The organism is Streptomyces sp. NPDC046876 (assembly GCF_040645035.1).
In the GTDB taxonomy this organism is placed as follows: domain Bacteria; phylum Actinomycetota; class Actinomycetes; order Streptomycetales; family Streptomycetaceae; genus Streptomyces.
Map to the genome: position 1 here is coordinate 56,280 of NZ_JBEYXK010000012.1, position 55,746 is coordinate 112,025.

A 55,746-nucleotide genomic window follows, 5' to 3' on the forward strand; every position below is an offset into this window, starting at 1 on the left:
CTCGCTCCCACTGCTCTTGCCCCACCCTTGTCTGTCATGATCACGCGCCCCCTCAGCATCGCACGGCATGCTGACAGCCGGCCGGTTCAGGCGGCCTCGGGTGCAGAGCAGGCAGAGCAGTCGCCGGGGGTGGGGGAGCGGAAGGCCACGCGGTCGCAGGTCCGGCAGGTCTGGATCGGGTGAACCTCGCGGTCCCGGCCGTACGGGCCCGGGGGCGCCGGCTGGTCAGGGAGGCGGGGCGGGATCAACTCGCGCAGGCGGTGCGCCAGCAGGGCGTACGGGGAGTGGATCGGGGTGAGGGGCAAGCCGCCGGTCAGGGTGGCGGTCACCGCTGCCGGGCGCAGACCGCGCTCCAGCCAGGCCGTTACGGCCGGGGCCAGGCGGGCCACGTCCCGCTCGGAGAGCACCAGCCGGGGATCCCGCAGCCGCAGCCGGGCCAGCAGCGACCTCGCCTCCGCGTCCACTTCGGGAGTGGGTGCTGCGGTCGGCTCCGGTAGCGGGTCCGGTGTGGGTGCGGGCGCCGGTACGGGCTCCGGGTCGGGGCGCGGCTTCGGCCTCGGCGGCTCCGGTGGCGGCTCGTCGCCGTCGGCCTCCGCCTTCAGGGCGGGCGGGTTGTTGTACGACACCGTGCACGTGACGACGCGGCCCGAGGGCAGCCGCTCCTGGAAGCGGGCCAGGTAGCCGTGTTCCTCCAGCTCGCGCAGGGCGGCGGCGATGCGGACCTCGCCCTCCGGGAACCGTTCGGCCAGGGCCTTGATGGTCACCTTCGCTCCGGCTGGGAGCGACTGGATGTGCGTGGCCAGCCCGATCGCGGTGATGCTCAACTCGCGGTGCTGGGCGAGGTGATTGCCGATCTTGACGTACCGCGAACGGTGCTCGCGGTTGATGTGCCGGATGCCGGACGAGACGCGCGCGGGCGCGCTAAGCTGCTGGTCAGCCATGAGGAAGGGTCTTGCTTCCGTGTGGTGAGGCCCTCGCTCGGGATGCCAGTCCCGGCCGAGGGCCGATTGCGTTTTTGGGGTTGTTGAGCTGAGGGTGCCGTCTGAATCGGCATTCGCGCCAGTCCTGTTGGGCGCTTTCACCCGACCGAGTGAGAGGGGGAGGGGGGAGGTTGGGTAAGGTCATTTCCCCCAGTCATTTATTAGTAGGCGTCGTGCGCCACCGGTGACCGCTCCACCGGGTCGTGAAAACCTCGATCCGGTGAAAGGGGAATCGGTAGATCCATTTCAGCCCACACCGTTTTGAGGGGTACCGGGCCGTGATCCATGCCCCAGCGGGCGGCGAGGGCGGAAACCAGGAGCAGCCCCCGCCCCGACTCCGTGTCGTGGTCGGGCGCTTGGGTCATTGGCACCGCCTCCGCGCGCGTGTCCGACACCTCGATACGGAGCGTAGGGCCGGGTCGGATACCCAAACGCAGTCGGAAGCCGCGGCCCGGCACCCTCCCGTGCGTCACCGCGTTCGCGGCCAGCTCGGCGACTACCTGTGCCGCGTCCTCGAACGGAAGGCGCTGTTCCGCCAGTTGGGACACCGTGAGGGCGCGTGCGGCTCGAGCGCCGCGCGGGGTCGCCGGGAGGGTGGCGACGAGGGAGATTTCCTGATTCACGTGACTCAGCGTGGCCGTCCGTGCGTAACCTGAACAGATCTGAGGCCGCTGTGTACAGCGGCTGTCCAGGACTGTCCCGTCCTGTCCCACCGGTCCAGTGGAGGTGGAAGTGAACACAGACGGCGCCGACGAGTCGAGCTGGGAACTCGACCCGGAGGACGAATCCGCGGCGGTAATCGCCGCGGTGGGACGCCAGTTGAAAATGTGGCGCGAGGCGGCCGGCCTCGACCCCGCCCAGTTCGGGAAACGGATGGGATACGGGGCGAACCTGATCTACAAGATCGAACGCGGCGCCCGCATTCCCCGCCCAGAGTTTTTGGACAAGGCGGACCAGGTGTTGGGGGCGGGTGGGAAAATTGCCGCGATGAAGACGGACGTCGAAAAGGCCCGCTACCCCAAGAAGGTTCGGGATCTGGCCGAGTTGGAGTCGAAGGCGGTTGAGCTCGGCGCCTACGGGAACCACAACCTGCACGGACTGCTCCAGACCGAGGAGTACATGCGGGCGCTGTACGAGATGCGGCGTCCGGCCTTGTCCCCCGATGTGATGGAGCGGTACGTGGCCGCTCGCATGGCGCGGCAGCAGGTGTTCCACCGGCTGCCTTCGCCCGCACTGACCTTCGTCCTGGAGCAAGTCACGCTGGAGCGGAGGATCGGCGGGCGGGGCGTGCTGCGCAGGCAGCTGGAGCATCTGCTGGAGGTCGGCCGCCTGCGGAATGTCGAGATGCAGGTCATGCCGACCGACTCCGAGGACCACGCCGGGATGGGCGGTCAGATCCAGGTACTGAAGTTGAAGGATGGTTCGACGGTCGGCTATGTCGAAGCGCAGCTGATGAGTCGCCTGCTCACTGATCCCAAGGACATCCAGATCCTCGAACTCCGCTATGGGATCATCCGTTCACAGGCTCTCAATCCCCGAGAGTCGAGAGCCTTCATCGAGAAAGTGCTGGGAGAGACATGAGCATCAAGCCCTCGGGCGGCGACCTTTCCGCACTGACGTGGGTCAAGAGCAGCTACAGCGCCAGTGACAGCAACGACTGCGTTGAGGTTGCCTGGACCAAGAGCAGCTACAGCGCCAGCAACAGCAACGACTGCATCGAGGTCGCCCAGCTGCCCGGCACGGTGCTGGTCCGGGACTCCAAGGTCGCCGATGGGGACCGCCTCGCGCTGACCGCCGCCGCCTGGGCCGGCTTCGTTCGGTACGCCGCCGGCTGACGGCTCATTCCGACGGGAGTTCCTCCGGGCCGACCTGGGCGACGAGGCGGACCTTGATCTCGAACGCCGCCAGCTCGGGTTCGGCCCCCACCTCACGGAACAGCCGCGGCGCCGGCGCGCCGCCCGGGGCCGCGCGTACCGCGTCCAGGGCGGCCCGGTCCCGCCACAGCGTCTGGATCCGCCAGAGGCCGTCCGGCCCGCCCAGCAACTCCGTCCGCACCAGCCCATCAGGCAGCGGGCGGGCCAGGAGCTCGCGGTAACCGGCGACGAGGTCGGCCTCCCGCTCGGCCGCGACAACGCCGCTGACCTCGCTCAGCACCTGTCCGGTCATGCCAACCCCTCCTTCCGCTTCCACGCTACGCGCCAGTCCCCGGGACCGCCTGCGTGCGAGGCCACCTCGAGCTGATATCGGCTCGCCAGGGGGCGGCGGGCGCTGGTTGGATGCCGGGATGAGCGCTGTACTGCCCGAGGGCTACGAGATCTCCGCCGACCCCGCCCGGCTCGACGTCGTACGGATCCACCGGTGGCTGTCCGAGGACGCGTACTGGGCCCTCGGGCGCAGTCGGCAGAAGCAGGAGGAGGCCATTGCCGGGTCGCTGAACTTCGGGGTGTACGAGCAGGTGTCGGGGGCGCAGGTCGCCTACGCCCGGGTCGTCACCGACCGGGCCACCTTCGCGTGGCTCTGCGACGTCTACGTGGACCCCGGGGTCCGCGGCAAGGGGCTCGGCGGGGCGCTCGTCGCCGCGGTGAAGGAGCACCTGGAGCCGTACGGGCTGCGCCGGATCCTGCTCGCCACCGCCGACGCCCACGAGGTCTACGCCCGGGCCGGCTTCGAGCCGCTGGCCGTGCCGGGGAAGTGGATGGCCTTCGGACAGGAGTGAAAAGCGAACGCTAGGCGCGCGTGCGGAAGCGGTTCAGCATGGCCGCGGTCGCCGGGTGGGGGCCCGTGGCCAGCGGGTGGCGCGGGAGCCGGTGCGGCAGGGAGCCGTACCAGGCGCGGCTGACGCTGTAGCCGAAGGCCAGGCACAGCATGCCGCCGGCGGCGTCCAGCCAGAAGTGGTTGGCGGTGGAGACGATGACGACCAGCGTGGCCGTCGGGTAGAGCAGGCCCAGGATCCGCGCCCACGGGGCCCGGGCCACCGCATACATGGTCAGGCCGCACCAGAGCGACCACCCTATGTGCATCGAGGGCATGGCGGCGTACTGGTTCGACATGTGCTTGAGGTTGCCCGAGGCCATCGAGCCCCAGGTGTGGTGGACGAGCACGGTGTCGACGAAGCCCCCGCCGTTCATCAGCCGCGGCGGCGCGAGTGGGAAGAGGTAGTAGCCGACCAGCGCCACGCCCGTGGTGGCGAAGAGGACGAGTCGGGCGGCGGCGTACCGCCCCGGATGGAAGCGGTAGATCCAGGCCAGGACGCCGAGGGTGACCACGAAGTGGAGCGTGGCGTAGTAGTAGTTCATTCCGACGATCAGCCACGTCACCGAGTTCACGGCGTGGTTGACGGTCTTCTCGACGGCGATGCCGAGGCCGTGCTCCAGGCCCCACAGCCAGTCGGCGTTCGCGAGCGCCGCCGCCTTCTGCTCGGGCACGGCGTTGCGGATGAGCGAGTACGTCCAGTAGCTGACGCCGATGAGCAGGACCTCGAACCAGATCCGCGGACGGCGCGGGGCCCGCAGGCGGGTGAGCAGGGCGGCCCGGGCCTCCGGACGGGACTCGCCGTCGATCACAACGGGTGACGAGACGTCCGTCCGGGTTTCCAGTGTCTTCACGCTCGCTTCACCCATGGGAAAAGAGTCTGCCAGATGGCTTCCTGCCTTCGATCATCCCTCGGGACGGTCTTGGCTGCAGCCGCTCAGCCTTGCGGACGAGCCGGTCCCCGACGCTGCCCGGGGCCGGACGCGGTGGACCCGCGGACGACCAGCTCGGGCAGGAAGACGAACTCGCTGTGCGGGGCCGGGGTGCCGCCGATCTCCTCCAGCAGCGTACGGACCGCGGCCTGGCCCATGGCCTGCACGGGCTGGCGGATCGTGGTCAGCGGCGGGTCGGTGAACGCTATCAGCGGGGAGTCGTCGAAGCCCACGACCGAGACGTCCTGCGGCACCCGCAGCCCCCGCTGGCGGGCGGCCCGGATCGCGCCGAGCGCCATCATGTCGCTGGCGCACACGATCGCCGTGCAGCCGCGCTCGATCAGGGCTGCACCGGCCGCCTGCCCGCCCTCGAGCGTGTACAGGGAGTGCTGGACGAGTTCCTCGACCGCGGCCTCGTCGAGGCCGAGCCGCTCCTTCATCCCGAGCCGGAAGCCCTCGATCTTGCGCAGCACCGGCACGAACCGCTTCGGGCCGACGGCGAGCCCGATGCGGGTGTGGCCGAGGGCGGCGAGGTGGGTCACGGCGAGCTGCATGGCCGCACGGTCGTCGGGGGAGACGAACGGGGCCTGCACCTTGTCGGAGAAGCCGTTGATGAGGACGTACGGGACGCCCTGCGCCCGCAGTTGGTCATAGCGGCCCATATCGGCCGTCGTGTCGGCGTGCAGGCCGGAGACGAAGATGATCCCGGAGACCCCGCGGTCGACGAGCATCTCGGTCAGCTCGTCCTCGGTGGACCCGCCCGGGGTCTGCGTGGCCAGTACGGGCGTGTACCCCTGGCGCGTCAGCGCCTGGCCGATGACCTGGGCGAGCGCCGGGAAGATGGGATTGTCGAGCTCGGGGGTTATCAGCCCGACCAGGCCCGCGCTGCGCTGGCGAAGCTTCACGGGCCGCTCGTAGCCGAGGACGTCGAGCGCGGCCAGCACGGATTCGCGGGTGCCTGCGGCCACGCCGGGCTTGCCGTTGAGCACGCGGCTGACTGTGGCTTCGCTGACCCCCGCCTGGGCTGCGATGTCGGCAAGCCGTGCGGTCACGGGATTGGACTGTACCGGTCGCACGCTACAAAGCCCACCACGTGCACGAATCCGGTGGCAGACGGACCGTCCTGCCGTCCGTCTCGACCGGGGCGCTGGACAGCACCGGCCGCCCCGGCGAGGCCAGCTCCAGGGCCTCGGGCCGGCTGTTGAGGGTGCACGCGAAACCGGGCCGGGTGAACAGCAGCACCCCCTCGGGGGCCGGCAGCCAGGCCAGCGGGCCCGCCTCCGGCGAGCCCAGCCCCGGCAGCGCCCGGCGCAGCTCCAGGGCGGCCCGGTACAGCTCCAGCGTGGAGTGCGGGTCGCCGGTCTGCGCGGCCACGCTCAGCGGCGCCCAGTCCCGGGGCTGCGGCAGCCAGCTCCCGGCCGGGCCGAACCCGTACGGCGGCTCCTCACCGGACCACGGCAGCGGGATCCGGCAGCCGTCGCGCAGCCCGTCCTGCCCGGCGGTGCGGCGGAAGGCGGGATCCTGGCGGACCTCGTCCGGCAGGTCGCAGACCTCGGGCAGCCCGAGCTCCTCGCCCTGGTAGAGGTACGCCGACCCCGGCAGCGCCAGCATCAGCAGCGCGGCCGCCCGCCCCCGGGCCAGGCCCTGCGGCCCGCCCCCGTACCGGCTGACGTGCCGGACGACGTCGTGGTTGGACAGCACCCAGGTGGTGGGGGCGCCGACGGCGGTGGTCGCGGCGAGCGACTCGTCGATCACGGTGCGCATCGCGGCCGCGCCCCAGGGGCAGTTCAGGAACCGGAAGTTGAACGCCTGGTGCATCTCGTCGGGGCGGACGTACAGGGCGAGCCGCTCGGAGGTCGGCGCCCAGGCCTCCGCGACGCCGATGCGCGGGCCGGGGTACGAGTCCAGGAGCCGCCGCCAGGCGCGGTGGATGGCGTGGACCCCGTCCTGGTCGAAGAAGGGCAGGGGCTCGGTGCCGATCAGGGTGGCCTGGGCGCCGCGGCCGATGTCGGGCAGGCCGGGGGCCTTGACCATGCCGTGGGCGACGTCGATGCGGAAGCCGTCGACGCCGAGGTCGAGCCAGAAGCGCAGGACGGAGGAGAACTCCTCGGCGACCTCCGGGTGCTCCCAGTCCAGGTCGGGCTGCTGGGGGGCGAACAGGTGGAGGTACCAGTCGCCGTCCGGGACCTGCGTCCAGGCGGGCCCGCCGAAGACGGAATCCCAGTCGTTGGGCGGCAGCGCCCCGCCGGGGCCGCGGCCCGGCCGGAAGTGGTAGCGGGCCCGGGCGGCGCTCCCCGGGCCCGCGGCGAGGGCCTCGCGGAACCAGGGGTGCCGGTCGGAGGTGTGGTTGGGGACGACGTCGACGATGATCCGCAGGCCCAGCGCATGGGCGGCCCGGACCAGGTCGTCGGCGTCGGAGAGGTCCCCGAAGAGGGGGTCGACGGCCCGGTAGTCGGCGACGTCGTAGCCGCCGTCGGCCTGCGGGGAGACGTAGAAGGGGGTCAGCCACACGGCGTCGACCCCGAGCCGGGCCAGGTGCGGCAGGCGCGAGCGGACCCCGCGCAGGTCGCCGATGCCGTCCCCGTCGCTGTCGGCGAAGGAGCGGACGTAGACCTGGTAGATGACGGCATCGCGCCACCAGCCACCGCTTTCGGCGGTCTTGCTGGAAGCGCTTGCAAGCCGGGGTGCGGTCAGCTCATGGGTCATAACGGGGTCAACGCGGCCACACGCCCCGTGGTTGCGGGCCTGACACCCCGAAGGAAGTTCGAACGACCAGCAAGCTGCGGCAACCGTCAGGACACACGGATGTAACGATCCCCGGCGCTTGCAGAAAATTGCCGCAAGGTCTTTCGGTCAGCTTTCAGGCTTGTTACGTTCCCTGCAACTCGGGACCGCGAGGGCGCGGCCGGGATCATCGAAGGAGTTCATATGCGGCGTGGCATAGCGGCCACCGCGCTGGTCGCGACCCTGGCGCTCGCGGCGACGGCTTGCGGCGGTGACAAGAAGGACGACGGCGAGACCAAGGCCGGCGGGGAGCTCTCCGGCACGGTCACGTGGTGGGACACCTCCAACGATGCCGAGAAGGCCAGCTTCCAGAAGATCGCGGAGGCCTTCACCGCGAAGCACCCGAAGGTGACCGTCAAGTACGTCAACGTCCCGTACGGCGACGCCCAGAACAAGGTCAAGAACGCCTTCAGCAGCGGTGCCGAAGCCCCCGACGTGATCCGCGCCGACGTCGGCTGGGTCGCCGACTTCGCCTCGCTCGGCTACCTGGACGAGGTCCCGGCCGAGACCGCGAAGAAGGTCGACGCCGAGTTCCTGCCGCAGGCCGCGGCCAGCGGCAAGTACGAGGGCAAGACCTACGCCGTCCCGCAGGTCATCGACACCCTCGGCCTCTTCTACAACAAGAAGATGCTCGCCGACGCCGGCGTCCAGCCCCCCACCAGCCTGGAGGAGCTGAAGGCGGCCAGCGCCAAGATCAAGGAGAAGACCGGCAAGACCGGCCTGTACCTCCGCGGCGACGACTCCTACTGGTTCCTGCCGATGATCTACGGCGAGGGCGGCGACCTCGTCGACGCCAAGAACAAGACCGTCACGGTCGACGGCCCGGCCGGCGTGAAGGCCTTCAAGGCCGCCCGCGACCTGGTCACCTCCGGTGCAGCCATCACCAACTCCACCGACGGCTACCAGAACATGCAGACCGCCTTCAAGAGCGGCCAGGTCGCCATGATGATCAACGGCCCGTGGGCGATCAAGGACACCTACGCCGGCGAGCAGTTCACCGACAAGGCCAACCTGGGCATCGCCCCGGTCCCGGCCGGCTCGGTCAAGGCGGGCGGCCCGCAGGGCGGCCACGACCTCGCCGTCTACGCCGGGTCGAAGAACCGCGCCGCCGCGCACGCCTTCGTCGAGTACCTGACCTCGCAGGACGTCCAGGTCCAGTCCGCCAAGGAGCTCAGCCTGCTCCCGACCCGGACCGCCGCCTACGAGCAGCCCGACGTCAAGTCCAACGAGATGGTCGCGTTCTTCAAGCCGGCCGTGGACAAGGCCGTCCAGCGCGCCTGGATCCCGGAGAACGGCGCCCTCTTCGAGCCGCTGAAGCTCGAGTACGCCAAGGCGGTCACCGGGGCCTCGAGCCCCGAGGACGCGGCCAAGGCCGCCGGCACCGAGTTCCGCAAGATCCTCAAGGGCTGGAAGTAACGAAAACCATGGCTGCTCACACCAGCCAGTCGGTGGCGAAGGCCGCGGGCGACGACACGGACGTCGCCCGCGGCCGGAGCCGCAGGACTGACAGCGGGAAGCGCGCCGGCAACCGCGGCGGGCTCAAGCGGGCGTTCGCCACGCACTGGTACGCCTGGGCCATGGTCGCCCCGGTCGTCCTCGTCCTCGGCATCATCATCGGCTGGCCGCTCTTGCGCGGCATCTACCTGTCGCTGACCGACGCCAACGAGCGCAACGTGGCCCGTACGATCGGCGCCAACCACATCGACGCCACGTACGAGTTCGTCGGACTCGACAACTACACGGCCGTGCTCAGCGACCCGGTGTTCCTGCAGCGGCTGGTGTGGACAGTGGTGTGGACCATCGCGTGCGTATCCATCACCTTCACGCTCGGCCTGGTCCTGGCCAACATGCTCAACCGGGAGTTCAAGGGGCGCGCCGCCTACCGGATGGCGCTCATCCTGCCCTGGGCCGTCCCCGGCTTCGTCTCCGTCTTCGCCTGGCGGTTCCTGTTCAACCGCGACAACGGCATCCTGAACAAGGTCCTCGAAGGCGGCGGCATCTCGGCGATCCCGTGGCTCGACGACCCGACCTGGGCCAAGCTCTCCGTCATCACGGTCAACGTCTGGCTCGGCGTCCCCTTCATGATGGTCGCCCTCCTCGGCGGCCTGCAGTCCATCCCCGGCGAGCTCTACGAGGCCGCCGAGATGGACGGCGCCACCACCTGGCAGCGCTTCCGGCACATCACCCTGCCCGGGCTGCGCTCCGTCAGCATGTCGGTGATCCTGCTCTCCACCATCTGGACCTTCAACATGTTCCCGGTGATCTTCCTGCTGACGCGGGGCGGACCGGGCGACTCCACCGAGATCCTGGTGACCCAGGCCTTCCGCGAGGCCTTCGTGGCGAGCCCGCGCGACTTCGCCGGCTCCGCGACCTGGGGCGTGCTCATCCTCGCCCTGCTCATGATCTTCGCGCTGGTCTACCGGCGCTCGCTGCGCAAGCAGGGAGAGGTGTGGTGACCATGGCAACCTCCTCGAACACCGCGAACACCGCGAACACCCGCGGGCGCGGCAAGCGCTCGCCGCTCGCCTCCGTCGGTCTGCACGCGACGCTGCTCGTCGCCTCCGTCGTCGCCGTCTTCCCGGTGCTGTGGGTCCTGCTGACCTCGCTCAAGCCCGCCGACCACGCGATCAGCACCGACTTCATCAAGGACCCCACCCTCGAGAACTACCGCTACCTGGTGGACAAGACCTCCTTCTTCACCTGGTTCGGCAACTCCGTCCTGGTCGCCGGCATCACCACCGTCCTCGGCGTCTTCATCGCCGCGACCACCGGGTACGCCGTCAGCCGGTTCCGCTTCCCCGGCATGAAGCCCCTCATGTGGACCCTGCTCATCACGCAGATGTTCCCCATGGCCATCCTGATCGTCCCGCTCTACAACCTCATGGGACAGCTCGGGCTCCTCAACCAGCCCGTCGGCCTGATCATCACGTACCTCACCATCGCGGTGCCGTTCTGCGCCTGGATGATGAAGGGCTTCTTCGACACCATCCCGGCCGAGATCGACGAATCCGGCCGCGTCGACGGGCTCACCCCCTTCGGCACCTTCTGGCGGCTCATCCTGCCGCTGGCCAAGCCCGGGCTCGCGGTGACCGGCTTCTACTCCTTCATCACCGCCTGGGGCGAGGTCGCCTACGCCTCCGCGTTCATGGTCGGCGACGAGCACCTCACCCTCGCCGGCGGCCTGCAGACCTTCGTCACCCAGTACACCGCCAACTGGGGCCCGATGACGGCCGCCTCGGTCCTCATCGCCATCCCCGCTGCGATCTTCTTCGTCTTCGCCCAGCGTCACCTCGTCGCCGGGATGACGGCGGGCGCCACCAAGGGCTGACCACCCGCGCCCGCCCCCGCACACCCCCGGCCCGATCTCTCCAAGGACGTCATGACCCAGCACCTCGCCGAAACGCTCCCCACCACGACCGGCACCCTGCCCGGCTGGTGGAGAGAAGCGGTGATCTACCAGGTCTATCCGCGCAGCTTCGCCGACTCCAACGGGGACGGCATGGGGGACCTCGAAGGCATCCGCAGCAGACTGCCCTACCTGAAGGAGCTGGGCGTCGACGCCGTCTGGCTCAGCCCCTTCTACGCCTCCCCGCAGGCCGACGCCGGCTACGACGTCGCCGACTACCGGGCCATCGACCCCATGTTCGGCACCCTGCACGACGCCGACGCCGTGATCCGCGAGGCACATGAGCTGGGCCTGCGCATCATCGTGGACCTGGTTCCGAACCACTGCTCCGACCAGCACGAATGGTTCAAGCAGGCGCTGCGGGAAGGGCCCGGGACGCCGCTGCGCGAGCGTTTCCACTTCCGGCCCGGCCGCGGGGCCGACGGCTCCCAGCCGCCGAACGACTGGGAGTCCATCTTCGGCGGCCCGGCCTGGACCCGCGTCGCCGACGGGGAGTGGTACCTGCACCTCTTCGCGCCCGAGCAGCCCGACTTCAACTGGGAGCACCCCGCCGTCCAGGACGAGTTCCGCTCCGTCCTGCGGTTCTGGCTCGACCTCGGCGTCGACGGCTTCCGCATCGACGTCGCCCACGGGCTGGTCAAGGCCCCCGGCCTGCCCGACCTCGGCCGCGGCGAACAGCTCAAGCTGCTCGGCAACCAGGTCCTGCCCTTCTTCGACCAGGACGGCGTCCACGAGATCTACCGCTCCTGGCGCAAGGTCCTCGACGAGTACGCCGGCGACCGCATCGGCGTCGCCGAGGCCTGGACGCCCAGCGCGGACCGGACCGCCCTGTACCTGCGGCCCGACGAGCTGCACCAGGCGTTCAACTTCCACTACCTGACCACCGGCTGGGACGCGGCCGCGCTGCGCGCCACCATCGACGAGTCGCTCGACGCGATGCGGCCCGTCGGCGCCCCCACCACCTGGGTGCTGTCCAACCACGACGTCGTCCGGCACGCCACCCGCTTCGCCGACGGCGACCCCGCAGCCGGCCTGCGCCGGGCCCGCGCCGCCGCGCTGCTCATGCTGGCGCTGCCCGGATCCGCGTACGTCTACCAGGGCGAGGAGCTCGGCCTGCCCGAGGTCGTGGACCTGCCCGACGAGGTCCGCCAGGACCCCTCGTTCTTCAAGCAGAACGGCCAGGACGGACTGCGCGACGGCTGCCGCGTCCCGCTCCCGTGGTCCGGCACCGAGGCCCCGTACGGCTTCGGCGACGGCGGCAGCTGGCTCCCGCAGCCCGCCGAATGGGCCGGCCTGAGCGTCGCCGCCCAGACCGGCGACCCGGGCTCCACGCTGGAGCTGTACCGCAGCGCCCTGCGGATCCGCCGCGAGCGGGCCGACCTCGGCGCCGGCGACGCGGTGGAGTGGCTGCCGTCGCCGGAGGGCGTGCTGGCCTTCCGCCGCGGCTCGTTCGTCTGCACCGTCAACACCACCGCCGAGGCGGTCGCGATGGCCGCGCCCGGCACCGTACTGCTCGCCAGCGCGGAGCTGGAGCCCGGCGAGCCGGGCACGCTGCCCGCCGACACGGCGGTGTGGTGGCAGGGGTGACCTCCGGGGAGGCACCCCTCCGGCTGACGGACATCGCCGCGCAGGCCCAGGTCAGCGAGGCGACCGTCAGCCGGGTCCTCAACGGGAAGGCCGGCGTCGCGGCCGGCACCCGGCACAAGGTGCTGGCCGCGATGGACCTGCTCGGCTACGAGCGGCCCGTACGGCTGCGGCGGCGCAGCAACGGGCTGGTCGGGCTGCTCATACCCGAGCTGACCAACCCGATCTTCCCGGCGTTCGCCCAGGTCATCGAGCAGGCACTGGCGGGCCACGGGTACACGCCGGTGCTGTGCACGCAGACGCCGGGCGGGGCGACGGAGGACGAGCTCGTCGAGCAGCTGGAGGCGCGCGGCGTCACCGGGATCGTGTTCCTGTCCGGGCTGCACGCCGACGCGCACGCCGACCCCGCCCGCTACCAGCGGCTCGCCTCCCGCGGCGTGCCGTTCGTGATGATCAACGGGTTCAACGAGCAGGTGACCGCCCCGTTCATCTCCCCGGACGACCGGGCCGCCGCCGAGATGGCGGTACGGCACCTGGAGGCCCTCGGGCACCGGCGGATCGGCCTGGCGATCGGGCCCACGCGGTACGTGCCGTCGGCCCGCAAGGAACAGGGGTTCGTCGGGGTCGTGCCCGGGGCCGAGGCCGAGGGGCTGATCCAGCGGACGCTGTTCACCGTGGAGGGCGGGCACGCGGCCGGCGGTGCGCTGCTGGACCGGGGCTGCACCGGCATCGTCTGCGGCAGCGACCCGATGGCGCTCGGGGTGATACGGGCCGTGCGGGAGCGGGGGCTGCGGGTGCCGGAGGACGTGTCGGTGGTGGGGTTCGACGACTCGCCGCTGATCGCGTTCACCGATCCGCCGCTGACGACGGTGCGGCAGCCGGTGCGGGCCATGGCCAATGCGGCTGTCGGGGCCCTGCTGGAGGCGGTGGCCGGCACCCCTGTCCAGCGCACGGAGTACGTCTTCCAGCCGGAGCTGGTGGTCCGCGGCTCCACCGCCCAGGCGCCGCCGCCGCTCTCCTGAACTCGGGGCTCCTCCCCGAGACCCTGCCCGGCGCCGGGCCCTGTCACGAGGGCCCGGCGCCGTCTGCCGCTGCCGCTGCGCGGAGCAGTCCCCTCCCCGCCCCTTCCCGAAACCGGGGCTCCGCCCCGGACCCCGTTCCGTGCGCTCCGCGCCCGGTGCGCTCAAACGCCGCGCGGGCTGAAATTCGCCGCTGCGCGGCAATTCCAGCCCCGCCCGGCGGGAATCCAGCCTCGCCGGCGTTTGAGGCGCGGGGGCCGGGGCGGAGCCCCGATCTTTGAGCCCCGCCGGCGATTGAGGCGAGCGGGGGCCGGGGCGGAGTCCCGGGATACGGAGAAAGGGCGGGGCGGGGAGGGGCTCCGCGCAGCGGCGGCCCACCGGCCCGGGGCCCACGGCACCGCACCCGCGGCGAAACAATTCTGCAATCTCTTGCGCAAACTCTTGCAACAAGCCAGGGTGCCTTCTACGGTCGCGTGCAATCCCCACCTCTCCCGCCAGGAGGCACCCCCCATGTCTGCCAGAGCCGCCAGACCCCGCAGAGCGGCCGCCGCCGCAGCCCTCCTCGCCGCCGCCGCGGTCGCCACCGCACCGGCGCCGCAGGCCGCCGCCGCGACCCCGGGGGACAAGGACGTCACCGCCGTGCTCTTCGAGTGGCGGTTCGACTCCGTGGCCAAGGCCTGCACCGACACGCTGGGCCCCGCCGGGTACGGGTACGTCCAGGTGTCGCCGCCCCAGGAGCACATCCAGGGGCCCCAGTGGTGGACCTCGTACCAGCCCGTCAGCTACAAGATCGCCGGACGGCTGGGCGACCGGGCCGGTTTCAAGGCCATGGTCGACACCTGTCACGCCGCGGGGGTCAAGGTCGTCGCCGACTCCGTCATCAACCACATGGCCGCCGGGGACGGCATCGGGACGGGTGGGTCTTCGTACACGAAGTACAACTACCCCGGCATCTACTCCGGCGCCGACATGGACGACTGCCGGGCGGCCATCTCCAACTACCAGGACCGGGCCAACGTCCAGAACTGCGAGCTCGTCCAGCTCGCCGACCTGGACACCGGCGAGGACTACGTCCGCGGGCGGATCGCCGGCTACCTCAACGACCTGCTGTCGCTCGGCGTCGACGGGTTCCGGATCGACGCCGCCAAGCACATGCCGGCCGCCGACCTGGCCAACATCAAGTCGCGCCTGGCCAATCCGGGGGTCTACTGGAAGCAGGAGGCCATATACGGCGCCGGTGAGGCCGTCTCGCCCTCCGAGTACCTCGGCAACGGCGACGTCCAGGAGTTCCGCTACGCCCGCGACCTCAAGCGGGTCTTCGAGAGCGAGAACCTCGCCTACCTGAAGAACTTCGGGGAGGGCTGGGGCTACATGCCCTCGGGCCAGTCCGCCGTCTTCGTGGACAACCACGACACCGAGCGCGTCGGCGACACCCTCAACTACAAGAGCGGCTCCGCCTACACCCTCGCCAGCGTGTTCATGCTGGCCTGGCCGTACGGCTCCCCGGACGTGCACTCCGGGTACGAGTGGACCGACAAGGACGCCGGCCCGCCGAACGGCGGCGCGGTGAACGCCTGCTACAGCGACGGGTGGAAGTGCCAGCACGCCTGGCGCGAGATCTCCTCGATGGTCGCCTTCCGGAACGTGGCCCGCGGCCAGGGCGTCACGAACTGGTGGGACAACGGGGCGGACCAGATCGCCTTCGGGCGCGGCGACAAGGCGTACGTGGCCATCAACCACGAGGGCTCGGCGCTGACCCGGACCTTCCAGACCTCCCTGCCCTCCGGTGACTACTGCGACGTGCAGAGCGGCCGCACCGTCACCGTCGGCGCGGACGGCCGCTTCACGGCAACCCTCGGCGCCGGGACCGCCCTCGCCCTGCACACCGGGGCCCGCACGTGCAGCGGCGGCGGCAGCGGAACCCCGGCCGCCGGGGCCTCGTTCGCCGTGAACGCCACCACCGTCCCCGGCCAGAACGTCTACGTCGCCGGAGACCGCCCCGAGCTCGGCGGCTGGAACACCGCAGCCGCCCCCAAGCTCGACCCGGCCGCCTACCCGGTGTGGAAGCTCGACGTGACCCTCCCCGCCGGTACCGCGTTCTCGTACAAGTACATCCGCAAGGACGCCGCCGGGAACGTCACCTGGGAGAGCGGCGCCAACCGCACCGCCACCATCCCTGCGAGCGGAAAGGTCACGCTGAGCGACACCTGGCGCAGCTGACCCCGCCGCCCCACAGACCAGGGCCGCCCGGCACCCGTAAGAACCCCGCCACCGCCGGGCGGCCCTCTTCATGCCCCTGCGATCCGCAGCGCCCGTGCAGCGACCGTGACCAAGGAGACGACGCCTTGATACGCCCCGCCGCAGGAGTCCTCGCCGCCGCTCTGGCCGTGACGCTCCTGCCCGCCCTTCCCGCCGCGGCAGCCGGAGCCGCCAAGGCCCCTCCGGCCCCGCCCTCCGACGCGAAACTGGCCGCCGAGCCGGCCCGCCACGACCTGACCCGGGAGCAGTTCTACTTCGTCCTCCCGGACCGGTTCGCGAACGGCGACCCGCGCAACGACACCGGCGGGCTGACCGGCACCCGGCTGGAGACCGGCCTGGACCCGACGGACAAGGGCTTCTACCAGGGCGGCGACCTCAAGGGCCTCACGGACAGGCTGGACTACATCAAGGGGCTCGGCACCACCGCCATCTGGATGGCGCCGATCTTCAAGAACCAGCCGGTGCAGGGCAAGGGGGACGACGTCTCCGCGGGCTACCACGGCTACTGGATCACCGACTTCACCCAGGTCGACCCGCACTTCGGCACCAACGCCGACCTCACGAAGCTGATCGACACGGCGCACGCCAAGGGGATGAAGGTCTTCTTCGACGTCATCACCAACCACACCGCCGATGTGGTCGACTACCGCGAGCAGTCGTACGGGTACCTGTCCAAGGGGGCCTTCCCCTACCTGACCAAGGACGGGGTCCCCTTCGACGACGCCGACTATGCGGACGGGAAGCACAAGTTCCTCGCAACGGACGCCTCGTCCTTCCCGCGGACCCCCTTCGTCCCCGAGGCCAAGAAGAACCTCAAGGTCCCCGCCTGGCTCAACGACCCCACGATGTACCACAACCGGGGCGACTCGACCTTCGCCGGCGAATCCTCCGACCAGGGCGACTTCTTCGGCCTGGACGACCTGTGGACCGAGCGCCCCGAGGTCGTCAGCGGCATGGAGAAGATCTACGAGAAGTGGGTGAAGGACTTCGCGGTCGACGGCTTCCGCATCGACACCGTCAAGCACGTCGACACCCCGTTCTGGACCCAGTGGGCCACCGCCCTCGACGCGTACGCGGCCAAGCAGGGGCGCAAGAACTTCTTCATGTTCGGCGAGGTCTACTCCGCCGACACCGCCGTCACCTCCCCGTACGTGACCCGCGGCCGCCTCGACGCCACCCTCGACTTCCCGCTGCAGGACGCGATCCGCGCGTACGCCTCCCAGGGCGCCGGCGCCGGCCGGCTCGCCGGGGTCCTCGCCGACGACTACCGGTACACCACCGACAAGGCCAACGCCTACGAGCAGGTCACCTTCCTCGGCAACCACGACATGGGCCGCTTCGGCGGCTTCCTGCGGCAGGACCGGCCGGGCGCGCCCGAGCAGGAGCTCCTGGACCGCTACCGGCTCGCCAACGAGCTGATGTTCCTCACCCGCGGCAACCCGGTCGTCTACTCCGGCGACGAACAGGGCTTCACCGGGGCCGGCGGCGACAAGGACGCCCGCCAGCCGCTCTTCGCGTCGAAGACCGCCGACTACCTGGACGACGACCAGCTCGGCACCGACCGCACCCACGCGAGCGACGCCTACGACCCCGGCCACCCGCTCTACCGGCAGATCGCCGCCCTGTCCCGGCTGACCCGCGAACACCCGGCACTGCGCGACGGCATCCAGAGCGAGCGGCTGTCCGACGGCTCCGTCTACGCCTTCGCCCGCACCGACAGCCGTACGGACACCAAGGCCGACGCCAAGGGCGAAGCCAAGAGCAAGGCGCGCACCGAGTACCTCGTCGCCGCGAACAACGGCACCGCGGCGCGGACCGTGCAGCTCGACGCTCCGGCCGGAGTCCAGTACCGCACCCTGTACGGCGGCACCGCGCTGCTCCGGGCCTCCGCCGCCGGGAAGCTGACCGTCACCGTCCCGGCCCTCGGCACGGTGGTCCTCCAGGCCACCACCCCGCTCGCGGCCCCTGCGGCCAAGCCCGCGCTGACCCTGAAGGCCCCCGCCCCCGGCGCCGCCGGCACCGTGGAGCTCTCCGCCGAGGTCACCGGCGGCGGCCTGAACCGGGTCGTCTTCGCCGCCCAGGCCGGCACCGGCCCCTGGCAGGTCCTCGGCTCCGCCGACCACGCCCCCTACAAGGTCACCCAGTACCTCGACCCCTCGGCCGTACCGGCCGGGACCCCGCTGCGCTACAAGGCCGTCGTCGTCGACTCCGCGGGCCGCACCGCGAGCGCCCGCGCCGAATCCACCGCCGGCCGGGTGCCGCCCGTGGAGGTCCCCACCGCCACCCAGCGCGACTACGCGGTCGTCCACTACCACCGCCCCGACGGCAACTACGCCGACTGGCGGCTCTACGCCTGGGGCGACCTCGCCGACGGCGAGGCCACGCCCTGGCCCGCCGGACACGGCTTCACCGGCCGCGACGCCTACGGGGCCTTCGCCTACGTCCGCCTCAAGCCCGGCGCCTCCTCGATCGGCTACCTCGTCATCGACAAGGACGGCACCAAGGACGTCACCGCCGACCGCACCCTCGACGTGACCCGGACCGGGGAGATCTGGCTGGAGCAGGGCCAGGAGGCCGTCCGCACCGACCGGCCCGCCCAACCGCCGCAGGACCAGGCCAAGGCCGTCCTCCACCTGCAGCGCCCCGACGGCGCGTACGACGGCTGGGGCCTGCACGTGTGGACCGGCGCGGCGAACCCGACCGACTGGTCCAAGCCGCTGATGCCCGCCCGCTTCGACTCCTACGGCGCCGTGTACGAGGTCCCCCTCGCCGCCGGGGCCGGCTCGCTCTCGTACATCCTCCACAAGGGAGACGAGAAGGACCTGCCCGCCGACCAGTCCCTCGACCTGAAGGCCACCGGCCACGAGGTGTGGATGCTGGCTGGCCGGGCCCCCTACCTGCTCCCGCAGCCCGCCGGCTCGGCCGCCGCCCTCGACCTCGGCAAGGCCGAGGCCGTCTGGATCGACCGCGACACCCTCGCCTGGAACGCCCCGGCCGCAGCCGCGTCCGTCCAGCTCCTCGCCTCCGCCGAGGGCACGGTCAAGGCCGAGAACGGCCGCCTGACCGGCGCCGCCACGGCACGGTGGCTGCGCCTGGCCAAGACGCAGCTGACCGACGCCCAGAAGCAGAAGTTCCCGCACCTGGCCTCCTACGCCGCCTACACCGTCGACCCCCGCGACCGCGGCCGCGTCCCCGAGGCCCTCCGCGGCCAGCTCGTCGCGAGCGCCCGCGCCGCCAACGGGGCCGTCCTCGCCGCCACCGGCGTCCAGCTCGCCGGCGTGCTCGACGACCTGTACGCCGCGTCCGCCGCGGGCGCGCCGCTGGGCCCCGTCTTCAAGGACGGCCGCCCCACCCTGTCCGTCTGGGCGCCGACGGCCCGCCGCGTCGACCTCGAACTGGACGGCCGCACCGTGGCGATGCGCCGCGACGACGCCACCGGCGTCTGGTCCGTGCGCGGCGAGCGCTCCTGGAGCGGAAAGCCGTACCGCTACGCCGTGACCGTCTGGGCGCCCTCCACCCGGCAGCTGGTCCGCAACCTCGTCACCGACCCCTACTCCACCGCCCTGACCGCCGACTCCGCGGCCAGCCTCGTCGTCGACCTCGCCGACCCCAAGCTGGCCCCGACCGGCTGGCGGCAGCTGCGCAAGCCCGCGGCCGTCCCCTTCGCCTCGGCGCAGATCCAGGAGCTCCACATCCGCGACTTCTCCGTCGCGGACCCCACCAGCAAGCACCCGGGCCAGTACCTGGCCTTCACCGACACCGACTCCCAGGGCGTACGGCACCTGCGCGACCTGGCCGCCGCAGGCACCTCGTACGTGCACCTCCTGCCGGCCTTCGACTTCGGCACCGTCCCCGAGAAGCCCGCGGACCGCACCGAACCGGCCTGCGACCTGAAGGTCTACGCGCCCGACTCGGAGGCGCAGCAGGCCTGCGTGGCCGCGGCGGCCGCCAAGGACTCGTACAACTGGGGCTACGACCCGCTGCACTACACCGTCCCCGAGGGCAGCTACGCGAGCGATCCGAACGGCACCGCCCGGACGGTCGAGTTCCGCAGGATGGTCCAGGCCCTCAACGGGGCGGGGCTGCGCACGGTGATGGACGTCGTCTACAACCACACGGTCGCCGCGGGACAGGCCGACGGCTCGGTCCTCGACCGGATCGTGCCCGGCTACTACCAGCGCCTGCTGCCCGACGGCAGCACCGCCACCTCCACCTGCTGCGCCAACACCGCGCCCGAGAACGCCATGATGGGCCGCCTCGTCGTGGACTCCGTCGTCACCTGGGCCAAGGAGTACAAGGTCGACGGCTTCCGCTTCGACCTGATGGGCCACCACCCGAAGGCGAACATCCTCGCCGTCCGCAAGGCCCTGGACGCCCTCACCGTCGAGAAGGACGGCGTGGACGGCAAGAAGATCATCCTGTACGGGGAGGGCTGGAACTTCGGGGAGGTCGCGAACGACGCCCGCTTCGTCCAGGCCACGCAGCAGAACATGGCCGGCACCGGCATCGCCACCTTCTCCGACCGGGCCCGCGACGCGGTCCGCGGCGGCGGCCCCTTCGACGAGGACCCCCGCGTCCAGGGCTTCGCCTCCGGGCTGTTCACCGCCCCCAACGGCTCGCCCGCCAACGGCAGCGCCGAGCAGCAGCGGGCCCGCCTGCTGCACGACCAGGACCTGATCAAGGTCGGCCTGTCCGGCAACCTCGCCTCGTACGCCTTCACCGACAGCTCCGGCCGCCGGGTCAAGGGCTCCGAGGTCGACTACAACGGCGCCCCGGCCGGCTACGCGGCCGCCCCCGGCGACGCCCTGGCCTACGCCGACGCCCACGACAACGAAACCCTGGCCGACGCCCTGGCGTACAAGCTCCCGCAGGGCACCGCCGCCGCCGACCGGGCCCGCATGCAGGTCCTGGCCATGGCCGTGCCCGCGCTCTCCCAGGGCCCGGCCCTGTCCCAGGCGGGCACCGACCTGCTCCGCTCCAAGTCGCTCGACCGCAACTCGTACGACAGCGGCGACTGGTTCAACGCCATCCACTGGGACTGCCGGGACGGCAACGGCTTCGGCCGCGGCCTGCCCCCGGCCGGCGACAACCGCTCCAAGTGGGTCTACGCCAAGCCCCTGCTGACCGGGCCGGCCCCGGCCTGCGCCGACATCACGGGAGCCTCGGCCGCCTACCGCGACCTGCTGCGGATCCGGACCACGGAGCCGGCCTTCCGGCTCGCCACGCCCGAGGCGGTCCAGGCCGCGCTGTCCTTCCCGCTGTCGGGGAGGGACGAGACCCCGGGCGTGATCACCATGGCCCTCGGCGACCTGGTGGTCGTCTTCAACGCCACCCCCGAGGCCCGGACCCAGTCCCTGCCCGCCCTCGCCGGTACCGCCTACACCCTGCACCCGGTGCAGGCGGCCGGCTCCGACCCCGTGGCCCGGCAGGCCGCGTACGACGTGACGACAGGAGCCTTCACGACCCCGGCCCGCACGGTCGCGGTCTTCACACGACGCTGAGCCGGTCGAGCCGCTTCTCCAGCAGGATCACCCCGTAGACGCGGCCGTCCTTGCCCTCCTTGTGGGGGAACTCCCCGACCACCCGGTAGCCCGCACCCTGGTAGTACGCGAGCAGCCGGGGGTTGGTGGAGACGCAGTCCAGCCGCGCCCGCGGCAGTCCGGAACCGGCGATCCGCCGCTCGGCGTGTTCGAGCATCCGCCGGCCGGTCCCCGAGGGCGCGGTCTTGCGTTCCACCATCAGCCGGTGCACGTAGCCGGCGACCGGGGGCTGCACGCCCCAGGCCTCCTCGTCCGACCACCACAGCTCGTAGGCCCCGATGATCCGCCCCTCGGCGTCACCGGCCAGCCACACCTCGCCCTCGCGCATCTTCGCCGCGAAGTGCGCGACGTCCTTCTCCCCGGGCTTCCACTGCTCGATCCCGTGCTTCTGCATCCACCGGGCGGCCCGGTCGTACAGCGCCACCAGGGCCGCGGCGTCCTTCTCCACCGCCCGCCGGAACAGGATCCCCTCGTCATTGTTCACGCGCGTATTATCACGCGATGATCATCTCGGGCCGGGCAGTGCCGGCTCGGCGGGGCCCGTGTCCGCGTCCGCGGGCTCTGTCTTTGCGGGGCCTGCGTTCGCGGGGCCTGCATCCGCGGGTTCCGTGGCCGAGGCGTCCGTGTCCGCGGGCTGCGGGTCCGCCTCGCCCGGGACCAGGCCCACCAGCCGGCCCACCAGCTCGCCGAACGGCCCGTCGGCCGGCTCGTCCGCGAGGATCCGCACCAGGATCCCGGCCATCTCCGCGTCGTACGCCGCACTCACGGCGGCCAGCGCCGCGAAGTCGTGCACCAGCTGCAACTCCAGCTCGGACCGCGGGATCTCCCGCCCCTCCAGCCAGATCAGCGCCGTGGACTCGGCCAGCGACACCCACGAGCGCACCACCAGCCGCAGCCGCGCCGGCGGCTTCTCGATGCCGAGGTGGCGCAGGATCTCCTCGTACGCGGCCTGCCGGACCTCGTCGATCATCTGGTTGGTCCGCGTCGAGCCGACGGCCGGCCCGCCCCGCATCAGCGCCGAGAAACCGGGCCCGTGGTCGTCGACGAACGCGAAGAACCGGCCCATCACCCGCAGCAGCCGGGCCCCGAGCGGGCCCTGCTGCGGCTCCACGAACCGCTGCGCCAACTCGTCGGCCGCCCGCCGCAGCGCGGCCTCGTACAGGCTCAACTTGCCGGGAAAGTAGTGGTAGACGAGCGGCCTGGATATGCCCGCGGCCGCCGCGATCTCATCGATCGACACGTCCTCGGGCGACCTGTTGCTGAACAGCTCCAGGGCCACCCCGATCAGCTGCTGCCGCCGCTCCTCGACACCCATCCTGCGCCGCACCCCGGTTGTCATGCGGAACACCCTACTGGCCGGGCAGCGGCAGGCTGCGCCGGTCAGAGGTCCAGGACCAGCCGGTCGCCCTTGGCCCGCGAGACGCACAGGAGCATGGACTCCTCCCGCTCCCGGTCCGTGAGAAGCCCGTCCCGGTGGTCCACCTCGCCGGCCAGCACCCGGTGTTGGCAGGTGCCGCAGAAGCCCTGCTCACAGGAGTACGGGGTGTCCGGCAGCTCCCGGCGGACGGCGGCCAGGGCCGATTCGCCGGGCGCGACCTCGACGGCGCGGCCCGAGCGGTGGAGTTCGACCGTGAAGGACCGGTCCGCTGCGGTGACGGCGGAGGAGGACGCCGGAGCGAACCGCTCCAGGCGCACCGCCCCCGGGTCCGGGGCGGCGGCCAGCACCGCGGCCATCAGCGGCTCGGGGCCGCAGGCGTAGACGAGGGTGCCCGGGCCGGCGCCCGCCGACAGCGCGGCCAGGTCGGGCAGCCCCGCCTCGTCCTCGGGGACGAGGGTGACGCGGTCGCCGTAGCCGGCCAGCTCGGGCAGGAACGGCATCGAGGCCAGGGAGCGGCCCCCGTACAGGAGCGTCCACTGCGCGCGGGAGGCGGTGGCCGCGCGCAGCATCGGCAGGAGCGGGGTGATGCCGATGCCGCCCGCGACGAAGACGTACGAGGGGGCCGGCTCCAGCGCGAAGCGGTTGCGCGGCGGGCGCAGTTCCAGCTCCGCGCCCTCCACCAGCCGGTCGTGCACCTCGCGGGAGCCGCCGCGGCCGTCCTCGACGAGGCGGACCGCGATCGTGTACCGGCCCGCGTCCGCCGGGTCCCCGCACAGCGAGTACTGCCGTACCAGCCCGGACGGCAGCCGGACGTCCACGTGCGCGCCCGGCGTCCAGGCGGGCAGCTCCGGGGACTCCACGGTCAGCTGCACCACGCCCCGGGCCGGCTCCGTACGGGAGACGACCAGGGTGCGCAGCCAGCGGCGCGGCGAGTATCCCGAGACGGGGGTCTCCAGGGCCGGGAGCGGCCACAGGGGCGAGCGGGAGATCCGCCGCCGCAGGGCGCGGCGGGTCGCCCAAGCGGCGCCGGCCAGCACGGCTGCCGCGGCGGCCTTGGTCGTTGCGGCGCGGTTCACGGGCGGGCACCGCCGTTCGCGCCGGGGGAGGAGGCCAGGTAGGCGGCGGCCTGGGCGGTGGAGCCCTCCTGGGACGGGTGGTACGTACGGGAGAGGTAGGTCGGGATCGACTTGAGCATGGCACCCGTGGAGGGCAGGACGCCCTGCTGCCCGGCGCGGAAGAACTGGCCCAGCGAGGCCCTGCCGTCCACCAGCTGCGGGTCGTTCTCCATGAAGAAGCGGGCGCCGCGCTGCCACAGGAACACCAGCGCCGCGAAGGCGGTGGCCCAGGTGCGGGCGCGGCGGCGATAGCTGCCGTCCACGTGCATGAACAGGTCGAAGGCCACCGCGCGGTGCTCGACCTCCTCCGCGCCGTGCCAGCGCAGCAGATCGAGCATCACGGGGTCCGCGCCGCGCCGGTCCAGCTCCTCGGCGTTCAGGACCCAGTTGCCCAGGAAGGCGGTGTAGTGCTCGATCGCCGCGATCATGGCGACGCGCTCCATGAGCCACCAGTGGCGGGCCCTGCCGGGCGGAAGGGTCCGGTCGCCGAGCAGTTTCTCGAAGAGCCAGTCCACCTGGGCGGTGTAGGGGGTCGGGTCCAGGCCGAGGCGCTTGAGGTGCGGGAGGACGTCGTCGTGGGCGGCGGCGTGCATGGCCTCCTGGCCGATGAACCCGATGACGTCCGCGCGCAGCCGCTCGTCCTCGATGTACGGGAGCACCTGCTTGTAGACGTGGACGAACCAGCGCTCGCCCGCGGGCAGGAGCAGGTGCAGCACGTTGATCGTGTGGGTGGCGAAGGGGTCGCCGGGCAGCCAGTGGAGCGGGGTGTCCTCCCAGCCGAAGGACACGTTCCGTGCCTTGAGCTCTATGTGTTCCGACGCCACGGGGACGGGGGCGGGGGCGTGGGCGCGGGCGGCAGCGTGGGTGGCGGCTCGGGCGGCGGCAGGCGGCCTATTAGACATGGCGTCAATGTACTGAGAGGTGCCGGGGAGGAAAACCCCTCTGTCGGGACTTCCTGAGCCGGCCGGAGCGTTGATCGAACCGAGCGGCCCGGACTCATCGGGCCTTCAGCCAGGGGGAGTTCCGATGGCAGACGTGCAGGCGCGGGTCGAGGGCATCCTGCGGGCCGCCGTCGATGACGGGCGGGAATCCGCGGTGCAGGTGGCGGCGTACCTGCACGGCGAGCTGATCGTGGACGCGTACGCCGGTACGTACGAGGGTGAGGGGGGCGGCCGTCCGGTGGACGCGGACTCCCTCCGTCCGGTGGACGCGGACTCCCTCCGTCCGGTGGACTCGGACTCCCTCTTCCACAGCTATTCCACCGGCAAGGGTGTCGCCGCGACCCTGGTCCACGTCCTGGTCGAGCGCGGGCTTCTGGACCTGGACACCCCGATCGCCGAGCACTGGCCCGAGTTCGCCGCCCACGGCAAGGGCGGGGCCACCCTCCGCGATGCGCTGACCCACCGGATCGGCATCCCGCAGCTGCCGTCCGGCCTCACCCCGCAGGAGCTGTGCGACTGGGACGGCATGTGCGCGCTGGTCGCCGGCCAGGGGCCCCTGTGGGAGCCGGGCACCGCCACCGGGTACCACGGCTGGAGCTACGCCTGGATCGTCGGCGAGACCGTGCGCCGCGCCACCGGCCTCACCGTCTCCGAAGCCCTGCGCCGCCACGTCGCCGAGCCGCTCGGCGTCGCCGACTCGCTCCTGTTCGGCGTGCCCGCCGGCCAGGTGCACCGCGTGGTGCCGCTGCTGCCGGGCAGTTGGGACGCGATGCTGGCCGGGCTGCCCGCGGACGCGCCGCTGCTGACGGCGGTGCCGAACCGCTCGGTGTGGCCCGCCGCCGAGCTCGCCAACCGGCCCGCGTACCTGGCCGCGGACGTCCCGGCCGGCGGGACCATGACCGCGCGGGCTGCCGCCCGGATGTACGCGGCGCTGCTCGGGGAGGTCGACGGGGTCCGGCTCCTGCCGGCCGAGCGCCTGCCGCTGCTGTACGGCCTCCAGACGGCGGAGTTGGACCGGGTCCTGGGTGTCCCGGCCCCGAAGGGCCTGGGCTACTTCCTCGGCCTGGCCGAGTCGGGCCGCGAGCCCACCGCCTTCGGCCACCAGGGCAGCGGCGGCAGCCTCGCCTTCGCCGATCCGCGCCGCGGCCTGGCCTTCGCCTTCACCCACAGCCGGCTCACCCTCGGCGGCGCCGACAGCGCCTCGATGCGCGCGGCGGCCGCCATCCGGGAGGCCGTGGAGGGCTGAGCGGGTGCCCTCCTTGATGGTGTGATGCAGGTCACATTTCGAAATACCTGCGCGGCGCAGGGGAATCCCGTAGTCTTCTGCGTGGCGAAGCAATTGCGTCGCGCAGAAGACCGACCGCGGATCTCCAGGGGGAACCATGCTCACCATCGCCGTCACCGGAGCCACCGGCGCCCAGGGCGGGGCCACCGCTCGCGCCCTGATCGCCGCCGGACACCGCGTCCGGGTTCTGACCCGGCAGCCGGACGCGCCTGCGGCCGATGCCCTGCGGCGCCTCGGGGCCGAGGTGCTCCGCGCCGACTTCGACGACCGGGGCTCGCTCGACGGCGCGCTCGCCGGGGCGGACTCGCTCTTCGCGGTCACCACCCCGTTCGGCACCGATGTCGACACCGAGGTCCGGCAGGGTGTGTCCCTCGTCGATGCCGCGGCCGGCGCGCGCGTCGGGCACGTCGTGTTCACCTCCGCCGCGCATGCGGACCGCGCGACCGGCGTCCCGCACTACGACAGCAAGTACGCCATCGAGCAGCACCTGCAGGCGTCGGGCGTGCCCTGGACCGTGATCGCCCCGGCGGCGTTCATGGACAACTACACCGGCGGCTGGACGCTCGACGGACTGCGCGAGGGTGCGTTCGCCTGGCCCATGCCCGCGGACGTCCCGCTCACCCTCATACCCGCCGTCGACATCGGCGCGTTCGCCGCCCTGGCCCTCCAGCGCCGCGACGAGTTCGTCGGCCGCCGCATCGACATCGCCTCCGACGAGCTCACCGCCGCCGGCATGGCGGAGGTCCTCGCGGGCGCCGCCGGGCGTCCGATCGTCCACCGCGAAGTGCCCCTGGCCCACGTCCGGAACTTCTCCGACGATCTCGCCGCCATGTTCGAGTACTTCACCACCCGCGGCCTCACCGTGGACACCGCCGCGCTGCGCCGCGACTTCCCCGAGGTCGGCTGGCACACCTTCGCCGACTGGGCCGCCGCCCAGGACTGGCCCGCCCTGCTGGCCGCCGTACCCGCCCCCGCCCACCGCTGAGGAGCACTTCCGTGAAACCCATCGGCTACTGGCTCAACCGCACCGACCAGGCCCTCACCCACTCCATGGGCGAGATGCTCGGACGGTTCGGCCTCACGCGCACCGCCTGGCAGGTCCTCAACGTCGTCCGGGACGCACCCGATACCGCCGCAGACAGCGATGTGCGAGCCGCACTGGCCGCCAATGCCGATGTTGCCGTGCTGGATGCCGCCATCCGCAGCGTCCTGGCCGACGGCTGGGCGGAGCGGCCTGCGCCGGGGCGGCTCGCCCTCACCTCCGGCGGGATCCGGCGGCTGGGCGAAGTCGCCGAGTGCGTCGATGCGTTCCGCGAGCAGTGCACGGCCGGGATCTCCCCCGAGGAGTACCGGACGGCCGTGCTCGTGCTGGAGCGGATGACGCGGAACCTGGAGGCTAGCCCCGGCCCAATACCCCGGCCTTCGTCCCGTCCGTGAGCTTGCCCGACAGCTCGACCTGGGCTCCCGCCGGCGCCTTCACCGCCAGCCGGTTGCCCGTCGCAGCCCCGCTCACGCCGCCGCCCGTCGCCGACAGCGACGCGAACTGCGCACTGCCCGCCGCCAGGACGTACCACTGGCCCGCCTTCGACTTCCACAGGACACCCGCCAGGACCCGCGGCTCCCGCGGCCCGCAGGCCGGCGAGCCCTCCGCCTGGGCGGCCTGCGCCGCCCACGGGGAGCCGGGCGTCAGGAACTGGGCCTGCACCCGGTCCTGCACGCCCGCCCAGGTCTCGGCCCGGCTGCACAGCCAGGTCGCCGTGCCGTCGCCCTCGGGCAGGGTCTGCTTGGCGTAGGTCCAGGCGTTGACGCTGCGGACGCCGTGGGAGCGGACCGAGGCCAGCAGGCACGCGGTGCGCGACCAGTCGCCCAGCTCGGCGCCCTCCGTCACGTCGCGCTCCGAGCCCGGGGCGCCCGAGGTCAGCCGGGCCGCGGTCAGCTCGCCGAGGTCCGTGACCAGGCGGGTGGTGCCGTCGCCGGTCAGCGCCAGGGCGTTCCAGCCGGTGCAGTTGCCGCCGGGCGCGGGGCTGAGCACCGGCGGGGTGACCCCGTCCGGGCCCAGCTTCAGCGTGGTCGGGGTCTCCCCGGGCTTGAGCAGGTCCCGGGACGCGGCGCCGGTCACCCACGGGGCGGTCAGGTAGCGGACGTTGCCGTCGACGCGGCTCAGCACCAGTGCGGTGGCGGACTCGGCCGAGGCGCCGTCGGTGCGGGCGAAGTCGAGGGCGGCGACCGAGGTGCCGTCGCGGGGTTCGGCGTACCGCACGATGCGCAGGCCGTCGTACAGCAGGACCACGACCGCCTGGTCGACGGTGCCGGCGAACAGCAGCTGCGGCGGGCCCATCGGCGGCCCCGGCGGGGTGCCGGGGGTGGCGGAGGCGACGACGGACTTGCCGGGCCGGGCCCACACGGCAAGCGCCCGGCGCAGCAGGGCGGTGTCCTCGGCGCGGTCGCCGCGGGCGGGCCAGGTGGAGAAGCCCGTACGGGAGGAGGTGCGCCACAGCGTGGGCTGGACCCGGATCAGCTTGCCGGGGTCCAGGGCCTGCTCCGATGCCAAGTTCCGCGCGTACGGCGGGGCCGCGGCACCGTCCCCGCCCCAGCCGTCGCCCGGCAGGGCGAGCAGCGCCCCGCACACGGCCAGCGCCGCGCCGGCGGCCAGTGCGGCCCGCGCGAAACGGCGCCGGCGCAGCAGGTCGGTGGGGCGGGCCTGGAGGACGCACGGGTCGAACTCGGGGGAGGTGAACAGGGAGTCGTGCACGGGATCGCCGGATTCCGCGACGGCTGCGGCCGGGTTGGCGACCCCGGCCTCGGTGAGCACCCGGAGGACCTCCGGCTCCGGCAGGCGCTCCAGGGCCCGCAGTACGCAGGCCGCCCGGCCGGGTCCGTCGAGCGTGGCCAGCCACTGGTCCAGGGCCAGTTCCTCGGCCCCGCCCGAGCGCGGGAACAGCCGCAGCCCCCACACCTGCGGCAGCAGTGCGGGCAGCTGGGACCGCTTCGGCCGGGCCCGGAAGCTCAGCGGGACCCCGGCTTCCAGGGCCGAGCGCAGCACGCGCAGCCGGACGTAGGCGTACCCCGCGTCGCCGGTCGCCCCGCGCTGGCCGGGCAGGCCCCCCTGCGCGGCCCCGCCACCGGAGCGCCGGCCGCGCGGCAGGGCCCGCTGGGCCATCGCGTGGGCGGTGAGCACCCGCCGGTGGCGGCCCAGGGAGGGCGGCAGCACCAGGTAGGCGAGCCGCACCAGCCGCGGGTAGTGCTCGACGATGGCGGCCTCGGCCTGCTCGACGTCGGGCGGCACGGGAGACGGGAGGCGGGTGGCGGTGTCCGGCGCAGTCACGTTCAGCAGAACGAGCGAATCGCCGGACGGTCACCGCCCGCGGCTCACACCTTCGGGTCGTCTCCCGCCGCGGGGCGCGGGGCGCGACGGGGTGCGGGGCCCTGCCCGGGGCCCCGCCGGAGGTGCTGCGGCCCAGGTCAGGGCGTCATGCCCGCATGCCGTCGGGCGGTCACGCCGTGAGGCGGGCGCGCAGGGCGTCGACCGTCTCGTCGGAGACGCCGAGCCCCTCGCGGACGTACTTCTCCATCGAGCCGTAGCGGGTGCGGACCTCCTCGAGCGCGGCCTCCAGGTACACGGGGAAGACCCCGATCAGCCCGAGCGCGATGTCCGGGTTCCCGCCGGCCATCGTGAAGCCCTCGATCATCCGCGCGAAGGCCTGCTTCACCGCCGGGTTCACCGACAGGTATTCGGCCATCAGGGTGTCCTCGTCCGCGCCGAGCAGCGCCAGGACGACGGTGGCGCCCCATCCCGTGCGGTCCTTGCCGGCCGTGCAGTGGAAGAGCAGCGGGCCCGCCTCGGGGTCGGCGAGCTCGGTGAGCAGCAGGCGGTACCCGGCCTGCGCGGAGGCGGTGTTCACGAACGACCGGTAGGTGTCGGCGAACAGGGCCTGGACCTTGCCGCCGCCGAGGTGCTCCTCCGCCACGGCCGGGTCGGACAGCAGGTCCTTGAGCTGGGTGGCGGCCGGGATCTGCCCGGCGTTCAGCTTGTCGGCCAGCACGTCGCTGATCAGCAGGCGCACATCGGCGGGTATCCGGTCCGGGTGGGCGGCGCGCTCGGCGGCGGTGCGGAAGTCGATGACCGTGCGCAGGCCGAGCGCGGCCACCGCCGGGTCGGTGTCGACGTCGAGGCGGTCGAGCTGGCCGGAGCGCAGGACCAGGCCGTGGCGGACGGTCCGGCCGCCGGCGAGCGGGGTGCCGCCGAGGTCGCGGAGATTGGCGACGGTGGTGGAGGGGGTGGCGGTGGCGGTCATCGTGGCGGCTCCAGCAGTCCAGAGTGCAGGTTCATCCGATTTTCGGACGATTTGGGCGGGATAGGTAATCGAAGACCAGCGAGAGCCCCACCCCCACGCCGAGGGCCGCAAGGTGCCCGGCGTCCGTGAACGTGCGCCCCCGCCGCAGCAGCGGCTGCGCGGCGACGGCCAGCAGCCCCGCCCGCGCGGCCGTGCGGACCGGGCCGCGGGGCAGCGCCGAGGTCAGCGCCCCGAGCACCGCGTTGAACCCGTAGCTGGTCCCCACGTCCAGGGCCCGCCGGGTCTCGCGGCCGGCCCTCCCGTACAGCGCCCCCTATACGAGCAGCGTCGCCGTGACGTGCCCGAACAGGAACACCGCGGCCGTCCACCAGGCGCCGTGGGCGTACTCCGCGTACCCGAGCACCGCGACCAGCAGCAGCGCGTACGGCAGCGGCATGGGCTCCTCGACGACGAAGGCGCTGCTCAGCAGCGTCTCCCAGCGCCCGGCGGCCAGGTTGTCGACGTTCGTCGAGCAGCCGCGCAGCACCCGGTCCCGCCGGTCCGCGCCCAGTCCCTCCAGGGCGTACGCCCCGAGCTGGACCCCTCCCGCGTACACCGCGCCGGCTATCGGCGGCGGCCATGGCAATGGCTTCACCCGACCATGATCGGATACGGCCCTGCGGCGGACGGAGCCGGGTCGCCCGTGTGGGAGCATGTTCCGGCCATGTCAGGAGATCCCGCGCCGCTGCGCGCCACACGGGCCGCGATGTTCGCGGCGGTGTGTACGGCGTTGGGCGCTGCGGGGCATTCGTACATGTCCGGTACGGATATCCCTGCGATGGGCCTTTTGGGTGCCTTTGTCGTGACCGGCGGGCTCGCCTGGCTCGGCGCCGGCCGCCGCAGGGGCCCCGTGGGGATCAGCGCGGCCCTCCTTGCCGTGCAGGGCGTCCTGCACCTCCTCTTCTCCGGCAGCCGGGCCGGCCGCCCCGCCGGACGGGAGGCCGTCGGCCATGCCGTACGGCACCTGGCCGGGCCGATGCCCGGCCACCACCATGTCCAGGGCATGTCCATGCCCGCCGCCCTGCCGGAGACGGCGTCCGCGCCGATGCCGGGCATGGGCGGTATGGGCGGCATGGATGGCATGGACGGCATGAGCACCCTGGGCGACACGGCCGCGATGGCCGGACACGGCGGGCTCGGCATGATCGCCGCCCACGTGCTCGCCGCGCTCTTCTGCGCCGCCTGGCTCGCCCGGGGCGAGGCCGCCGTCTTCCGGCTCGCCGCGACCGCCGGCGCCACCGCCCTGCCGGCGGCCCGGCCGCTCGCCCGCGCGCTCGCCCTGCTGCGGGCCCGCGCGGGCGACGTTCCGCAGCCTCCCGCGCACCGGCCCGCGTACCCGCGGCCGCGCAGGCTGCGCGGGGCCGTGCACGCCCACGCCCTGGTGCGCCGCGGCCCGCCGCTCCGGCTGAACACCCGCGCCACGGCCCCCGGCCGTCCTGCCTGCGCCTGACCGACCGGCGCACCTCCCGTCGCGGTGAGGAGGCGAGGCCCGGGGCCGGTTCACCCCTGTCTTCGCCAACCCCTAGGACCACCATGTCTCTTGACGAGGCCCAGGGCGCCCCCAGCCGGGACGCCGACACACCCGTGGCAGTCGAAGCCACCCCTGCATCCGCATCCGTCTCCGCGTCCTCGCCCACGTCCGCGCCTGCCCGACCCGGCGCCTGGGCGGCGCTGCGGCCGCTGCTGCTGCGCATGCACTTCTACGCAGGGATCCTGATAGCCCCCCTGCTCTTCCTGGCCGCGGCCACCGGCCTGCTCTACGCCGGCTCCTGGCAGGCCGAGAAGATCATCTACTCCGACGAGCTGACCGTCTCCCACGTCGGGGACCACGAGCTCACGCTCGCCGACCAGGTCGCGGCGGCCCGGCGCGCCGAGCCCTCCGGCAAGGTCGTCGGTGTGTGGCCCGCCCCTGACGCGGAGGCGACCACCCGCGTCATCATGGAGGTTCCGGGCCTCGAAGAGGGCAAGAACCGCACCGTGTTCGTGGACCCGTACACGGCCGAGGTCAACGGCACGCTGACCACCTCCGGCGACGCGCTGCCGCTGCGCGCCTGGCTCAGCGAGTTCCACTCCAACCTCCAGCTGGGCGAGTTCGGCCGGAACTACAGCGAACTCGCCGCGAGCTGGCTGTGGGTGGTCGCCCTCGGCGGCCTCGCCCTGTGGATCGGCCGGCGCCGCTCCCGCAAGGCGCAGCTGGTCCTGCCCGACCGCAAGGCCACGGGCCGCCGCAGGACGCTCTCCTGGCACGGCGCGGTGGGCCTGTGGGCCGTCACCGGTCTCGTCGCGCTCTCCGCCACCGGCCTGACCTGGTCGAAGTACGCCGGTGAGAACATCGGGCAGCTCCAGGACCGCCTGGGCGGCGCCACCCCGTCCGTCTCCGCCAAGCTCGCCGCCGGCTCGGACGCGGCGGGTGGCGGTGACGAGCATGCGGGCCACGTGATGACCGAGGGCATGGAGATGCCCCCGCCGGCGCCGACCGCCGACATCGGCATCGACGCGGCCGTGGCCGCCGCGCACCGCGTTGGTATCAGCGAGACCCTGCAGGTCACGCTGCCGGCCAAGGGCAAGGGCTACGTCATCAAGGAGAAGGACCGGCAGTTCCCCGTCCACCTCGACTCCGTCGCCGTCGACCCCGCCGACGGCCGGGTCATCGACGTGCTGCGGTTCTCCGACTACCCCGTCCTCGCCAAGCTGACCCGCTTCGGCATCGACCTGCACATGGGGTTGACCTTCGGTCTCGTCAACCAGATCGCCCTGGCGGCCTTGGCCGTGGCGCTGATGTTCCTGGTGTTCTGGGGCTACCGGATGTGGTGGCTGCGGCGGCCCACCAAGGAGCGGAGGGTCTCGGTCGGGCGGGTCCAGCCGCGGGGGGCTTGGCGGAAGGTGCCGGTGGGGGTGCTGGTTCCGCTTGCCGGCGTGACCGTTGTGGTGGGGTGGTTCGTGCCGCTGCTCGGCCTCAGCCTTCTGGTTTTCCTCGTGGTTGATGTGGCGCTCGGCGTGGTTGCGGGGCGGCGGGCCAAGGCCGCTGCCGCCGCCGCGTAGCCGTCCCGTCTCCGGAACGGCCGGTGGGCCCGTACTCCTGTGTGGAGTACGGGCCCACCGTTGCGCGTGGGGGTTCGGTTGCCCTGCGGGGCTTTCCCCCACCCCGCCCTTTCACCGTTTCCTGGGCTCCGCCCAGACCCGTTGCGCTCAAACGCCGCGCGGGCTGGAGTGAGCCGCGCGGGCTGGAGGGGGGCCGTGGGGGCTGGCGGTGGGCGGGGCGGGGTGGTTCAGGGGGCGTACTTGTAGCCCACTCGGCGGACCGTTTGGATTGCGCCTCGGTGGGCCGTGCCCAGCTTTCGGCGGAGGCGGGCCACGTGGACGTCGACGGTCCGGCCGTCGCCGACGTGGCCGTAGCCCCACACCGTGGTGACCAGCTGGTCCCGGCTGTGCACCCGGTGCGGGTGGGCCACCAGGTGGGCCAGCAGCTCGAACTCCAGGTACGTGAGGTCCAGTACCCGGCCGTCGACCTCGGCGGTGCGCTGCGCGGCGTCGATGCGGACCAGGGTGTCACCGGTGGTGGTGGACGCCGCGGGGGGCGGGGTGGGAACGGACTGCGGGGCGAAGGCGATCGGCTGCTGGTCGGCGGGGACGAGGACCAGGTAGCCGACCATCGGCGGCTGGCCCGGAAGCGCCGGCAGGGAGTGCTGCGGCGCCGGCAGCCAGGTGGCGCCGGGCGGCAGCAGGTCGGCGACCCGGGCGACCTCGTCCGGGGCGACGGCGCGCAGCCGGTGGCGCGGACTGGAGGGGAAGGGCAGGGGTGCGGTCGCAGCGGTGGCGGCGGACGTCAGGGAACGGGTCTGAGACATGAGTGGTCAGCTCTTTCACGCGGAGTGGTCGGCAGGAGACGTGCGTACGTCGTCGATGCACCGCGCAGACCGAAGGCCTCGGGGAAGGTCGGGTCGAGTCCCGGGAGGCTTTAGAGGGCCGGCGCGTTCGTCGCGCGGCAACACTCCCGGTCGAAGTCGTGATCCTGACGGGACGGCCAGAACGGCTCGAGGTCGCTGCGACCGGTCGAGGTGTGCGAATGGCTGGCCATGGGCCCATTGAAGCAGACGAGTGCCGCCCCCGGCAGACCCTGTCTCACCTGGTGGATCGGAATCTCATATTCAGGGGAAAGGATACGCCAACGCCCGCCGGACCCGGGGGGCTCGGCGGGCGTTGGCGGGTGTCGTCAGGCCGGGTCAGACCAGACCGTCCTTCTCCAGGCCGGTGCAGCAGGTGTCCGTGATCAGACGGGTCACCACGTACGGGTCCACGTTGGCGTTCGGACGGCGGTCCTCGATGTAGCCCTTGCCGTCCTTCTCCACCTGCCACGGGATGCGGACCGAGGCGCCGCGGTCGGAGACGCCGTAGCTGAACTCGTTCCAGGGGGCGGTCTCGTGCAGACCCGTCAGGCGCTCGTCGATGCCCGCGCCGTAGTGCTTGACGTGGTCCAGCGGCTTGCTGCCCTCGCCCAGCGCCTCGCACGCGGAGATGATCGCGCGGTAGTCCTCGCGCATCGCCTTCGTGGAGAAGTTGGTGTGCGCGCCCGCGCCGTTCCAGTCGCCCTTGACCGGCTTCGGGTTCAGCGTCGCGGAGACGTTGAAGTCCTCGGCGGTGCGGTACAGCAGCCAGCGCGCGACCCACAGCTGGTCCGCGACCTCCAGCGGGCCGAGCGGGCCCACCTGGAACTCCCACTGGCCGGGCATGACCTCGGCGTTGATGCCGGAGATGTCCAGGCCCGCGGCCAGGCAGTGGTCGAGGTGCTTCTCGACGATCTCGCGGCCGAAGATCTCGTCCGAGCCGACACCGCAGTAGTAGCCGCCCTGCGCCGCCGGGAAGCCGCCGACCGGGAAGCCCAGCGGGCGCTGGCCGTCGAAGAAGGTGTACTCCTGCTCGATGCCGAAGATCGGCTCCTGCCCGGCGAACTTCTCGGCGACCGGCCGCAGCAGCGCGCGGGTGTTCGACTCGTGCGGGGTCATGTCGATGTTCAGGACCTCGCACAGCACGAGCAGGTTGTTCCCGCCGCGGATCGGGTCCGGGCAGGAGAACACCGGCTGCAGGACGCGGTCGGAGGCGTGCCCCTCGGCCTGGTTGGTGCTCGAACCGTCGAAGCCCCAGATCGGCAGGTCGGCGCCGTCGGCGAGGATCTTCGTCTTGGAGCGCAGCTTGGCCGTCGGCTCGGTGCCGTCGATCCAGATGTACTCAGCCTTGTAGCTCACGGGCCCCATCCTTCGATGCGTCGCGCCGCGCCGCGCAGGCTCTGCGGATGCTGCGGTGGGCGGTGCTGCGGTGTAGTCCGCAGCGTGCCCCGTGGCGATTTCTCATCCGTTGCCCGTGTGTGAACCCCGTGTTACCGGGGTTTACTCCGCAGCTCGGGTGGCTTGTGCGGGTCGGTGTCAGCACGCCCGTCCGAGTCGGGCAGACTGACATGGTGAGCATTTCGTACGATTTGAGTTCCGTCGGGGATGCTGCGGAATTCTCCCCTCCGCCCGCCCGTCCCCGCGTCGGCCTGCTGGGCACCGGCCCCTGGGCCCGCCGTACGCACGCGCCCGCCCTGGCCGCCCACGCCGGAACCGAGTTCGCCGGGGTCTGGGGCCGCCGGCCCGAGGCCGCGGCCGAGCTGGCCGCGGAGTACGGCGTGAAGGTGTACGACGATCCGGACGCGCTGTTCGCCGACTGCGACGTGGCCGCCTTCGCCCTCCCGCCCGACGTGCAGGCCCTGCTCGCCGTCCGCGCCGCCGCCGCCGGCTGCGGGCTCCTGCTCGACAAGCCCGTCGCCACCACCGTCGGGGACGCCCGCGCCGTCGCCGACGCCGCCGAACGCCACGGCGTCGCCTCCGTCGTCTTCCTCACCCTCCGCTTCGCCGAGCCGGCCGCGGCCTGGGTCGAGGAGCAGGCCGGCCGCTCCGGCTGGTTCAGCGCGAGTGCCCACTGGCTCGGTGCCGTCTTCCCGCCCGACGGCGCGCCCAGCGCGTACGCCGACTCGCCCTGGCGCAAGGCCAAGGGCGGCCTCTGGGACGTCGGTCCCCACGCCCTGTCCGTCCTGATCCCGGTCCTCGGCGAGGTCACCTCCGTCACCGCCGCCCGGGGGCCGTCCGACATGGTCCAGCTGGCCCTGCGCCACACCTCGGGCGCGGCCAGCACCGCCGTGCTCAGTCTGGGCGCGCCCGTCGCGGCGGCCGGGGTGGGCCTCGAGGTGCGCGGGGCCGAGGGCGTCTTCTCGCTGCCCAACTGGACCGACGTACCGCGTGCGTACGGACGTGCGCTGGACGCGCTGCTCACCGCCGTCCGCACCGGGGTGCCGGACGCGCGCGACGCGCGGTTCGCGGCGCGGCTGACGGAGATCCTGGCGCAGGCTGAGGCGCAGCTGCCGGTCTGAGCGGGCCCGCGGCGTGGCGGGGCGTCAGGTCAGGACGACGACCTGGTGCATGCCCTTGATCGCGTGCGGGAGTCCGGTGACGTCGTCCGGGACGAAGCAGAGCAGGACGTACGTGCCCGGCGGCAGGTTCCGCGTCTCCAGCAGCACGGAGCGGCCGGGGGAGACGATGCCGGCGCCGACGGGCCGCCCGGTGTAGGGCAGCGGGCCGGGCGCGGCGCGGTCGAAGACGGCCTGGATCTGCGCGTCCGTGGTCCCGGGTGCGACGGGCTGCAGTGCCATCTCGTGCAGCTCGTCCGAGGCGTTGTGCACCAGGATGCTGTCCCCGGCCCGGTCCAGGCCGTGGACCTCGAAGCGGGGGCCGTCCGCGGTGTCCCGTTCGAGCACGAGGCTGCCGGCGACACCCGCCGGGCCGTCCGCGCTGATCGGGCTGCCCGTGCCGATCGTGCCGTCGGGGGCTTCGTACGTCCGGCCGCCGTACAGCCGGAGCGTGCGGGTGACCGGATGCGCCGGGTCCGCGAGGAAGGCACTGAAGTCCAGCAGGACGACCTCGCCCGCGCCGACCGGGGTCGTGAAGGTCTCCGCCACCGACGGGGTGACCTGGGCCCCGCCGAACAGCTCCGCCCGGTCGCGTACCGCGGCGATGCCCTCGGCCGTGGGAACGGGCTGGTGGCTGACGGCCTTGGCGAGGTCGGCCAGTACCTGGTCCGCGCTCACGCCCGGGTGCGGCCGGAAGGCTTGCAGGAGGTGCCCGTTCGGGTCGTCGGTCGTGACGCGGAAGGACACCAGGCCCGCCCGTGCGGACAGCGGCGCCTTGATGCCGGACGCGGTGACCTTCACGTCGACGGGGACCGGCGCCCACCGGCCGAGGTCCGCGCCACCGGTGGCGGCGGCGCTGTCGGCTGCCGTGCCGGCTGCGGTCCCGGCGGCAGCCGGACCGCCGAGGGAGGCGGCGAGAACGAGCGCGGTCAAGGCAGCCGCGGCGCGCGGCCCGTGCTTGAGCAGTGCGGTACGCATGGGTCTCCTGTTCGTGGAACGGGCCCCCCGGACCAGGCCAGCGCCTTCGAAAGCCCGGGCGGCGACAGCCACGCACACTACGGTCCCGATCGAAACGGCCTGCCGGAAAAGTGACTTATTTCAGAACGGCGTTGGCGACGATGATGACCAGGCCGATGGTGGCGTCCGCGAGCCCGATGAGCAGGGCCGGGCCGATCCGGTAGCGGACGCGGAGCGCCACGTAGGAGCCCAAGGCGAACAGCATCGCGGTGTTCAGGCCGAGCCCGACGGCCGTCACCCCGGTGGAGTTCCAGTTCGCGAGCCCGGCCAGGACCAGCAGCAGGACGGTGGGCACGGTGGCGGCGACGATCGGCCACTCGGTCCACAGGGCCCGCACCAGCAGCCGCCACCGGTGGGCGGCGGAGTCGGTCCGGTGTTCGGCCATGTGGTGCGCGTACCCGTGCGCGAGCCCCCCTGCCACGGCGGTGACGAGGATCCAGAGGGCGTCCTGGAAGGGGAGGTACGGCCCGCCCTCCCGGTCGAGCGCGGCGAGCAGCGCGGACGCGAGCACGGTCCCGTACACCCCGCCGAACATCCAGTCGGACCCGCGGTGGGCCGGGGGGACGCGCGGACGGGGGCCGGTCGGAGGCTGCGGGTTCAGCGGTGTGCACACGATGCTCCTTTGATCCGGTATCTGCCCTTTGGTCGGTTTCACACCCTATGGGGTGGGAGGGTGAGGACGAGATGAGGACGGGACCCGGGGCGCCGGCGCGAGCGCCTGTGAGGGCGCCTACGAGGAAGCCGGCTGGGCGGTGTCGGCGCCGCCGAGGGCGGCGACCGCCGTCGCCAGGGCCTCCGCCGCCCGGGCGAAAGCCGCTTCCGGGGCTGCTGCGTACCCGACGACCAGGCCCTCGCGGGCCGTGGTCGTGGCCGGCGCCTGCGCCTGTGCCCGGGCTGCCGGGTGGCGGTACGCGGACAGGCCGTCCAGGGAGATGCCCGCCGCGTGCGCCGCGGCCAGTGCGGCCCGCTCCGTACCGGGCGGGAGTTCCAGCACCGCGTGCAGGCCCGCCGAGATGCCCGTCACCCGCAGGTGCGGGGCGCGGGCTGCCAGGGCGGCGGCCAGGAGGTCGCGGCGGCTGCGGTAGCGGGCGCGCATGCGGCGGACGTGGCGGTCGTACGCCCCGCACTCGACGAAGTCGGCCAGTGCCAGCTGGTCCAGGGCGCTCGCCCAGGACTCCCGCAGCCCCTTCGCCGCGAGGACCGGCTCGACCAGGTCGTCCGGCAGCACCAGCCAGCCGAGGCGGACCGCGGGGGACAGGGACTTGCTGAGGGAGCCCGCGTAGACGACCCGGGCGGGGTCCAGGCCCTGGACGGCGCCGATCGGCTTGCGGTCGTACCGGAACTCCCCGTCGTAGTCGTCCTCCACGATCAGCCCGCCCGTCGTACGGGCCCACTCCACGGCGGCGGCCCGCCGCCCCGGCAGCAGGCTGACCCCGGTCGGGAACTGGTGCGCCGGGGTGAGCAGCAGCGTGCGCGCCCGCGCCGGGACGAGGTCGGTACGGGCCCCGCCCCCGTCGACCGGGACCGGGTGGGGCCGCACCCCGGCGGCTTCCAGGACGCCGTGGTGGAAGGGGAGTCCGTACTCCTCCACCGCCCAGTCGCGGGGCCGGACGGAGGCGAGCAGGCGCAGCCCGTTCGCGAAGCCGGAGCAGACCACGATGTTCTCCGGGCCGGTCCGCACGCCCCGTGCCCGGGCCAGGTACGCGGCCAGCGCCCGCCGCAGCTCGGGCCGGCCCCGTGGATCCCCGGGGCCGAAGGCCTCGGTCGGGGCCTGCGCGAGGGCCCGCCGGGCACTGGTGGACCACGGGCCCCGCGGGAAGGACGCCGGGTCCGGCTTGCCCTGGAGCATGTCGTGCCGGGCGCCCGCGGGGGCGGGCGGGACCGGGGCGGCCGGCGCTGCCGCGGTGGCCGCGGGGGCGGCCCCCTCCGCGACCCGGGTGCCGGAGCCCTGCCGGGCGGTGAACCAGCCCTCGGCCACCAGCTCGGCGTACGCGTCGGCGACGGCGTTGCGGGCCAGCCCGAGGTCGGCGGCCAGGGCCCGGTAGGGCGGCAGCCGGGTCCCGCCGGCGAGCCGCCCGCTGCGCACGGCTTCGCGCAGCGCCCGGGCGAGGGCGGTGCGGCGGGCGCCGTGCGCGGGGAGGTCGAGGTGCAGGTCGGCGCCGCCGCCCGGGCCGGCGGCCCCGTCGGTGGCGCCGGGGTCGGCGGTGTCGTCGGACGTCATGGCGGGGAGCGTACGGCGCGGCCCGGCACCCCGGGCGCGGGTGTCGCCGCAGGCCGGCCGGGGGTCGGCCGGCGGATCAGCCGCGGCGGGAGAGGGCCTCGCGGACGGCCTCCTCCGAGCGCGCGACCACGGCCGTGCCGTCCTCCGCGGTGATGATGGGCCGCTGGATGAGCTTCGGGTGCGCCGCCAGGTGGGCGATCCAGCGGGCCCGGGCCTCCTCGGTCTCCTCGCGCGGCAGCTCCCGTACGCCGGTCTCCTTCGCGAGGGGGTCGGAGGTGCGCGTGATGTCCCAGGGCTCCAGTCCGAGCCGGCCCAGCACCTCGCGGATCTCGTCCTCGGAAGGCACGTCCTCCAGGTAGCGGCGCACCGTGTAGTCGGCGCCCTCGGCGTCGAGAAGGGTCAGTGCGCTGCGGCACTTCGAGCAGGCGGGGTTGATCCAGATCTCCATGGCTCCCAGCCTAGTCAGAGCCGTTCCGGCCAGGGCCTTTGTCAGTGGCCCACCGTAAAATCGAGGGAGTACGACAGGAAGCCAACTACCGTTTGGGAGGCTGTAGATGGCCACTGCCACGACGCTTCGGCCCGTCAAGAAGAAGCCGCTGCCCGCGGGGCTGCCCCGGGAGTGGTACGAGAGCCACAACCGCCGGCTGAAGGCGATGCGGTTGGCGATATCCCTGCTCGACTCGGGGACGTACGACGCCCGGCGGGCCACCAACCGGAAGATCCGCACCATGGCCGTCCGGACCGGCATCCACCGGCCGTCGAACACCACGTGCAAGCTGGTGCGCGCGTACATCATCAGCAACGCGAGCTGAGCCGGCCGGAGGGCGGGGTGTTCCGACGGTCGGCCGGGGCGCCCTGCCCGTCTCCCTGCCGGCGCCGACTGCCGGCCGGCGGCTTCCGCTCTCCCGTCGTCACGGCACCTCCGTCCCGTCGTCCGCGCAGAGCACGAGCAGGGCCACGTCGTCGCGGGGGCCGCCCGAGGTGAAGGTGACGAGGTCCTGCCACAGGGCGCCGACCAGGCCGGCCGGATCAACCGCGGCGGGGCCGGTCACGACCGGGATGCGGGTGGCCAGGGGGTAGAAGTGGCCGGCGGCGTCGCGGGCCTCGGTGACCCCGTCCGTGACGGCGAGCAGCCGGTCGCCCCGCCGCAGCTGCAGGCCCGTGACGGCGGCGCCGGTGTCGACGGTGAGCCCCAGCCCGAGTGGCGGACCGGGTTCCACGGCCACCTCGGACACCGACCGGCCGCGCAGCAGGAGCGCCGGCGGATGCCCGCACGAGACGATCCGGACGAGTTCCAGCCCGGGCGGGAACTCCATCAGCAGGGCCGTGGCGAACAGCTCCGGCTGCGCGCAGGACGCGCCCGCCGCCCCGGCGGTGTCCGCGAGCAGCCTGCGGTCGAGCCGGGCGGCGACCCCCGTCAGCTCCGGATCGTCCAGCACCCCTTCGCGGAACGCGCCGAGCAGCGCCGCCACCGTGCCGACCGCGGCCAGGCCGTGCCCCTGCACGTCCCCGACCAGGGCCCGCACCCCGTACGGGCCGGCCCGTACGTCGTACAGGTCCCCGCCGACCAGCGTGCCGCGCTGCGCCGCCCGGTACAGGCCGGCGCAGCGCACCCGGCCGACCCGGTCCGGCACCGGCGGCAGCACCGCCAGCTGCGCCGCCTCCGCCACGGTCCGTACGCTCACAAGCTGGGCGTCGCGGCGCCGCCGGACCCAGGCGAGCACCACGCTGAGCACTGCGATCGCCGCCACCGTGGCCAGGTCCGCGCCGTGCGGGTGCGCCACCCCCGACCACGCCACCCCGAGCAGGACCAGCACCAGCCCCGCGAAGACGGCGGTGCCGGCGGCCCCGTACGCGAAGGCCGCCACCGGCGGCACCCCGGCGAGGAAATAGCCCAGCTCGACGCCCGGGGTCATCCGCTGCGCCAGCACCAGCACCACCAGGGCCGCCGCGGGCGCGATGCGGGCCCAGCGCGGCGGCGGCTCCCCGCGCAGCCAGCCCGGCTCCTGGCGTCGGCGTCTCACCCCTCCACCCTGGTACGGGGTCCCGGGCCGCGCACCCCGGACCGGATCCGCCGGGTGGCCCGCCGGCGCCCGTACGCCGACAGTGGTCCCGTGACGGATGCGAGGGCCCCGCGGAGCGGGCACGGCGACCCGAGCGGGGCGATGAGCACCCGGCTGAACTGGTTGCGGGCGGGAGTGCTCGGAGCGAACGACGGGATCATCTCCACCGCCGGCCTGGTGGTCGGCGTGGCCGGCGCGACCACCTCGCGCCCGGCGATCCTGGAGGCCGGCGTCGCCGGACTGCTGGCCGGGGCCCTGTCGATGGCGGCGGGGGAATACGTGTCGGTCAGCTCCCAGCGGGACTCCGAGCGGGCCGCCCTCGACGTGGAGCGGCGCGAGCTGGCCGAGGAGCCGGAGGCGGAGCTCGAGGAGCTCACCGAGCTGCTCGCGGCCCGGGGGCTGAGCCGGCAGCTGGCGCGGGAGGCGGCCGTGCAGCTGACGGCGCGGGACGCGCTGCGTGCGCATGCCAGGGTCGAGCTCGGCATCAACCCCGACGAGCTGGCCAACCCATGGCACGCGGCGTTCGCCAGCCTGGTCGCCTTCACGGTGGGCGCCGTGCTGCCGCTGCTGGCGATCGTCCTGCCGGGGCCCTCCCGGCGGGTTCCGGTCACCGTGGCGGCCGTGGTGGCCGCGCTCGTCCTGTGCGGGGTGGTCGGCGCACGGCTCGGCGGTGCCCCTGCCCGGCGGGCCGTCCTGCGCAACGTGGCCGGCGGCGCGCTGGCCATGGCCGTCACCTATGCGGTGGGCACCTGGCTCGGCACCGGCTGAGCCACCCCTGCTCCCGCTGCGCGGAGCCCTTCCCCACCCCGCCCCTTCTCCCCCAGCTACCGCTGGGAGGTGCCCCCAGAAACCGGGTCCTGCGGCCCCGGGCCCCGCTCGCCTCAGTCGCCGGCGGGGCTCAAAGATCGGGGCTCCGCCCCGGACCCCGCGCCTCAAACGCCGGCGAGGCTGGATGGTGCCGGCGGCGCTGGATAGGGCCGCCGGGCTGGATTTGCCGCGCAGCGGCACATTTCAGCCCGCGCGGCGTTTGAGCGCACCGGGCGCGGAGCGCCCGGAACGGGGGCCGGGGCGGAGCCCCGGTTTCTGGGGGCACCTCCCAGCGGTAGCTGGGGGAGAAGGGGCGGGGAGGGGATCGCTCCGCGCAGCGGGAGACGGGGCGGTGCGCGGCGGGAGCCGCAGGCGGCGGCATCATGGGTGCCATGCGCATCGCGGTCACCGGTTCGACCGGGCTCATCGGCAAGGCACTCGTGCGGTCGCTGCGTGCGGACGGCCACGACGTGATCCGGTTCGTGCGGCGGGAGCCGGCCGCGGCCGACGAGGCGCGGTGGGATCCGCGCCGGGGTGAGGTCGACACCGCGGCCCTGGCCGGGTGCGCGGCGGTCGTCCACCTGGCCGGCGCCGGGATCGGCGAGCACCGCTGGACCGCCGCGTACAAGGAGGAGATCCGGGCCAGCCGGGTCGAGGGGACCGCGGCGATGGCCCGGGCGGTAGCCGCGCTGGCGGAGCCGCCCGCGGTCTTCGTCAGCGGCTCGGCCGTCGGCTACTACGGGGACACCGGCGACCGCCCCGTCGACGAGACGGCCCCGCCCGGCCGCGGCTTCCTGCCGGAGGTGTGCGTGGAGTGGGAGGCGGCCGCCGACCCGGCCCGCCGGGCGGGGGTGCGGACGGTGTTCGCCCGCACCGGCCTGGTGGTCGCCGGCGAGGGCGGCGCGTGGGGCCGGATGTTCCCGGTCTTCCGGGCCGGGATCGGCGGTCGGCTGGGCAGCGGCCGCCAGTACTGGTCGTACATCTCCCTGCACGACGAGGTCGCGGCCTTGCGGCACCTGATCGACACCCCGCAGCTGTCGGGCCCGGTCAATCTGACCGCCCCGGAGCCGCTGACCAACCGCGAGGTGACCGCGGCGATGGGGCGGGTGCTGCGCCGCCCGACGCTGCTCACGGTGCCGGCGCCCGTCCTGCGCGTCGTTCTGGGCGAGCTCTCCCAGGACGTGCTGGGCAGTCAGCGGGCCCGGCCGGCCCGGCTGTTGGAGTCGGGGTTCGTCTTCCGCCACCCCGGCATCGACGACGCGATCCGGGCGGCGCTCGCCAGGCCGGCGGCCTGAGGGGCGGCTTCCGCTTCCGGGCGGCGCGCACGCGCCGTCCGCGTGCGACCGTTCGTGACCCGTGTGCGACCGCCGTGCGACCGGATCCGACCGTAATACCGCACCGAACTCGGGTTCCCCTCGAGCCCGTTGGGGGAAGGAGGATCCCCACACAGCCGCGCCGACCTCGGGGAGGGGCACGTGCTCAGCAGCTCGCACCGCGCCGCACAGCATGCGGACGTCGTCATCGTAGGAGCCGGGGTCTCAGGACTCGCGGCGGCACAGCACCTGATCGCGGCAGGGGTCACCGTCACCGTCCTGGAGGCGGCGGACGACCCCGGCGGCCGGATGGCCACCGAGCACGCCGACGGCTTCCGGCTCGACCGGGTCGGCCAGCTGCTCAACACCTCGTACACGGAGCTCGACCGGACCCCCGGCCTCGGCTCCCTGGTCCTGCGGCCCTTCGCGCCCGGGGTCCTCGTCCACACCGACGGCAAACCGCTGCGCGCCGGGGCCACCACCCCCGCCCGCGCGCTGGCCAGCGGCTCCTTCGACCAGGCCCGGCTCAGCGCCTACCTCGGCCGGCTCGCCGTGACCCCCGTCGAACGCGTCCTCGCCCGGCCCGAGCGCACCGCCGCGGCCGCCCTGCGCTCCCGCGCCCTCGGCACGACGCTGCGCCCGCTGCTCGCCGCCCTGCTGCGCGACCCGGAGCTCACCACCTCCAGCCGCGTCGCCGACCTGGCCCTGCGCGCCTTCGCCCGGGGCCGGCTCGCCGTCCCCGAGGGCGGCGCCGCGGCCCTGCCCCGGCTGCTCGCCGCCGCCCTGCCGCCCGGCACCGTCCGCACCGGGGTCCGCGTCCGCTCGGTGGCGACCCAGCGCGTCACCACCGAGGAGCACGGCGAGTTCAGCTGCCGCTCCCTCGTCCTGGCCACGGGGGCGCGGGCCGCCGCCGAGCTGCTGCCCGGGCTGCGGGTGCCCGGCTTCCACGAGGTCACCGTCATCCACCACGCCACCGCCGCCCCGCTGCCCCGGGACGGCTCGCTCCTGCTCGACGGCGACCCCCGGTGGCCCGTCGCGCACACCGCCGTGATGAGCGCCGTCGACCCGACCCGGGCTCCGGCCGGCCGCAGCCTGGTCACCACCACCGTGCTCGGGCCGCCGCCGCCCGTGCGCACCGTCGCCTCGCGCCTGGCCCGGCTGTACGACACCGCCACCCGGGAGTGGGAGCTGCTCGCCGTCCACCACGCCCCGGAAGCCGTGCCGGCGATGCCGCCCCCGTACGACCTGCGGCGCCCGGTGCGGGTCCTGGCCGGGCTGTACGTGTGCGGCGACCACCGCGACGCCAACACCGTCCAGGGCGCGCTGCACTCCGCCCGGCGCGCCTCCACCGCCGTCCTGCGCGACTTCGGCATCCGGCTTCCGGCCACCGCCGAGAGCAGCCTCCCGGCGGTGGCCTGAGAACCACCGGCGAAGGGCCCGGTTCCCGTCGGGGATCCGGGCCCGTCCCACGGGCGGCGCCGGGCGCGCCGGCGCCGCCTACGACAGCGCCGCGACCCGGTCCCGGTAGGTCCGTACGGCCGCCGCGTCCCGATAGGGCTCGAGCCGCCGCTCGAAGTCCCGTACGTACTCCACCGCGCGCACCGAGCGCATCTCCATCGCCTGCTGCGCCGCCTCCGCGCCCAGGGCGCACGCCTGGTCCAGCTCGCCCAGCCCCAGCCGGGCCGTGGCCAGCACCACCCGGCAGAACAGCCGCGAGCGGGCGAACGCCGGCGCCCGCAGCTGCAGCGAACGCTCCGCGTGCTGCGCCGAGGCCCGGTACTGCTGGAGGTCGCGGTGGCAGTGCCCGAACTCGTCGGCGAGCTGGGCCTCGTCGAAGAACTTCGCCCAGTACGGCACGTCGTCCCCGGGCCGGGCCGCCCCCAGGGAGCGCTCGGCGCGCACCAGCGCGGCCGTCGCCGCCCGGACCTCGCCCAGCACCGCGTGCCCGCGCGCCTCGGCCGAGTGCAGCAGCGCCTGGACCACCGGCGGGGGGCCGGAGCCGACGCCCTGCTGGGCGACGCGGGCCAGCTGCACCGCCTCCCGGCCGTGGCCGAGGTAGACCGCCTGCCGGCTCATGGTCACCAGCACGTAGCTGCCGTACGGCCGGTCCGCGGCGGCCTGGGCGAGGCGCAGGGCCTGGACGAAGTAGCGCTGGGCGAGCCCGTGCGCGGCGATGTCGTACGAGGTCCAGCCGGCCAGCCGGGTCAGGTCGGCGGCGGCCGCGAAGAGCCGGCGGCCGGTGGTCTCGCCGTAGGTGCCGCGGAGCATCGGCTCGGCCTCGTGCTCCAGATAGCGCACGAGGGCCTGGCGGGCGTGCCCGCCGCCGTAGGTCTGATCGAGGGTCTTGAACAGCTCGCTGACCGAGCGCAGCGCGGCGATGTCGCCGCCGGTGACCCGCTGGCCCGGCCCGCGGTCGATCTGCCGCTGGCGGGGCACCGAAGTGCGCCCCTGCATCGGGACCCGGGCCGCGGCGGCCGGGTCCGCGCCGCGGCCCACCCGCTCGTCGGGCCGCCCGATCAGCCAGTCCCGGCTGGGCACGACCAGCCCGGCCGGGGTGAATGCGATCTTCCGCAGCTCGGCGTGGGAGCCGGAGTCCTTGCGCCACAGTCCGCTGGCGATGTCCACCGCCTCTTCCGGGGTGGCCGCGAACTCCAGGCCGGCGTAGACCGGCGCGCAGGCGTCCAGGCCCAGGTCCTGCGCGGAGAGCCGGCGGCCCAGGCGCCGGGTGAAGACCTCGGCGATCAGCGCCGGGGTGGTGCCGCGGGGCTGCTGCCCGCGCAGCCACCGGGTCACGGAGGTCTTGTCGTACCGCAGATCGAGGCCGTGCTCCAGGCCGAGCTGGTCGACGCGGCGGGCCAGACCGGCGTTGGAGAACCCGGCTTCCGCGATCAGCGCCGCGAGCTGGCGGTTGGGGACGTGCTGCGCGGGTCGTTCCGTCATCGGCTCCACGGTTTCCTGACGTGACGGACCGGAGGCCCGGCCCTGTGAACGGCGTGAATGTAGCGGCGAACTTCCCCTACGCCGCCCCCTCTGCCCCAGATTCATCCGATCGTGTGCAGAATCGGTAGGGCTCTTTACGGACGGGGCCACGCCGCCCGCGTACGCTGCGTGACATGGCCTCCCGATCATCCGCCGCCGCGCAGCCTCCCGCCCCCGGCGACGGCGCCGACGACACCACCGCGCCGCTGCCCGCGCCCGAGCTGACCGAGGCCGAGTGCCGCCGGTGCGGCACGTACATCGCCGGGCTCGACGGCCGGTACGCGTGCGGCGTGTGCGGCTGGGTCAACGACCACTCGGAGGGCCACCGGCGGCTGCCGCGCGCCGACGAGGACCCCGACCGGCCGCCCAAGGGCCGCAGGCCGCCCCGGCTGCTTCCGGCCCCCGAACCGACCCCGGAACAGACTCCGGAACCCGTCGCCGAGCCTCCGGCGGCGGGCGCCTGAGGGGCCCGGGAGGGGCTCGGAAAGGGCCGCCGTACCCTGGACCGGTGCGATACGTGCACACAGCAGGTTCAACGAGGAGGCGCTGCGGTGGCTGAGCTTGGGTTTGTCCATCTGGGCTTCGGGCCGGACTACGTCGAGTACACCGAGGCGTGGGAGGAGCAGCGCCGGGTCCACGCGGCACGCTTCGCGGACGAGATCGGCGACACCTGCCTGCTGCTGGAGCACGAGCCCGTGTACACGGCCGGCCGCCGCACCGCCGACAGCGAGCGCCCGCTCGACGGCACGCCCGTCGTCGACGTGGACCGCGGCGGCAAGATCACCTGGCACGGCCCGGGCCAGCTCGTCGGCTACCCGATCATGAAGCTGCCCCGGCCGGTGGACGTCGTCGCGCACGTGCGCCGCCTGGAGGAGGCGCTGATCCGCACCGCCGCCGACTTCGGCCTGGAGACCACCCGGGTCGAGGGCCGCTCCGGCGTGTGGGTCCTCGGGGACCCCCTCGAGGAGCGCCCCAGGATCGGCGGCCTCTCCCTCGACCTCGACCCGCGGCTGCACGACGAGGAGTTCGACGCCCGGCTCAACGGCCCCGAGTACGCCCCGTCCAACGCCGGCCAGCGCCGCGAGGACCGCAAGCTCGCAGCGATCGGGATCCGCGTGGCCAAGGGCGTCACGATGCACGGCTTCTCGTTCAACGTGAACCCCGACAACACCTGGTTCGACCGGATCGTGCCCTGCGGCATCCGGGACGCGGGTGTGACCTCGCTCTCGTACGAACTGGGCCGCGAGGTCTCCATGGCCGAGGTCGTTCCGGTCGTCGAGAGGCACCTGAAGGACGTACTGGAGCACGCCGAGCTGCGGCCGCGCGAGATCGAGACCGCCGCGGGCGCCTAGCCCCGGGGAATGCGTCCGGCCGCCTACAGGTTGGCCGACGTAAGAGCGTACGAATTTACGGGCGTACCCTGGTGGGCGCCGAGGAATCACAGTCACAGGGAGCCGGTCGTGTCCGCAGTCGCACCCGACGGACGCAAGATGCTGCGCCTGGAGGTCCGCAACAGCCAGACCCCCATCGAGCGCAAGCCCGAGTGGATCAAGACCCGGGCGAAGATGGGTCCCGAGTACACGAAGATGCAGAACCTCGTGAAGGGCGAGGGGCTGCACACGGTGTGCCAGGAGGCCGGCTGTCCGAACATCTACGAATGCTGGGAGGACCGCGAGGCGACCTTCCTCATCGGCGGCGACCAGTGCACCCGGCGCTGTGACTTCTGCCAGATCGACACCGGCAAGCCCGAGGCCCTGGACCGGGACGAGCCGCGCCGCGTCGGCGAGTCGGTCGTCACGATGGACCTGAACTACGCCACCATCACCGGCGTCGCGCGCGACGACCTGGCGGACGGCGGCGCCTGGCTGTACGCGGAGACCGTGCGCCAGATCCACCAGCAGACCGCCGGCCGCGAGGGCGGCCACACCAAGGTCGAGCTGCTGGCCCCCGACTTCAACGCGGTCCCGGAGCTGCTGGAGGAGGTCTTCGCCTCCCGCCCCGAGGTCTTCGCCCACAACGTGGAGACCGTCCCGCGGATCTTCCGGCGGATCCGCCCCGGCTTCCGCTACGAGCGCTCGCTCGAGGTGATCACCAAGGCGCGCGCGTACGGCCTGGTGACCAAGTCGAACCTGATCCTCGGCATGGGCGAGGAGCGCGAGGAGATCTCGCAGGCCCTGCGCGACCTGCACGAGGCGGGCTGCGAGCTCATCACCATCACCCAGTACCTGCGGCCCTCCCCGCGGCACCACCCCGTCGAGCGCTGGGTGAAGCCGGACGAGTTCGTCGAGCTGGCGAAGGAGGCCGAGGAGATCGGCTTCTCGGGCGTGATGTCCGGCCCGCTGGTCCGCTCCTCGTACCGCGCGGGTCGCCTGTACCAGCAGGCGATGGAGAAGCGCGCGGCCGTCTGAGGCACGCCGTCTGAGGCCGGGCGTGTGACGCGGACCGCACTGCGGATTCTGTGAACTCACGCACAAATACTTACCGGCAAGTAATACCGCATCGACGCGGCCCGTAGGCTCTTCGTGGGAAGAGGAGCCGACGGGCCGCGTAAATGTTTCATCACCGTTTGACCGGCAGGTCATGCCCTGGTAACACCAATCAGTGACCATAGGTCAACGCACCGCGCACACCGCCGCACACCGCTGCCACCCCCACCGCTGTGCATTCAGACCGACGTGAGCACCGTGAAAGGGATCGCCATCATGCAGGCCGCGCCCGTACGCGCCATTGCCATTCCGTCGTTCACCGACGCCTTGCGGGGCTTCGAATCGCTCCTCATGAGCGGTGCCCGACGCAACGCCTGGAGCGCTGTCCTCGAGGACCGGCGCCGGGCGAAGGACCGGGTCGAAACCGAGCACGTACTCGAGGCCGCGGCGACCCGGGCTCCCCAGGCCACGTAAACTTCGCTGTATGGCGAGGAAGTCAAACGCAGAGACTGCTGCGAACACTGGGCGACTGAAGCAGATCGCCCTCACGTACAAAATGACGAGCAAGGCCGACCCCAAGGTCGGTCTGGTCCTCGCGGGCGTGGGAATCGTCACCTTCGGTGTCTTCCTTGCGATCGGCTTCCTGATCGGCCACCCGGTCTATCTGGGCATCCTGGGCCTCCTGGTGGCGTTCCTCGCGATGGCGATCGTCTTCGGGCGCCGCGCCGAGCGGGCTGCCTTCGGGCAGATGGAGGGGCAGCCGGGCGCGGCCGCGGCCGTCCTCGACAACGTGGGACGGGGCTGGACGACCACCCCGGCCGTCGCGATGAACCGCAGCCAGGACATCGTCCACCGGGCCGTCGGCAAGGCCGGCGTCGTGCTGATCGCCGAGGGCAACCCCAACCGGGTCAAGCCCCTGCTGGCCGCCGAGAAGAAGAAGCTGGCCCGGATCATGCCGGACGTCCCGGTGCACTCCTTCATCGTCGGCAAGGGTGAGGGGCAGGTCGAGCTGAAGAAGCTCCGCACCACCCTGCTCAAGCTGCCGCGCGTACTGGCCGGCCCCCAGGTCACCCAGGCCAACGACAAGCTGCGGGCCATGGGCGACCTCATGAGCAACATGCCGCTGCCCAAGGGCCCGATTCCCGGACGCGGTGGTTCCGCTCGCCCGCCTCGTGGGCGCTAGCCGCGGCGGAAAGATGCGCTGACCCGCTTTTCGTATACACACACAGGGGCGCCCCCGAGCCGGAAGGCTGCGGGGGCGCCCCTGTCCGTACCGGTGGGTGCGTACCGGCGGTGAGGTCAGATGCGCACCTGGACGGCGCGGGCCGCCCGGTCGTGCAGGCCGCGCCCGTCGCGGTCCCAGACCAGCGCCGGAATGACCAGGGCCAGCAGCAGCGTGCGCAGCACGACCCGGCCGAGGCCGAGGCGGCCGCCGTTCTCCGAGACGACCCGCAGGCCCACGATGCGCTTTCCGGGGGTGAAGCCGACCGTGCCGAGGGTCAGGATGCTCAGGGCCACGAAGAGCGCCAGCGTCCAGTTGCCCGTCGCGGCCGCGTTGCCGCCGGTGATCAGCCCGTATGCGATCACCTGGCAGGCGATCCAGTCGATGGCGACACCGCCGAGGCGGCGCCCGAAGCGCGCCGCGGAGCCCGGGCCCTGCTGGGGCAGGCCGAGCCGCTGGCCCGGGTAGCCGAAGTCGACGCCCATGTCCTCGGCCGCCGCGCGGGGGCCGGAGAGCCACGATCCGATTGCTTGCCTGTTGTCCACCCGACCACCGTACCCGTGGTGCTCCGGGCCCCTCCCGCCGGACCCTGGTTAACTTGTGCGAAACAAATGGGTCATGCTTGGGAAATCCCGCCTGCTTATGGTCGGGTCAGCGTGCGGCACCGCACTGACGCACCAGGAGCTATACAGCCCGTCCCTCCCCCGGGATCGGGATTAGGAGGAGTTGGATGTTCCAGAACGCCGACGAGATCAAGAAGTACATCGCGGACAACGACGTCAAGTTCGTCGACGTCCGGTTCTGCGACCTGCCCGGTGTGATGCAGCACTTCACCATCCCGGCGAAGGCGTTCGACCCGGCGGAGGAGCTTGCCTTCGACGGCTCCTCGATCCGCGGCTTCCAGGCGATCCACGAGTCCGACATGGCGCTGCGTGCCGACATCAGCACCGCCCGCCTGGACCCGTTCCGCCGTGACAAGACGCTGAACGTCAACTTCTTCATCCACGACCCGATCACGGGCGAGGCCTACAGCCGCGACCCGCGCAACATCGCGAAGAAGGCCGAGGCGTACCTCGCCTCCACCGGCATCGCGGACACCGCGTTCTTCGGTCCCGAGGCCGAGTTCTACATCTTCGACAGCGTGCGCTTCGCGACCACCGCGAACGAGGGCTTCTACCACATCGACTCCGAGGCCGGCGCCTGGAACACCGGCTCCGAGGAGAACAACCGCGGCTACAAGGTCCGCTACAAGGGCGGTTACTTCCCGGTCGCCCCGGTCGACCACTTCGCCGACCTGCGCGCCGAGATCTCCCTCGAGCTGGACGCCCAGGGCCTGCAGGTCGAGCGCCAGCACCACGAGGTCGGCACCGGCGGCCAGGCCGAGATCAACTACAAGTTCAACACGCTGCTGGCCGCGGCCGACGACCTGATGCTCTTCAAGTACATCGTGAAGAACGTCGCCTGGCGCAACGGCAAGACCGCGACCTTCATGCCGAAGCCGATCTTCGGTGACAACGGCTCGGGCATGCACGTCCACCAGTCGCTGTGGCAGGGCGGCGAGCCGCTCTTCTACGACGAGGCCGGCTACGCGGGCCTGTCGGACACCGCCCGCTACTACATCGGCGGCATCCTCAAGCACGCCCCGTCGCTGCTCGCCTTCACCAACCCGACGGTGAACTCGTACCACCGCCTGGTGCCGGGCTTCGAGGCGCCGGTCAACATGGTGTACTCGCAGCGCAACCGCTCCGCCGCCATGCGCATCCCGATCACGGGCTCGAACCCGAAGGCCAAGCGCGTCGAGTTCCGCGCGCCGGACCCGTCCTCGAACCCGTACCTCGCCTTCTCGGCGCTGCTCCTCGCGGGCCTCGACGGCATCAAGAACAAGATCGAGCCGATGGAGCCGATCGACAAGGACCTCTACGAGCTCTCCCCGGACGAGCACGCGAACGTCCCGCAGGTCCCGACCAGCCTCGAGGACGTCCTCAAGGCCCTGGAGGAGGACCACGAGTACCTCCTCGCCGGCGGTGTCTTCACCCCGGACCTGATCGAGACCTGGATCGACTACAAGCGCACGCACGAGATCGCCCCGATCGCGCAGCGCCCGCACCCGCACGAGTTCGAGCTCTACTTCGACCTCTAAGCCTCCAGGGCTCCACGCCCCGGGCACCCCGTGTGAACAGCGGCCCCGCCCCTCTCCCCGGAGAGCGGCGGGGCCGCTGTGTCACGTCGGCGTGTCACTGCGCTTCGCCGGCGTCTTTTGTGATCTTGCTCCGGGGTGTGGCGGCAGCCGCTAGGTTCGGGGCATGGACGACCAGTGGAAGACGGTGGCCGCGCTCGCCGCGCGGTTCGACGCGCACGACCGCGAGCGCGGGATGCTGCACGAGGAGAGCATCACCCTCCAGATCCTGAAGATCGGCGAGGAGTTCGGGGAGGCCGCGCAGGCCGTGATCGGGGCCAAGGGCACCAACCCGCGCAAGGGAACCTCGCACACCTGGAGCGATGTGGAAGCCGAGGTCGCCGACGTCATCGTGACCGCGATGGTGGCCCTGTCCCGGATGCGGCCCGATGCGGCCGGGTACTTCGCCGAGCAGCTCAGGCTGAAGTCCGACCGGTTCCTGTGACCCTGCCGCCGACCAGCGCCATCCCGCCCGTCAGCTCGCGCAGGCAGCGTACGGCGAGCTCGGCCGGGGAACCGGGGCCGGAGCCCGGGGCGTCGGTGGTCGACCACAGCTCCAGGGCGATGCGGATCGCGTCCGTGGCGGCCGCCGCGAGGAGGCGGACCCCCAGCGGGTCGGCGTCCTGGCCGGCCAGCCGGGCGATCACCGGCACCAGGTGCTCCTCGGAGTCCTGGTTCACCCGGTACCAGACCGCGCGCAGCGCCGGATCGGTCGCGGCGGCGCGCAGCAGGCCGCGGGTGACCTCCAGGCCCTCCTCGATGTTGGCCTGCCCGTCGCTGAGCGAGCGGGTGACGGCCCGCTCCAGGGCCTCGGCCAGGGGCGTACCCGGGGCCTCCTCGGCGAGCAGGGCGCGCCAGGTGTCGCCGCCGGTGGCCAGGAGCGGGGCCACGGCCTCCTGCTTGTTGCGGAAGTAGCGGTAGAACGTGCGCAGGGCGACTCCGGCGCGGTGTGCGATGTCCTCGGCGGTGGTGCCGTCGGGGCCGTTCTCGGCGAACAGGGCGCACGCCGCGCGGGCGATGTCGAGCTGGGTGGCGGCCTTGCGGCGCTCGGTCAGCGACTGGGCTCCGGGGCCGGTGACGGGGGAGTACGGACGAGGGGATCTCACGGGTGAAGCGTACCCCGTACGGTGACGCGCATTGCATGCTTTGACGCTCTGGCAAAACGTGCCACAGCGACGGTACGCTCCTGCCATGAACCGTTACGAAGGACGCCGAGTCCTCATCACCGGCGGCGGCTCCGGCATCGGGCAGGCCACCGTCCACCGCATCCTGGCCGAGGGCGGCCGCGTCCACACCGTGGACGTCAGCGAAGCCGGCCTCAAGGCCACCGCCGACCAGGCCCTCGCCGACGGCCACGCGGACCGGCTGACCACCGCCCTGCTCGACATATCCGACGAGGCCGCCGTCCGCGCGGGCACCGCCGCCGCCGTCGAGCTGCTCGGCGGACTCGACGTGCTGGTCAACGCCGCGGGCATCCTGCGCTCCGCGCACACCCACGAGACCACCCTGGACCTCTGGAACAAGGTCATCCAGGTCAACCTGACCGGCACCTTCCTGATGATCCGCGAAGCGCTGCCCGCGCTGCTGGAGGGCGACCGCCCGGCCGTGGTGAACTTCAGCTCCACCTCGGCGTCGTTCGCGCACCCGTACATGTCCGCGTACGCGGCCAGCAAGGGCGGCATCCAGTCCATGACCCACGCCCTGGCCGCCGAGTACAGCAAGCAGGGGCTGCGCTTCGTCTGCGTCGCCCCCGGCTCCATCGAGAGCGGCATGACCACCGGCACCGGCCCCGGCCTGCCCGAGGACACCGACTGGAGCCTGTTCGCCAAGCTCGCCCCCGCCATCGGGCAGGGCTTCGCCGGCCCGCAGACCGTGGCCGGCGTCGTCGCCATGCTGGGCTCGGAGGACGGCGCCTTCATCACCGGTACGGAGATCCGCATCGACGGCGGCACGCACTACTGAGCCGCAGCGAACGGCGGTCGCGCCGCACCGGCCGCCTCAGGACCTGAAGCGCTCCCACAGCCGGGGGAAGCGCTCCGCGAGCACGGCTTCGTCCTCGAAGTCCAGCGGGGTGCCCTCCGGCTCCGCCGCCTGCGGCGCAATGCCCAGGTCCGGCGCGACCAGCCCGGTCAGCTGCTCGTACGCCTCGTCGGCCGCGTACCCGAGCTCCTCGCCGTCCCCGTCGATCTCCTCGTCGAACTCGTCGAGGAGCTCCGCCAGCCGGTCCGGATCGTGCACCGCGCCCTCGAAGACCTCCCGCCCCTGGCCGATCAGCCAGCAGCGGAAGTAGTCGAACGCGTCGTCGCTCGCCCCGTCGAGGAGCACCCAGGCAGCCCCCCACAGGTCCCACGTGTACGCCCGGTTGTAGCGGGCCTCGAAATGCCGGGCGAAGTCCAGGACGGAGTCCGGATCGAGCTGCGCGAGCCGCTCCACGAGCAGCTCGGCGTGCTCCTCGGGGTCGCCCTCGGCGGCCACCCGGGTGCTGTCGACGATCTCCCAGAACTCCGTCTCGTCCATCACGCGTTCCAGCATCAGGGGTCCGCCGACAGCCCGCCACCGCGAGAATCCGACAGTATGACCGGCCCGGAGCGGGGGCCGACGCGGCCCGGACATGCCGAAGGCGGCCCGCCCCCGAGGGGCGGGCCGCCTTCGTACACCGGCAGCCTTACAGGCCGTAGCGCTCGCGCGCCTCCTTCACCGAGGACGCCGGCACCTCGCCGCGGCGGGCCAGCTGGGCCAGGGCCGCGACCACGATGGACTGCGCGTCGACACCGA

At 73.0% G+C, this 55,746-nt stretch carries 53 protein-coding genes and 1 pseudogene (2 of these 54 running past the window's edge); 28 read left to right on the top strand and 26 right to left on the bottom strand.

Features of this window, described 5'->3' with window-relative positions:
* From ABZ924_RS10135 to ABZ924_RS10145, 3 genes are all read right to left on the bottom strand, one after another.
* Positions 1-38, bottom strand: partial view of a hypothetical protein gene (locus ABZ924_RS10135; RefSeq protein ID WP_361906537.1) — the 5' portion only. Its footprint begins 1,171 nt before the window's first position; only the first 38 of its 1,209 coding nucleotides appear in the window; its start codon is at positions 36-38; its stop codon lies beyond the left edge, outside the window.
* 48 nt (positions 39-86) lie between these two features.
* Entirely contained in the window at positions 87-941 is an 855-nt protein-coding gene (locus ABZ924_RS10140; RefSeq protein WP_361906539.1) for a helix-turn-helix domain-containing protein, read from the bottom strand.
* 200 nt (positions 942-1,141) lie between these two features.
* Entirely contained in the window at positions 1,142-1,603 is a 462-nt protein-coding gene (locus ABZ924_RS10145) for an ATP-binding protein (RefSeq protein ID WP_361906541.1), read from the bottom strand.
* Positions 1,604-1,712: 109 nt separating this feature from the next.
* Between ABZ924_RS10145 and ABZ924_RS10150 the strand changes: the two genes are divergently transcribed.
* Positions 1,713-2,561 carry a helix-turn-helix transcriptional regulator gene (locus tag ABZ924_RS10150; RefSeq protein WP_361906542.1) on the top strand — a complete coding sequence of 283 codons (849 nt, stop codon included), beginning with the start codon at positions 1,713-1,715 and terminating at the stop codon, positions 2,559-2,561.
* Entirely contained in the window at positions 2,558-2,815 is a 258-nt protein-coding gene (locus tag ABZ924_RS10155) for a DUF397 domain-containing protein (protein WP_361906544.1), read from the top strand. Before ABZ924_RS10150 ends, ABZ924_RS10155 begins: the two co-directional genes overlap by 4 nt.
* A gap of 4 nt (positions 2,816-2,819) precedes the next feature.
* On the opposite strand, the gene ABZ924_RS10160 is transcribed toward ABZ924_RS10155, so the two are convergent.
* Positions 2,820-3,146: a hypothetical protein gene (locus tag ABZ924_RS10160; RefSeq protein WP_361906546.1), complete on the bottom strand. Its 327-nt coding sequence runs from the start codon at positions 3,144-3,146 to the stop codon at positions 2,820-2,822.
* A 118-nt stretch (positions 3,147-3,264) separates the two neighbouring features.
* Between ABZ924_RS10160 and ABZ924_RS10165 the strand changes: the two genes are divergently transcribed.
* The gene (locus ABZ924_RS10165; RefSeq protein WP_361906548.1) at positions 3,265-3,696 is read left to right on the top strand and encodes a GNAT family N-acetyltransferase; all 432 of its coding nucleotides are present in this window, start codon (positions 3,265-3,267) and stop codon (positions 3,694-3,696) included.
* A 10-nt stretch (positions 3,697-3,706) separates the two neighbouring features.
* Here ABZ924_RS10165 and ABZ924_RS10170 read toward each other — a convergent pair whose 3' ends face one another.
* The 3 genes from ABZ924_RS10170 to ABZ924_RS10180 form a co-directional block, all read right to left on the bottom strand.
* On the bottom strand, positions 3,707-4,600 hold the full coding sequence (locus ABZ924_RS10170) for a phosphatase PAP2 family protein (protein ID WP_361906550.1): 894 nt from the start codon (positions 4,598-4,600) through the stop codon (positions 3,707-3,709).
* Positions 4,601-4,668: 68 nt separating this feature from the next.
* Entirely contained in the window at positions 4,669-5,715 is a 1,047-nt protein-coding gene (locus ABZ924_RS10175; protein ID WP_361906551.1) for a LacI family DNA-binding transcriptional regulator, read from the bottom strand.
* A 25-nt stretch (positions 5,716-5,740) separates the two neighbouring features.
* Positions 5,741-7,369, bottom strand: a complete 1,629-nt coding sequence (locus ABZ924_RS10180) for a glycoside hydrolase family 13 protein (protein WP_361906553.1) — start codon at positions 7,367-7,369, stop codon at positions 5,741-5,743.
* Positions 7,370-7,591: 222 nt separating this feature from the next.
* Between ABZ924_RS10180 and ABZ924_RS10185 the strand changes: the two genes are divergently transcribed.
* The 7 genes from ABZ924_RS10185 to pulA all read left to right on the top strand — a co-directional run bounded on the left by ABZ924_RS10185 (position 7,592) and on the right by pulA (position 21,216).
* Complete coding sequence (locus tag ABZ924_RS10185) at positions 7,592-8,863, top strand: extracellular solute-binding protein (protein ID WP_361906555.1); 1,272 nt, start codon at positions 7,592-7,594, stop codon at positions 8,861-8,863.
* Positions 8,864-8,871: 8 nt separating this feature from the next.
* A complete protein-coding gene (locus ABZ924_RS10190; protein WP_361906557.1) occupies positions 8,872-9,903 on the top strand; it encodes a sugar ABC transporter permease in 1,032 nt (343 codons plus the stop codon).
* Between the two features lie 2 nt (positions 9,904-9,905).
* Positions 9,906-10,775: a carbohydrate ABC transporter permease gene (locus ABZ924_RS10195; protein WP_361906642.1), complete on the top strand. Its 870-nt coding sequence runs from the start codon at positions 9,906-9,908 to the stop codon at positions 10,773-10,775.
* Between the two features lie 51 nt (positions 10,776-10,826).
* Positions 10,827-12,440, top strand: coding sequence for a glycoside hydrolase family 13 protein (locus tag ABZ924_RS10200; RefSeq protein WP_361906559.1), 1,614 nt, complete (start codon positions 10,827-10,829; stop codon positions 12,438-12,440).
* Entirely contained in the window at positions 12,437-13,459 is a 1,023-nt protein-coding gene (locus ABZ924_RS10205; protein ID WP_361906561.1) for a LacI family DNA-binding transcriptional regulator, read from the top strand. Before ABZ924_RS10200 ends, ABZ924_RS10205 begins: the two co-directional genes overlap by 4 nt.
* A gap of 507 nt (positions 13,460-13,966) precedes the next feature.
* Positions 13,967-15,676, top strand: coding sequence for a carbohydrate-binding module family 20 domain-containing protein (locus ABZ924_RS10210; RefSeq protein ID WP_361906563.1), 1,710 nt, complete (start codon positions 13,967-13,969; stop codon positions 15,674-15,676).
* A 125-nt stretch (positions 15,677-15,801) separates the two neighbouring features.
* Positions 15,802-21,216 (top strand): pullulanase-type alpha-1,6-glucosidase, encoded by a 5,415-nt coding sequence (gene pulA, locus ABZ924_RS10215; protein WP_361906564.1) that lies wholly within the window; start codon positions 15,802-15,804, stop codon positions 21,214-21,216.
* On the opposite strand, the gene ABZ924_RS10220 is transcribed toward pulA, so the two are convergent.
* From ABZ924_RS10220 to ABZ924_RS10235, 4 genes are read right to left on the bottom strand one after another with little or no spacing between them, the layout of a single operon-like run.
* Entirely contained in the window at positions 21,203-21,739 is a 537-nt protein-coding gene (locus ABZ924_RS10220; RefSeq protein WP_361906566.1) for a GNAT family protein, read from the bottom strand. The genes pulA and ABZ924_RS10220 overlap by 14 nt on opposite strands.
* Before the next feature lie 21 nt (positions 21,740-21,760).
* Positions 21,761-22,594, bottom strand: a complete 834-nt coding sequence (locus ABZ924_RS10225; RefSeq protein ID WP_361906568.1) for a TetR/AcrR family transcriptional regulator — start codon at positions 22,592-22,594, stop codon at positions 21,761-21,763.
* A 41-nt stretch (positions 22,595-22,635) separates the two neighbouring features.
* On the bottom strand, positions 22,636-23,709 hold the full coding sequence (locus tag ABZ924_RS10230; protein ID WP_361906570.1) for a PDR/VanB family oxidoreductase: 1,074 nt from the start codon (positions 23,707-23,709) through the stop codon (positions 22,636-22,638).
* Positions 23,706-24,557, bottom strand: a complete 852-nt coding sequence (locus tag ABZ924_RS10235) for a metal-dependent hydrolase (protein ID WP_361906644.1) — start codon at positions 24,555-24,557, stop codon at positions 23,706-23,708. Before ABZ924_RS10235 ends, ABZ924_RS10230 begins: the two co-directional genes overlap by 4 nt.
* Positions 24,558-24,774: 217 nt before the next feature.
* Between ABZ924_RS10235 and ABZ924_RS10240 the strand changes: the two genes are divergently transcribed.
* The 3 genes from ABZ924_RS10240 (at position 24,775) to ABZ924_RS10250 (ending at position 27,411) form a co-directional block, all read left to right on the top strand.
* Positions 24,775-25,935 carry a serine hydrolase domain-containing protein gene (locus ABZ924_RS10240; protein WP_361906572.1) on the top strand — a complete coding sequence of 387 codons (1,161 nt, stop codon included), beginning with the start codon at positions 24,775-24,777 and terminating at the stop codon, positions 25,933-25,935.
* Between the two features lie 136 nt (positions 25,936-26,071).
* Entirely contained in the window at positions 26,072-26,959 is an 888-nt protein-coding gene (locus tag ABZ924_RS10245) for an NmrA/HSCARG family protein (protein WP_361906574.1), read from the top strand.
* 11 nt (positions 26,960-26,970) lie between these two features.
* Positions 26,971-27,411 (top strand): MarR family transcriptional regulator, encoded by a 441-nt coding sequence (locus ABZ924_RS10250; protein WP_361906576.1) that lies wholly within the window; start codon positions 26,971-26,973, stop codon positions 27,409-27,411.
* On the opposite strand, the gene ABZ924_RS10255 is transcribed toward ABZ924_RS10250, so the two are convergent.
* The 3 genes and pseudogenes from ABZ924_RS10255 to ABZ924_RS10265 form a co-directional block, all read right to left on the bottom strand.
* Positions 27,371-29,308: a hypothetical protein gene (locus ABZ924_RS10255; protein WP_361906645.1), complete on the bottom strand. Its 1,938-nt coding sequence runs from the start codon at positions 29,306-29,308 to the stop codon at positions 27,371-27,373. The genes ABZ924_RS10250 and ABZ924_RS10255 overlap by 41 nt on opposite strands.
* A gap of 160 nt (positions 29,309-29,468) precedes the next feature.
* Positions 29,469-30,269: a tyrosine-protein phosphatase gene (locus ABZ924_RS10260; RefSeq protein ID WP_361906578.1), complete on the bottom strand. Its 801-nt coding sequence runs from the start codon at positions 30,267-30,269 to the stop codon at positions 29,469-29,471.
* A gap of 31 nt (positions 30,270-30,300) precedes the next feature.
* Positions 30,301-30,963: pseudogene (locus ABZ924_RS10265) on the bottom strand (rhomboid-like protein).
* A 123-nt stretch (positions 30,964-31,086) separates the two neighbouring features.
* Between ABZ924_RS10265 and ABZ924_RS10270 the strand changes: the two are divergent.
* Positions 31,087-31,758, top strand: a complete 672-nt coding sequence (locus ABZ924_RS10270; protein ID WP_361906580.1) for a hypothetical protein — start codon at positions 31,087-31,089, stop codon at positions 31,756-31,758.
* Positions 31,759-31,841: 83 nt separating this feature from the next.
* Positions 31,842-33,350, top strand: a complete 1,509-nt coding sequence (locus ABZ924_RS10275) for a PepSY domain-containing protein (RefSeq protein ID WP_361906582.1) — start codon at positions 31,842-31,844, stop codon at positions 33,348-33,350.
* A 227-nt stretch (positions 33,351-33,577) separates the two neighbouring features.
* Here ABZ924_RS10275 and ABZ924_RS10280 read toward each other — a convergent pair whose 3' ends face one another.
* Together ABZ924_RS10280 and glnII are read right to left on the bottom strand one after the other, a co-directional pair.
* Complete coding sequence (locus ABZ924_RS10280; RefSeq protein ID WP_361906584.1) at positions 33,578-34,156, bottom strand: winged helix-turn-helix domain-containing protein; 579 nt, start codon at positions 34,154-34,156, stop codon at positions 33,578-33,580.
* Between the two features lie 375 nt (positions 34,157-34,531).
* Positions 34,532-35,551: a glutamine synthetase gene (gene glnII, locus ABZ924_RS10285; RefSeq protein ID WP_361906586.1), complete on the bottom strand. Its 1,020-nt coding sequence runs from the start codon at positions 35,549-35,551 to the stop codon at positions 34,532-34,534.
* A 230-nt stretch (positions 35,552-35,781) separates the two neighbouring features.
* Here glnII and ABZ924_RS10290 point away from each other — a divergent pair, with 230 nt between their 5' ends.
* The gene (locus ABZ924_RS10290; protein ID WP_361906647.1) at positions 35,782-36,711 is read left to right on the top strand and encodes a Gfo/Idh/MocA family oxidoreductase; all 930 of its coding nucleotides are present in this window, start codon (positions 35,782-35,784) and stop codon (positions 36,709-36,711) included.
* A 24-nt stretch (positions 36,712-36,735) separates the two neighbouring features.
* On the opposite strand, the gene ABZ924_RS10295 is transcribed toward ABZ924_RS10290, so the two are convergent.
* The 4 genes from ABZ924_RS10295 to ABZ924_RS10310 all read right to left on the bottom strand — a co-directional run bounded on the left by ABZ924_RS10295 (position 36,736) and on the right by ABZ924_RS10310 (position 40,433).
* Entirely contained in the window at positions 36,736-37,725 is a 990-nt protein-coding gene (locus tag ABZ924_RS10295; protein WP_361906588.1) for a hypothetical protein, read from the bottom strand.
* A 115-nt stretch (positions 37,726-37,840) separates the two neighbouring features.
* Positions 37,841-38,377, bottom strand: coding sequence for a hypothetical protein (locus tag ABZ924_RS10300; protein ID WP_361906590.1), 537 nt, complete (start codon positions 38,375-38,377; stop codon positions 37,841-37,843).
* Between the two features lie 117 nt (positions 38,378-38,494).
* Positions 38,495-39,985: a PLP-dependent aminotransferase family protein gene (locus tag ABZ924_RS10305; protein WP_361906592.1), complete on the bottom strand. Its 1,491-nt coding sequence runs from the start codon at positions 39,983-39,985 to the stop codon at positions 38,495-38,497.
* A 76-nt stretch (positions 39,986-40,061) separates the two neighbouring features.
* On the bottom strand, positions 40,062-40,433 hold the full coding sequence (locus ABZ924_RS10310) for an ArsC/Spx/MgsR family protein (RefSeq protein ID WP_361906594.1): 372 nt from the start codon (positions 40,431-40,433) through the stop codon (positions 40,062-40,064).
* 106 nt (positions 40,434-40,539) lie between these two features.
* Here ABZ924_RS10310 and ABZ924_RS10315 point away from each other — a divergent pair, with 106 nt between their 5' ends.
* Positions 40,540-40,797 (top strand): hypothetical protein, encoded by a 258-nt coding sequence (locus ABZ924_RS10315; RefSeq protein ID WP_361906595.1) that lies wholly within the window; start codon positions 40,540-40,542, stop codon positions 40,795-40,797.
* Between the two features lie 99 nt (positions 40,798-40,896).
* Here the strand turns inward: ABZ924_RS10315 and ABZ924_RS10320 are convergent, their stop codons facing one another.
* The gene (locus tag ABZ924_RS10320; protein ID WP_361906597.1) at positions 40,897-42,009 is read right to left on the bottom strand and encodes a PP2C family protein-serine/threonine phosphatase; all 1,113 of its coding nucleotides are present in this window, start codon (positions 42,007-42,009) and stop codon (positions 40,897-40,899) included.
* A 141-nt stretch (positions 42,010-42,150) separates the two neighbouring features.
* On the opposite strand from ABZ924_RS10320, the gene ABZ924_RS10325 reads away from it, so the two are divergent.
* The 3 genes from ABZ924_RS10325 (at position 42,151) to ABZ924_RS10335 (ending at position 45,587) form a co-directional block, all read left to right on the top strand.
* Entirely contained in the window at positions 42,151-42,816 is a 666-nt protein-coding gene (locus ABZ924_RS10325) for a VIT family protein (protein ID WP_361906649.1), read from the top strand.
* Positions 42,817-43,247: 431 nt separating this feature from the next.
* Entirely contained in the window at positions 43,248-44,150 is a 903-nt protein-coding gene (locus ABZ924_RS10330; RefSeq protein WP_361906599.1) for a TIGR01777 family oxidoreductase, read from the top strand.
* Positions 44,151-44,330: 180 nt separating this feature from the next.
* Positions 44,331-45,587 carry an FAD-dependent oxidoreductase gene (locus ABZ924_RS10335; RefSeq protein WP_361906601.1) on the top strand — a complete coding sequence of 419 codons (1,257 nt, stop codon included), beginning with the start codon at positions 44,331-44,333 and terminating at the stop codon, positions 45,585-45,587.
* Positions 45,588-45,665: 78 nt separating this feature from the next.
* Here ABZ924_RS10335 and ABZ924_RS10340 read toward each other — a convergent pair whose 3' ends face one another.
* The gene (locus ABZ924_RS10340; protein WP_361906603.1) at positions 45,666-47,108 is read right to left on the bottom strand and encodes a regulator; all 1,443 of its coding nucleotides are present in this window, start codon (positions 47,106-47,108) and stop codon (positions 45,666-45,668) included.
* A 173-nt stretch (positions 47,109-47,281) separates the two neighbouring features.
* Here ABZ924_RS10340 and ABZ924_RS10345 point away from each other — a divergent pair, with 173 nt between their 5' ends.
* The 5 genes from ABZ924_RS10345 (at position 47,282) to ABZ924_RS10365 (ending at position 50,756) form a co-directional block, all read left to right on the top strand.
* Entirely contained in the window at positions 47,282-47,611 is a 330-nt protein-coding gene (locus ABZ924_RS10345; protein ID WP_361906605.1) for a hypothetical protein, read from the top strand.
* 87 nt (positions 47,612-47,698) lie between these two features.
* Positions 47,699-48,499: a lipoyl(octanoyl) transferase LipB gene (gene lipB, locus ABZ924_RS10350; protein ID WP_361906607.1), complete on the top strand. Its 801-nt coding sequence runs from the start codon at positions 47,699-47,701 to the stop codon at positions 48,497-48,499.
* A gap of 108 nt (positions 48,500-48,607) precedes the next feature.
* Positions 48,608-49,555 carry a lipoyl synthase gene (gene lipA, locus ABZ924_RS10355; protein WP_361906609.1) on the top strand — a complete coding sequence of 316 codons (948 nt, stop codon included), beginning with the start codon at positions 48,608-48,610 and terminating at the stop codon, positions 49,553-49,555.
* Positions 49,556-49,849: 294 nt separating this feature from the next.
* Positions 49,850-50,047, top strand: coding sequence for a hypothetical protein (locus ABZ924_RS10360; RefSeq protein WP_361906651.1), 198 nt, complete (start codon positions 49,850-49,852; stop codon positions 50,045-50,047).
* 10 nt (positions 50,048-50,057) lie between these two features.
* Positions 50,058-50,756, top strand: a complete 699-nt coding sequence (locus tag ABZ924_RS10365) for a DUF4191 domain-containing protein (RefSeq protein WP_361906611.1) — start codon at positions 50,058-50,060, stop codon at positions 50,754-50,756.
* A gap of 116 nt (positions 50,757-50,872) precedes the next feature.
* Here the strand turns inward: ABZ924_RS10365 and ABZ924_RS10370 are convergent, their stop codons facing one another.
* Positions 50,873-51,340, bottom strand: a complete 468-nt coding sequence (locus tag ABZ924_RS10370) for an RDD family protein (protein ID WP_361906612.1) — start codon at positions 51,338-51,340, stop codon at positions 50,873-50,875.
* Between the two features lie 185 nt (positions 51,341-51,525).
* Between ABZ924_RS10370 and glnA the strand changes: the two genes are divergently transcribed.
* Together glnA and ABZ924_RS10380 are read left to right on the top strand one after the other, a co-directional pair.
* Complete coding sequence (gene glnA / locus ABZ924_RS10375; protein WP_361906614.1) at positions 51,526-52,935, top strand: type I glutamate--ammonia ligase; 1,410 nt, start codon at positions 51,526-51,528, stop codon at positions 52,933-52,935.
* A gap of 163 nt (positions 52,936-53,098) precedes the next feature.
* Complete coding sequence (locus ABZ924_RS10380; RefSeq protein WP_361906615.1) at positions 53,099-53,416, top strand: MazG-like family protein; 318 nt, start codon at positions 53,099-53,101, stop codon at positions 53,414-53,416.
* Here ABZ924_RS10380 and ABZ924_RS10385 read toward each other — a convergent pair.
* On the bottom strand, positions 53,388-54,077 hold the full coding sequence (locus ABZ924_RS10385) for a TetR family transcriptional regulator (protein WP_361906616.1): 690 nt from the start codon (positions 54,075-54,077) through the stop codon (positions 53,388-53,390). The two genes, ABZ924_RS10380 and ABZ924_RS10385, sit on opposite strands and share 29 nt — an antisense overlap.
* Before the next feature lie 85 nt (positions 54,078-54,162).
* On the opposite strand from ABZ924_RS10385, the gene ABZ924_RS10390 reads away from it, so the two are divergent.
* On the top strand, positions 54,163-54,933 hold the full coding sequence (locus tag ABZ924_RS10390) for an SDR family oxidoreductase (RefSeq protein WP_361906618.1): 771 nt from the start codon (positions 54,163-54,165) through the stop codon (positions 54,931-54,933).
* Between the two features lie 36 nt (positions 54,934-54,969).
* Here the strand turns inward: ABZ924_RS10390 and ABZ924_RS10395 are convergent, their stop codons facing one another.
* Together ABZ924_RS10395 and aceE are read right to left on the bottom strand one after the other, a co-directional pair.
* Complete coding sequence (locus tag ABZ924_RS10395; RefSeq protein ID WP_361906653.1) at positions 54,970-55,488, bottom strand: DUF4240 domain-containing protein; 519 nt, start codon at positions 55,486-55,488, stop codon at positions 54,970-54,972.
* A gap of 148 nt (positions 55,489-55,636) precedes the next feature.
* A protein-coding gene (gene aceE, locus ABZ924_RS10400; RefSeq protein WP_361906620.1) for a pyruvate dehydrogenase (acetyl-transferring), homodimeric type crosses the window boundary here: on the bottom strand, positions 55,637-55,746 show its 3' end. It continues 2,575 nt past the right edge of the window; only the last 110 of its 2,685 coding nucleotides appear in the window; its start codon lies off the right edge, out of view; it ends in the stop codon at positions 55,637-55,639.

What these genes read in the sequence shown, in the direction of transcription:
- ABZ924_RS10140 (WP_361906539.1), bottom strand. Translation starts at nt 941, where the DNA reads ATGGCTGACCAGCAGCTTAGCGCGCCCGCGCGCGTCTCGTCCGGCATC.
- ABZ924_RS10155 (WP_361906544.1), top strand. Translation starts at nt 2,558, where the DNA reads ATGAGCATCAAGCCCTCGGGCGGCGACCTTTCCGCACTGACGTGGGTC.
- ABZ924_RS10160 (WP_361906546.1), bottom strand. Translation starts at nt 3,146, where the DNA reads ATGACCGGACAGGTGCTGAGCGAGGTCAGCGGCGTTGTCGCGGCCGAG.
- ABZ924_RS10165 (WP_361906548.1), top strand. Translation starts at nt 3,265, where the DNA reads ATGAGCGCTGTACTGCCCGAGGGCTACGAGATCTCCGCCGACCCCGCC.
- ABZ924_RS10170 (WP_361906550.1), bottom strand. Translation starts at nt 4,600, where the DNA reads ATGGGTGAAGCGAGCGTGAAGACACTGGAAACCCGGACGGACGTCTCG.
- ABZ924_RS10180 (WP_361906553.1), bottom strand. Translation starts at nt 7,369, where the DNA reads ATGACCCATGAGCTGACCGCACCCCGGCTTGCAAGCGCTTCCAGCAAG.
- ABZ924_RS10185 (WP_361906555.1), top strand. Translation starts at nt 7,592, where the DNA reads ATGCGGCGTGGCATAGCGGCCACCGCGCTGGTCGCGACCCTGGCGCTC.
- ABZ924_RS10190 (WP_361906557.1), top strand. Translation starts at nt 8,872, where the DNA reads ATGGCTGCTCACACCAGCCAGTCGGTGGCGAAGGCCGCGGGCGACGAC.
- ABZ924_RS10195 (WP_361906642.1), top strand. Translation starts at nt 9,906, where the DNA reads ATGGCAACCTCCTCGAACACCGCGAACACCGCGAACACCCGCGGGCGC.
- ABZ924_RS10200 (WP_361906559.1), top strand. Translation starts at nt 10,827, where the DNA reads ATGACCCAGCACCTCGCCGAAACGCTCCCCACCACGACCGGCACCCTG.
- ABZ924_RS10210 (WP_361906563.1), top strand. Translation starts at nt 13,967, where the DNA reads ATGTCTGCCAGAGCCGCCAGACCCCGCAGAGCGGCCGCCGCCGCAGCC.
- ABZ924_RS10225 (WP_361906568.1), bottom strand. Translation starts at nt 22,594, where the DNA reads ATGACAACCGGGGTGCGGCGCAGGATGGGTGTCGAGGAGCGGCGGCAG.
- ABZ924_RS10240 (WP_361906572.1), top strand. Translation starts at nt 24,775, where the DNA reads ATGGCAGACGTGCAGGCGCGGGTCGAGGGCATCCTGCGGGCCGCCGTC.
- ABZ924_RS10245 (WP_361906574.1), top strand. Translation starts at nt 26,072, where the DNA reads ATGCTCACCATCGCCGTCACCGGAGCCACCGGCGCCCAGGGCGGGGCC.
- ABZ924_RS10260 (WP_361906578.1), bottom strand. Translation starts at nt 30,269, where the DNA reads ATGACCGCCACCGCCACCCCCTCCACCACCGTCGCCAATCTCCGCGAC.
- ABZ924_RS10270 (WP_361906580.1), top strand. Translation starts at nt 31,087, where the DNA reads ATGGGCCTTTTGGGTGCCTTTGTCGTGACCGGCGGGCTCGCCTGGCTC.
- ABZ924_RS10275 (WP_361906582.1), top strand. Translation starts at nt 31,842, where the DNA reads ATGTCTCTTGACGAGGCCCAGGGCGCCCCCAGCCGGGACGCCGACACA.
- ABZ924_RS10280 (WP_361906584.1), bottom strand. Translation starts at nt 34,156, where the DNA reads ATGTCTCAGACCCGTTCCCTGACGTCCGCCGCCACCGCTGCGACCGCA.
- ABZ924_RS10295 (WP_361906588.1), bottom strand. Translation starts at nt 37,725, where the DNA reads ATGCGTACCGCACTGCTCAAGCACGGGCCGCGCGCCGCGGCTGCCTTG.
- ABZ924_RS10305 (WP_361906592.1), bottom strand. Translation starts at nt 39,985, where the DNA reads ATGACGTCCGACGACACCGCCGACCCCGGCGCCACCGACGGGGCCGCC.
- ABZ924_RS10310 (WP_361906594.1), bottom strand. Translation starts at nt 40,433, where the DNA reads ATGGAGATCTGGATCAACCCCGCCTGCTCGAAGTGCCGCAGCGCACTG.
- ABZ924_RS10315 (WP_361906595.1), top strand. Translation starts at nt 40,540, where the DNA reads ATGGCCACTGCCACGACGCTTCGGCCCGTCAAGAAGAAGCCGCTGCCC.
- ABZ924_RS10325 (WP_361906649.1), top strand. Translation starts at nt 42,151, where the DNA reads ATGAGCACCCGGCTGAACTGGTTGCGGGCGGGAGTGCTCGGAGCGAAC.
- ABZ924_RS10330 (WP_361906599.1), top strand. Translation starts at nt 43,248, where the DNA reads ATGCGCATCGCGGTCACCGGTTCGACCGGGCTCATCGGCAAGGCACTC.
- ABZ924_RS10340 (WP_361906603.1), bottom strand. Translation starts at nt 47,108, where the DNA reads ATGACGGAACGACCCGCGCAGCACGTCCCCAACCGCCAGCTCGCGGCG.
- ABZ924_RS10345 (WP_361906605.1), top strand. Translation starts at nt 47,282, where the DNA reads ATGGCCTCCCGATCATCCGCCGCCGCGCAGCCTCCCGCCCCCGGCGAC.
- ABZ924_RS10360 (WP_361906651.1), top strand. Translation starts at nt 49,850, where the DNA reads ATGCAGGCCGCGCCCGTACGCGCCATTGCCATTCCGTCGTTCACCGAC.
- ABZ924_RS10365 (WP_361906611.1), top strand. Translation starts at nt 50,058, where the DNA reads ATGGCGAGGAAGTCAAACGCAGAGACTGCTGCGAACACTGGGCGACTG.
- glnA (WP_361906614.1), top strand. Translation starts at nt 51,526, where the DNA reads ATGTTCCAGAACGCCGACGAGATCAAGAAGTACATCGCGGACAACGAC.
- ABZ924_RS10380 (WP_361906615.1), top strand. Translation starts at nt 53,099, where the DNA reads ATGGACGACCAGTGGAAGACGGTGGCCGCGCTCGCCGCGCGGTTCGAC.
- ABZ924_RS10390 (WP_361906618.1), top strand. Translation starts at nt 54,163, where the DNA reads ATGAACCGTTACGAAGGACGCCGAGTCCTCATCACCGGCGGCGGCTCC.
- ABZ924_RS10395 (WP_361906653.1), bottom strand. Translation starts at nt 55,488, where the DNA reads ATGGACGAGACGGAGTTCTGGGAGATCGTCGACAGCACCCGGGTGGCC.